The organism is Arthrobacter sp. LjRoot78 (genome assembly GCF_964254335.1).
In the GTDB taxonomy this organism is placed as follows: Bacteria; Actinomycetota; Actinomycetes; order Actinomycetales; family Micrococcaceae; genus Arthrobacter.
In genome coordinates, this window is sequence record NZ_CAXUTG020000001.1 from 616,203 (window position 1) to 672,587 (window position 56,385).

A 56,385-nucleotide genomic window follows, 5' to 3' on the forward strand; every position below is an offset into this window, starting at 1 on the left:
CCTGACGGGACGGCCGTCGTCGTCGAACCGTGCCCCCGCGCCCAGCTGGATGAACCGGACGGTGCGGAGCACTGCTTCGGGCGTGCCGTCGCCGCGGGCGGCGCTGGAGGACAGCGTGCCGTGGATGAGCTGGGCCAGCTGGGTGATGTCCGCCTCGGGAAGGTAGCCCTGCGCCATCGCGTCACGCAGGATGTCCTGCAGGAGGAGGCTGAGTTCGCCCACGTGGTCCGCGAGCTTCGAAAAGGACGTGGGCGAAAGCACGGCGGCCATGGCCGGACCGGGCGGCAGGTGGCGGCGGCTCAGGTCCTCCACCTGGGTCCGGACGTACAGTGCCAGGCGCTCCACCGGGTTCTCCAGGGACTGCAGCGACTCCCGCAGGCCGTCGAGGAAGCGCTCGGTTTCGTCCAGCGCGTAGGCGATCAGCAGTTCTTCGATGTCCGCGTAGTAGTTGTACACGGCGGTGCGGCCGATGCCGGCATGGCGGGCAACGTCCGTCATGGTGAGCCCCGGCAGGCCGTGGGTGAAGAGGAGCTCTCCGAAGCCGGTCAGGATGCGGCGTTGGGTCTCGGCTCGTTGGGCAGCATTCGTGGCGGCCGAAATCCTAGGCATACAGACACTTTACAGTGATCTGTCAGCAAACTGCGGCCGCCGGCGCCGGGGGTTAGACGGCGCAGCCGTCGGGGCCGCAGGCTTCCGCGCCGCCGTCGCTGACTTTGCCGCCTTCGCTGCCCGGAGCGCCAGCGCCCGCCATGACCAGGGTCTGCTGTTCCTGCCATGCCTGGTTGAGTGCCTGGCTGAACATCGCTGACGGCTGGGCGCCGGACAGGCCGTACTTGCGGTCGATCACGAAGAACGGCACGCCGCTGATGCCCAGGGCGCGGCCTTCCTCGAAGTCGGACCGGACGTCGTCCGCATACTTGTCGGTGGTGAACAGCTCGTCCAGTTCGCCGGCGTCGATGTCCAGGTCCTGTCCCAGGGACGTGAGGTACTCGCGGCTGCCGATGTCCTTGCCTTGCTCGAAGTGGTCGCTCAGTAAGCGCTCTTTGGCGGCATCCTGCTTGCCGTGGGCGGCAGCCAGGTGGATCAGCCGGTGGGCCGTGAAGCTGTTGGCAACCACGACGGCGTCAAACCGGTAGTTGAGGCCCTCACCCTTCGCCTGTTCCGCCACATGTTCGAACATCTGGGAGACCTGTGCCGGTGCCATGCCTTTACGAGTGCTTAGGTACTCCAGTTCGGTACCGTCGTAGTGTTCGGGCAGGGTGGGGTCCAGCTGGTAGCTGCGCCACTGCACCTGCACGGACTCGCGGTGCGGGAACTCGGCCAGGGCGGCTTCGAAACGGCGCTTGCCGATGTAGCACCAGGGGCACGCGACGTCGGACCAGATCTCAATCTTCATGCTGGCGACAACCGCTTGCTTACCGGGTCCATTCCCCGGCGGGCATGTCGCGTTCGTCACTGGGCACACCTGGGACTGCCCGCTCCATCACGAAGTCGTGCTCCACCGTGGCTCCCAGGTTGAACGATTTGGTGCCGACTTTCCGGAAGCCCGATTTTTCGTAGAAGCGGATGGCCTTTGCGTTCTGGCTGTTGACGCCAAGCCACATGCCGCGGGCACCGGATGCTGCGGCCTCGCCCAGGCTCGCGTGCATCAGTTCGGCCGCGGCACCGAGCCCGTGATGGTCGGGGTGGACGTAGCACTTGCTGAGCTCCGCCGCCGGCAGGATGGTCAGGGCGGCGGCAACGTCCGGGTCAGCGGCCGGACGGTCCACGAGCATGCTGTAGCCGCGGAGGTCGCCGTCGGCATCGATCACCAGGACAGTGATGCCGGGATCCGCCAGATAGCTCCGGAAGTTCGCGTCGCTGAGCGTGTTCGCAAGGTGCGCCGCGATATCGGCGGGGGAGGACTGCGGCGGGCAGGCAAGCGGAAAGGTGACGGCGGCGAGTGCAGCCAGCCGGCCGGCGTCGTCCGCTGTTGCTTTGCGGATGGTGTGCGTCATGCCCAAAATCCTAGTCCGCGACCTCGGCGAGGTAGGTCCTGATGCTGTCGACCACCAGCTGGTGGTCGTCGTCCGAGGACAGTCCGGACGCCGTGACTGCAGCGACGACGCCCGTGCCCCGGACCCGGATCGGGAAGGAGCCTCCGGCCAGCGTGTAGTCCTCCGGCCTGAGCCACCCTCCCTGCGTGGGGTCGAAGCGCTTGGCAGCGAACTCCTCGGACATTAAGGCCGTGCTGCGTTCAAAGCGCAGGGTGCTTGCCGACTTGCGGCGGATCCATTCCTCCTGGTCGGCGGTGGCGCCGGGCAGGACACAGCGGAAGAGGACCACGTTGTGGCGCCGGATATCGATGGCCACGGAATGGCCCTCGGCGATGGCGCGGTTGGCGATGAGCGAGCCGAGGCGCCAGGCGTCGTGATGGTCAAAGCCCGGGAAGACGAGCTCTTCCTCGTGCCGGCGCAGTTCCGTGATTCGTGGTGAGTCGGTGTCAGTCAAGGGAAGTCCCGTCGGGTGTGGCGTCGGCGTCGTAGCTGAGGCCGATCTGGCGGCGGATTTCGTCCATGGCGGTCATGACGGCGACTGATTCACTCGGAGGAAGGATGGTGCCGGCGGTATCACCCGCGCGGATCAGGCGTTCCAGCTCTGCAGCCTGGTACTGCATACCGCGACTGTTGACGGGCTGCTCGTACCGTTCAATAACGCTGCCATCCAGCGCATGAACGGTGAATGGCACGGGGTTGTACCAGGTGGATTCGATGTCGATCCACCCTTCGGTCCCGATGACCATGGCCCGGTTGGCGCTGGCGGCGTCCAGTTCGCAGTCCACAATTGCCTGCCGGCCGCCAGCGTATTCAAAGATGGCCGCAGTCTGCCGGTCCACACCCGTCGCGGTCATGGAGGCACTGGCGCGAATGGTCTCCGGGGTGCCCAGGATGTCGAACGCAAAGGAGATCGGGTAGATGCCGAGGTCCAGCAGCGCTCCGCCACCCAGTGCAGGATCGTTCAGCCGGTGGGCAGGGTCCTTGGGCAGGCTCTGGTTGTGGCTGGCGACCACCTTCCGGACCTCGCCGATGGTGCCTTCCTGGATGATGGCGCGGAGGCGGATCATGTGCGGGAGGAACCGGGTCCACATGGCTTCCAGGGCCACGAGCCCCTTGGATTCCGCGAGGTCAACAATGTCCTGGGCTTCGCGGGCGTTCATGGTGAACGACTTTTCCACCAGCACATGCTTGCCGGCATTCAACGCCAGCACGGCATTGGCATGGTGGAACGGGTGCGGCGTGGCGATGTAGACCACGTCAACCGACGGGTCTGCCACCAAGTCCTCATAGCTGCCGTGCGCGGTTGCCACGCCGTACTGCTCTGCAAACGACTTGCTGGAGTCGAGCGCGCGTGACCCGACGGCCTGCACCGTGAAGCCGTTCTCGTTCAGGTCCTGCGCTTGCAGCCCCGCAATGAATCCGGTGCCGAGGATGCCCCAGCGGATTGCTCCGTCGGAAGTGCCGGTGGGTTGATTAGTCAAGAACGTTGTCCTTTGGTGAGTCGGTGTTGGCCAGCGGGTACGCCACAAACGCAAAGCGCCTGGAATCCGGCGACCAACTATTGACGTTGAGGGTTCCCTGGCCGCCGAAGAGAGGCCAGGTGTGAAGCGGTGCGGTCCAGTCGCTCGTGGAGACAAGCACGACGGCGACCGGCAGGTCCGCGGGGTGGCCCTCCGTGCCGCCGGGGAAGCGGATGTAGCTGGCCAGCTCGCCATCGGGGGAGAGATGGGGAAACCAGTCGACGGTTTCGCTCTCAAGGAGGCGCTCGAAACCGCTTCCGTCAACCTGCACGCGGGCAAGCTGGGCGTGGCCGGGGAGAGAGCTGAAGGACTCCGTGTTCAGGTAGAGCCACTTTCCGTCGGGCGAGTATTCCGGTCCGTCGCAATGGCCGGGTCCGACATCAACCCCGGCGGTAGCGCCGCCGTCGGACGGTATGGTCCTGAGGCGGCCCGGCTGCGTAAAGTCGCCCGCCTCGATACCCACGTAAGCGAGTTCGCCGCCGTCGGGACTCACGCCGTGGAGGAAATGGAACGAACCGTCGTCGGGGGTGACCCGCGCCGCCGGACCTCCACTCAAAGCTACACGGTAGATGTGGCCGTCGTTCGCCGAGAGGTAGATCGCCTGACCGTCGGGTGCCAGGACGTGGTCGTTGTTGAGGTCGGGGATGCCGGCCAGGGGGACCTGGTCGAGTGTCCGGTCCGCCACATCAAAGCTCCACAGCTTCCCGTCCCCGTTGAGGATGAGGGCCGAGCCGTCCAGGGTCCAGTTCGGCGCTTCGAGGAGGAGCTCCTCGGTGCTGTAGACAAGTTCGGATTCGCCCGTGGCGGACGCTATCCACACCTCGCAGCGCTGGCCGGGCTGAAGGGTACGCAGCATGTTCAGAGCTCCTTGATCCGGATGTTCCGCCACCGGCACTGCGCGCCCTTGCCCCAGCGGGCCTCGCCGAACATGGAGTCGTTGTCGTGGACTTCCAACGCGATATGCCCGCGCTCGCCGAGAACAGCCAGGACATCCGCCGGGTCGTAGTTCGGCGAGTCCAGCGTAGCGGTGTCCAGTTCGGCGATCTTGAGGCCGTTGACCCAGGTGGTGATGACCGGCAGCGCGCCGACGCAGCGGATGCGGAGTTCGTTCCAGTCGTTCCAGCGCCAGACGCTGAGGAAGTCCTCGACGTCGGCGGCGTGCTTCAGGCGTGCACGCTTTTCTTCCGTGACGGGCTCCACCGATGTGGCCGGATCGTCCGCTATCAAACCGGTGGGCCGCCCGTCGGCGTCCGTGGCCACGTTGACGGCGAAGGGCACGGCGGAGAAGCTCGCCAGCCCGTTGCCGAAGAACCCGCCGATGCCGCCAGAGGGACGGTGGTCCACCAGGACCTGGAAACCTTCCCACGTATCCGACCGGCGCCGGATCATCACGCCGGTGTCTGCCGGCCAGTCGGGGCGCATTTCCAGCACGAGTTCGAAGTCGCCGTATGCCTGCTCGCTCACCAGGTAGCCGCCGTAGCCGCTGCCGGGGGAGTCCTGCTCGCCGACCAGGACGCCGTCTTCCACGAACCAGCGGGCCGGGTGCTTCTCGGGTTCCACAGGCGGCATCAAACCAAGGTCGGCAAAGCGTTCCAGGAGGGGCGGACCGCCCGGATACTCGGTGCCGTAGACACGGGGTACCGAGCGCCAGCCGGCCAAGGTGGCGCCGTCGAACAGCGGGACAAAACCGTCGCCGCCGTCGGGCGTTTCAATTCCTGGCATGACCTAGTCCTTGCTGCTGAAGGCGGCGTCGAAGCTGGTCTGCGAGGCGGGGAAGTCGAACTTCTTCAGCGCTGCCAGGGCCTCGGGGGCGCCGTGGAGGCGGTCCATGCCGGCGTCTTCCCATTCCACGGAGATGGGGCCGTTGTAGCCGATCGCGGTGAGGGCGCGGAAGGACGATTCCCAGGGGACATCGCCGCGTCCGGCGGAGACGAAGTCCCAGCCGCGTCGGGGGTCGCCCCAGGGCAGGTGGGAGCCCATGACGGTGTTGCGGCCGGTGGGGCGGAGCTTGGTGTCCTTGCAGTCCACGTGGTAGATCCGGTCCTTGAAGTCCCAGATGAAGGAGACCGGGTCGATGCCCTGCCACATGAAGTGGGACGGGTCCCAGTTCAGCCCGAACGCGGGCCGGTGGCCGATCGCTTCGAGGGTGCGGACGGTGGTCCAGTAGTCGTAGGCGATCTCGCTCGGGTGGACTTCGTGGGCGAAGCGGACCCCGCATTCGTCGAAGACGTCCAGGATGGGGTTCCAGCGGTCCGCGAAGTCCTGGTAGCCGGCCTCGATGACTTTCTCGGGGACGGGCGGGAACATGGCGACGTACTGCCAGATGGAGGAGCCGGTGAACCCGACGACGGTGTCCACGCCGAGGGCTTTGGCAAGCCGGGCAGTGTGTTTCATTTCCTCGGCGGCGCGGGTGCGGACGCCTTCGGGGTCGCCGTCGCCCCAGACCTTGGACCCGACAATCGCTTCGTGGCGGAAGTCGATGGGGTCATCGCAGACAGCCTGGCCCTTGAGGTGATTGGAGATGGCCCAGACCTTCAGGTTGTACTTCTCCAGGACGGCAAGTTTGGACTCGACGTAGCCGGGTTCGTCCCAGCGCCAGGCGTCCAGGTGGTCCCCGGAGACGGCGATTTCGAGGCCGTCGTAGCCCCAGCCTGAGGCGAGTTTGGCGACTTCCTCGAAGGGGAGGTCGGCCCACTGGCCGGTGAACAGGGTGTACGGGCGGGGCATGTCAGGCTCCTTCAATGGCGGGGACGGGGGAAGTGGTGAGCTGGATGATGGAGGACTTGGCGTTGGCGGATTCTTCGATGGCGGCCAGCACCCGCTGCACGGCCAGGCCCTCTTCGAACGACGGCGACGGCGGGGTGCCGCCGTCGATCGCGGTAAGGAAGTCCCGGATTTCGTGCGTGAAGGTGTGTTCCCAGCCGATCACGTGGCCCTGCGGCCACCAGGCAGCCATGTACGGGTGCTCGGGTTCGTTGACCAGGATCCGGCGGAAGCCCTGTTCGCGGACAGGGAGGGTGGCGTCCAGGAAGCCGAGTTCGTTGATGGTTTCCAAGTCGAACAGGAGGGAGCCCTTGTCCCCGTAGATCTCCAGTTTCAGGGAGTTCTTCTGTCCGGTGGCCATGCGGGAGACCTCAACGGAGGCGATGGTCCCGGAGTCCAGGGTGAGCGTGGCCCAGGCGGCGTCGTCGACCGTTACTTCTTCGGGGCCGTCCGCGCCGGGGCGGTGAGAAACGAAAGTGTGCAGCCGGCCGGAGACCTCCGTGACGGTGCCGCCGAGCAGGAACATGACCTGGTCGATCGCGTGCGAGGCGATGTCGCCCAGCGCGCCGGACCCGGCGGTTTCCTTGTTCAGCCGCCACGTCATGGGGGAGTCCGGGTCCACGAGCCAGTCCTGCAGGTAGGCGGCGCGGACGTGCCGGACGGTACCGAGCCGGCCTTCGGCGATGAGCTCTTTCGCGAGGGCCAGTGCCGGGACACGGCGGTAGTTGAAGCCGATCATGGACTGCACGCCGCGTTCCAGGGCGGACCGGGCGGCGTCCGCCATCGTTTCGGCCTCGGCCAGGGTGTTGGCCAGGGGCTTCTCGACCAGGACATGCTTGCCGGCCTCGAGCGCCGCGACGGCGATCTCGGCATGCATCCACCCCGGGGCGCAGATATCCACAATATGAATGTCGTCCCGCTCCAGGACCGAGCGCCAGTCGGTCGCTGTTTCCGTCCAGCCGTATTTCCTGGCGGCCGCCGCGACCTGGCCGGCGTCGCGGCCCACGAGCACTTTCTGCTCGAAGGCCGGGACGTCGAAGTAGGACGCGACGTTCCGCCAGGCGTTCGAGTGGGCCTTGCCCATAAACGCGTAGCCGATCATCGCCACACCCAGCGGTGAGTTGTCGTGGTTGGTGCCGTCCGTGCTTTCGGGGGAGTTCATTGCCTGGTTCCTAGAGGGTGGAAGCGGTGGGGTCCCAGTCCTCGGGGAGGGCAGAGGACGCGGGCGCGGAGCTTTCGACGTTGACAAAGGTGCCGGATTCAACGGATTCGGAAATCGAGACCATGGTGTCCAGCACGTGGTAGGCGAGGTTGCCCGTGGCGCGGTGCGGAACCCCGGCCCGGATGGAACGGGCCATATCCAGCACGCCCATGCCGCGGCCGTTGGTGGGGCCGGTTGCGGGGATGACGGTCCACTCTTCGTCGCCCGCGCGCCAGAGCCGCACATCGCCGTCGAAATAGTTGGGATCCGGGAGGGAGATGGTCGCTTCCGTGCCGGTGATCTCCACGAAGCCCATCCGCTGGCGGGGGGACTCGAACGAGAAGACGCTGTGCGAGGACTGGCCGCCCTCGAACTGGGCCATCGCGGACACATGCGTGGGGACCTCCACCGTGAACTCCTCGCCCAGCTTGGGTCCGGATCCGATGACGCGGACTTCCTTGGCTTTGGAGCCGATGGCTGCCACGCGGCGCACGGACCCGAAGGTCTGGACCAGTGCGGTGAGGTAATACGGGCCCATGTCGAACAGGGGCCCGGCGCCGTACTGGAAGAGGAACGCCGGATTCGGGTGCCAGGATTCCGGTCCCGGGGTCTGGAAGGTGGTCATGGCCGTCAGCGGCGTGCCGATGTCGCCGCGTTCAATGATCCGCCGTGCGGTCTGCAACCCGGCGCCGAGGAACGTGTCCGGGGCGCAGCCCAGCCGCAGCCCCGCGGCGTCGGCCGCTTTCAGCAGCCCCAGCCCGGATTCCCGGTCAAGCGAGAACGGCTTCTCGGTCCAGACATGCTTGCCGGCGTTGACGGCCGCGGTGGCCACCTCCACGTGCGCGGCCGGGATGGTGAGGTTGACGATGATTTCGACGTCGGGATGGTTCAGTGCGGCGTCCACGCCGCCGGATTCGGCGATTCCGTATTCCTTCGCCCGTGCGGCAGCGGCGTCCTCGAACAGGTCGGCGATGACGTGGACCTTCAGGTCCGGGAAGACGGTGAGGTTGTCCAGGTACTGCTTGCTGATGTTGCCGGCGCCGATGACGGCGACGCCCACCGGGCCCTTCTTCGGGGAGGAGGTGCTCATGCCCGCGCTCCTTCGCTTGCTTCGGTGTTGGCTCCGGTGTTCAGGAACGCCAGGCTCTGGGTGATGCCGTCGAAGATGTCGCCGGAGTAGTCGTCGAACTCCACGACGCCCACTTCCAGGGACTTGGCGGCGCCGATGACGTCCCAGACGGGGATCGTGCCTTGTCCGGCGGGCTGCTGGGCCTTGGTGTCTGTGGTGGCGGGGCCGTCCTTGATGTGGATGAACTTCACGCGGTCCCCGAGCTTGGCCAGGATGTCCACGGGGTCCTGGCCGCCGACGGCAACCCAGTACGTATCCACTTCCAGGACCAGCTCGGGGTCCAGGAGGTCAGCGAAGTATTCCAGTGCCGTGCGGCCCTCGATGATGGACTCCAGCTCCCAGGCGTGGTTGTGGTAGCCGACACGGATGCCGTATTCGGCGCCCTTCTTCGCTGCCGCGTTGAGCTTGGCGGCGGTGGCCTCGATGTCCTCGGCCTTCTGCCAGTGCTCGGCCGGCAGGTAGGGGTCGATGACGGTGCTGATGCCCAGTTCCTTGGCAGCGGCGAAGATTTCGTCCTGGTCCTGGCTGAGCAGCGGTGCGTGGCCGGACGGGGCGGTGAGGCCGTTCTCCTTCAGGGCGGCACCGAGTTCGGCTGCCGTGGCCACGAAGTTGTAGGGCTCAACCTGGGTGAAGCCGATCTCAGCCACCTTCCTGATGGTGCCGGGCAGGTCCTCCTGGATGGCATTGCGCAGGGTGTAGAGCTGAAGTGAGTAAGACATGTCGTTCCTTTGCGGGAGTTACGTTACGGAAGTGCGGGGAGGCTCAGGGCTAGCGGCCGGCGAGGGATCCGCCGATGCCGCCGACGCTGAAGTATTTGTTCAGGGTGGCGAAGACGATGACGGGCGGGAGCATCATGATCACGGCGAGGGCCATGACTCCGGACCAATCGGTGTTGTTCTGTTGGAAGAAGGACTGGACCCCCATGGGGAGGGTGAAGATCTCGTTGGAGCGGAGGAACACGATTGCTACAAGGTAGTCGTTCCAGGCCAGCAGGAAGGCGAAGATGGCGGTGGAGAGGATGCCGGGCAGGGAGTTTCGGAGCACCACTTTGGCGAAGGAGCCGAAGACGGAGCAGCCGTCGATCCAGGAGGCTTCCTCAAGGCTGATGGGGATGGAGTCGAAGTAGGCGGCCATCATCCAGGTGGCGACCGTCATGGTGGAGCCGACGTAGATGATGGTCAGGCCCATGAGGTTGTCCACTAGTCCCATCGCTGCGAACAGGATGAACAGCGGTACCACGGAAGTGATGACGGGCAGTGACTGCATGACGAACAGCAGCAGGGAGTAGCCGGAGACTGCTTTGCTCCGGCCGCGGGAGAGGACGTAGCCGGCCGGTGCTGCCACCGCTACGGAGACCAGCACTGTGGCGAGTGTGGTGATGAGGCTGTTCTGCAGCCAGGTGGCGGCCAGTGTCTTCGAGAAGACGTTGCTGAGGTTCTCGAACGTCAGGCCGGTAGCGGTGCTGTTCGGACCGGGCGTGAACGCGAGCACCACCGTGACCATGATCGGTACGAGGACGACCGCGGTGATGATCAGGATGGCGATGAACCGCCACCACTGGCCGCGGTGGCCGGCTTCGGAGAGGACGCGCTTGTTCTTGGCGGGGCCGGCGACGCCAAGGACCGGGCCGGACTCGGGATGGGCGTGGACTACTGCGCTCATTATTCGACGCTCGACTTTCGGATCTGGCGGTACAGGAGAACGGAGATAACCACCAGGGTCATGGTCATCAGGAACGCGATGGCGACGCCGGGTCCGGTGGCAAAGTCCTGGAAGACGGTTCGGTAGGCCAGGACCACGAGGGAAGTGGTGGCGTCAACGGGGCCGCCGCCGGTGAGCAGGTAGATGGTGGGGAAGTCGTTGACACAGAAGATGGTCATCAGGATCCAGCTGATGTAGGTGGACCGGGCGATCAGCGGGAGTGTGATCTGGCTGAACTGCTGCCAGCGCGTGGCGCCGTCCATGCTGGCTGCCTCGTAGACGGTGTTGTCCACGGAGGCCAGGGCGGCAGAGATCATCATCATCATGAAGGGGAAGCTGACCCAGACTTTGAAGATCATGACGGTAGTGGCGGCGAGGGTGGGGTCCGCCAGGAAGAGCGGGGTGCCAAGGCCAAGGTTGCGGAAGAGGGAGGGGATGAGGCTGTCCGGGGTGGCAACCAGCCAGTTCCAGGCGGTGGAGGACACCACGATGGGGACCACCCACGGAAGGAGCAACAGGACCTTGAAGGTGCCGCCGGCCGGGATCTTCGTGCGGAGCAGCAGGGCGAGCCCAAGGCCTACGGCCCACGAGCCGAAGACGCCGACGATGGTGAACAGCAGGGTGAACTGGGCGGCTTTCCAGAACGCCGGCGATGCCAGCACGCCCTGGAAGTTTTCGATGCCCACGAAGTCACCGGTTTGGATCAGGTTGCCGTTGTGGGTGGCCTGGATGCCGGCTTGGAAGAGCGGGTAGCCGTGGATCAGGACGAGCAGGATGACTGAGGGAAGCAGGAGCCAGAAGAATGTCCGGCTGGTCTGTGCACTGAGCTTGCTCTTGCGATTCTGGTTCCCGGGATTCGGTGACCCGCCCCCGGGCCCGCCGGGGGCAAGCCCCTTACGGGCCCGGGCGAGGCCGGACGGTGCTGTTGTGGACGACATGGTGCTGGCCGCCTACTTCTTAAGGATGGACTTGAGGCCGGACTCGAAAGCCTGCAGGGCGGACTTGGCGTCGGACTTGCCCGTGAGGATGGTCTGGGTGAACTGGTTCAGGGCCTGGCCACCGTCGAGGGCAGCGAGATCGGCGCTGAGGGCAGTGCCCTGGGAAGCGAAAGTCTTGGCGATCGGCACGTATTCCTTGACGATCTTCACGTTGTTGGGGTCGGACGTAAATTCGGGCATCTCGGTGATGGACTTGAACACCGGCAGGGCGTTCATGAGCTTCTGCTTCCACAGTTCTTTCAACTGGCCCAGGTAGTAGACCACGAACGCTTCGGAGGCTTCCTGCGACGGCGTGTTGGTGTACATCATGATGTTGTTCGGGAAGATCAGGGCGGCCTTGTCCCCGTGTGGACCGGCCATCGGGCTTGCCACCACGATGTCGCCGGAGGTATCGCCAACGCGCTCGGGAACTCCCAGCGTCAACATGCCGTACGCTGCCTTGCCGTCCTTCCACTGGGCGTTGAGGTTGTCCGTGGTGTAGCTGACGGCGGCAGGATCGATAATGCCATTCGAGACCAGCTCAAGCATGAACTCGACGGCCTCCACGTTGCGGTCGTTCATGACATCGACCTGGCCTTCCTTGCTGAAGACGCCACCGCCGTTGTTGAGCATCATCATGATCATGAGGTGGTTGCCGATGTTGTTGCCCGCCCCGGAGCCGGTGGCGAAGCCGACGGCTCCGGCGCTCTTCAGCTTCTTGCCGGCCTCAAGCAGGGTTGCCCAGTCCTTGGGAACCTCGACACCGGCTTTCTCGAACAGGGACTTGCGGTACCAGAGCGGCCGGATGTCCAACTGCCAGGGAACCGCCACGTAGCCCTTGTCCGTCTTGAAGGGCTCCACGACGCCGGGCAGGAAGTCATCGAACTGGCCGTTCTTCTTCAGTGCCTCGAAGACCTTGTCGGCGTACGCGATCTGGCCCTGCTGCTCGAACTGGAACGCCTGGAAGCCGCCGCCGGTGGAAACTGCCGGGCCGGTCTTTGACGCAATGGCCGAGGAGAACGTCTGGTAGAAGTTGTTCCACTGGATGAGCTGGTAGCTGGCCTTGCTGTTGGCCCCGGAGAAGCCTTCGGCGATCTTCTTGGCGGCGTCGTTGTAGGCGGGGGTGGCCCAGGGCATGTCCCAGAACTTGATGCTTCCTGCTGCTCCGCCACCGCCCTGCGAAGCGGAGCCGCCGCCGCAGGCAGCGAGGAGGGGGACGGAGGCCGCGGCGGCAGCGAAGCCCAGGAACCCCCGCCGGGAGAAGGCGGAAGATGCGATGGAGGGATTGGTAGACACGATGGTTTCCTTTCAGGGCCCGGAGTGACTGAATGCCCGGGCCCTTCTCGACAATGAGTGGATGCTGACTGGAGAGCGGGAACTGCTGGTGGTTCGGTAGGGCTGTCTAGCTGGTGAGTTGGGTGACGAGGGACAAGACGGTAGAGAACTGGGCGAGGTCCGTGGCCGGGATCCCGGAAGAAAGATGCGAGTGGATCCTCGACCAGCTGGTCCGGTGGGACGATTCGTACAGCGTGGGAAGCGCCGTTGCTCCTTCTTTGGTTACTGCCCGGACCAGGGCCGGCCAAGCCGCTGCGGGGTCCGGCAGTACGACGTCGGCACGCCCGGTTGAGGTGAGGATCGAGACGCTCGCGGTGGCTGGCAGCGCGGAGGTGAGGATGCCCTGCAGGGCGACCGGCACGCCGCCGGCCAGGACTCCGGCAACCGTGTAGCCGTTTGCATTGCGCTGGACCATGCGCACGTTCCGCACCTCTATCCCGCATTGGACCAGCACGGAGAACTGTTCCGTCAGCAGGTCCCGGGGGTCCGTTCCGGGTGCCGCAATGGCAACCGAGTCGAGCAGAACGGCATCCTCGAGGGCACCGGCGATGACGTTGTGCACGTTCTCGCTGGAACCGGCCAGCGCCAGGTTGCCGGCCCACGGCTGGTCAAGCACCACCACGGAGCCGGCCGCTTCGGCGACACCGACCAATGCCGCGGGATCTTCTGCCACCGGCGTAGACACCACAATGCCCTTGGCCCCCTTGCGGACCGCGGCGGCCGCCCGTTCGGTCCAGCCAGCATGGCCGGAGACGGCGATGACGTCCGGCCCGGACGCTGCCGGTGCGGCGTCAATGGCGGGGGCGGCAGGGGCAAAAGACAAGGGCAGGGAAGCGACGACGGCGGACACCGCACCTGCTGCTTCAGCCTGCGGATCCGCGTACACGGACAGCTGCGTGGTCATGCTTTGACCTCCTGGTCTGCTGTTGTTCCGCCGGCGGCACTGCCAGCATCAACTCGGCCTGTATCTACCCGGCCGGCGGCCGCTTCGGCGATCGCCAGTGCGAACTCAAGGTCATGGATCAGGGTCTCGGCGGACGGCGGCTGGCCCGTGCCGCGGGCCAGTTCGGCCAGTTTGCGCCACTCGCCCTCGTAGCCGTTGTGGCCGAAGGGGCCCAGCACCGTGGTTCGTCCGGCCGTCCGGATCCGGGCCGTTGCCGAGCCGGCCTGGACGTAGGACGGGGTGAAGTCGATTTTCAGGGCGGCGTCGTCGCCGATGGCCTCAAACTCCCAGGCGGGTTCCCAGGTGGCGTTCATCGCGGCACGGAGTTCGATGGCGACGTTTCCGGCCCGCAGGGAGATGACATAGCCAAACGGGCGCACGATTTCAGCATGCAGGACCTCCACGTCCGCGAAGTCCGGGGTGAAGCGGCGGACCAGCGGAAGGTCGTGAATGGCCAGGCCCATCACCCCGCCCGTGAGCATGCCCTTGATGACCTCCGGATCGGTCGGGTCACTGGACGGCGGGGTCACGCGGCCCACGATCTCCGTGGCAAAGTCCTCAAATCGCGGGTTCGGCGGAAGGACGATGGAGGACCGGACAGTGTGCACCTGCTCCGGCAGGTCGCCCCAGGCATCTTCCGCTGCAAGCCAGCCCGGATCGAAGGTGTGCATGGCGCCCACGATGATAGGGACGCCGGTTTCGGCTGACACGGCGGAGATTGCGGCGGCCTCTTCGCCGTTCATGGCGAACGGCTTTTCGCAGAGCACAGCCTTCTTGCCCGCCCGGCAGGCCGCGATGACCTGGGCTGCGTGGAACTGGTGCGGGCTGCAGATGGCCACGATGTCCACGGCAGGGTCCGCGAGGAGTTCGTCCATGCTGGTGCTGAAACGTGCTCCGACCCTGCCTGCCACCGATTCGGCCACTGCAGGGTCGACGTCCATGATGTGGCGGACTTCAAGGATGTCCCCCAGCCGTGCGAGCGACGGCAGGTGGATGGCCTGGGTAACAGGTCCTGCGCCCAGAATGCCGACGCCCAGGAGGGCCGGTGATGCCTGTGCTTGGCTCGACAAGTTGCTTACCTCTTTGTAATAGCTGGAGCGTGGTGGCCGTGACTTCTCGGCGGCGCCTGGCTTTAGTGACACCGCTCACACATCAAGCTAGAACGACTTTTGTCGATCGTCAAGCAAAAGTTGAAAAGTTATCGACGATCTTTCGGTGGCGTGACATGCATAAGCGCTTCGTGCTATCACTGACTCATGAGTCCAACGTCTGGAAAAGAGACCGGCACCGACGCCGGAACCGATACCGCCCCCGAGGGTGCCGGGAGCCTTTCCCGCGCAGGCGATCTCTTCCAGCTGCTCCGCGACGGCAAAGCCCGCACGCGGGCCGAACTGGCCTTGACCACCGGCCTGGCGCGGTCCACCGTGGCCGCCCGTATCGACGCACTGATCTCCTCCGGGCTGGTTGGACCCGCCGGTGAGGCGAGCTCCAGCGGCGGCAGGCCGCCGTCGCGCTTTGCCTTCAACCCCGCCGCCCGCTCTGTTCTGGCAGTCGACGTCGGCGCCACGCACGTGATCGTTGCCGTCACCGACCTCGGTGGCAATGTGTTGTCCGAACGCCGCCTGGCCCAGGACGTTGCCGACGGCCCCGAAGCGGTCCTGGGCCGCGTGGTGGAGGAAGGCAAAGCACTCCTCGGTGAAGCCGGCAGGACCACCGCGGACCTCGCCGGCATCGGGATCGGGCTGCCGGGTCCGGTGGAGCACGCCACCGGCATGCCGGTGAAGCCGCCCATCATGCCCGGCTGGGACGGGTTCGACGTGGTCCGCTACGTCCAGCGCTCACTGCCGGTTCCGGTGCTGGTGGATAACGACGTCAACATCATGGCCCTTGGCGAACGGACCGCCCACTGGCCCGAACACGACAACTTCCTCTTCATCAAAGTGGCCACGGGTATCGGTGCCGGCATCATCAGCAGCGGGGAACTCCAGCGCGGCGCCAACGGAACAGCAGGAGACCTGGGCCACGTGCGGGTGCCCCGCGGCGACGACGTCCTGTGCCGATGCGGCAACTACGGCTGCCTCGAAGCGCTGGCATCAGGCCCCGCCGTCGCCCGGGAACTGGCACGCCAGGGCCTTCCTGCTGAAAAGGGCGGCGATGTCCTGCGGCTCGTCGGCGAGGGCAACCTCCAGGCGATCCAGGCGCTCCGCCAGGCCGGCCGGGACGTGGGGGACGTGCTGGCCATGGTGGTCAACCTGCTGAATCCGTCGGTGATCGTGATCGGCGGCAGTCTCGGACAGGCGGGCGACCACCTGATGGCCGGAGTCCGGGAAGTGGTTTACCGGCGGTCCCTGCCGCTGGCCACGTCACATCTGCGGATAGCGCTCGCGATGGCCGGCGACCAGGCTGCGATCCTCGGCGCCAGCCAAATGGTCACCCAACATGTGTTGTCTCCTGCCGTGATCGAGGCCACCCTGCAGGCGACGGGATAACGCCCGTCATCTTGCCGCGGCCATGATAGCAATGAATTGATGAAACCGATTTCCAGCTTCCGCACCCAGCCGCAGCCCGCCTCATGACGGCGAATATCCTCGCCAGGGTTCCGCGCGGCTGGATCCTGCTGGCGAGCATCGGACTCATCGCACTGAACATGCGCGGCCCGTTTGTCGCTGTCGCCCCCGTGGTGGGCCCGATGCAGCAGGACCTTGGGTTCTCGCCGGTGGAACTGGGGCTGCTTACCGGTATTCCGGTGCTGTGCTTTTCCCTGGCGGCGCCCCTCGCGTCGTTCGCGGGCAGGAAATTCGGTGCTGAGTTCGCCATCATGCTCACCCTCCTGGGCGTGCTCGCCGGCGTCATAGTCCGCTCCGCGGGCAACGGTGTCCTGGTGCTGTTCGGCACCGCGATCATCGGCCTGGCCATCACGATCGGCAACATCGCCGTGCCGCTGATCATCCGGCGTGACTTCTCGCCGCGGCGCCAGGGGACTGCCATGGGCATCTACACCGCGGCCCTGAACATCGGATCCTTCCTGACCTCGGTGGTCACCGCGCCGCTGGCCGAGTTTGCCGGCTGGCGGCTTTCGCTGGCGGCCAGCGGGCTGTTCGCCGTGGCCGCTATCGTCTTCTGGGTGATGGCAGCCGGCAGGCAGGCCTTCGTGCCGGCCGCCGTCGAGGACTCCAATCCCCGTCCGGCCGGCGGCAGGCCGGCGTCGCGCTGGATCACTGTGGGGCTCACGGCAGGCTTTGCCGGGCAGGCTTTCTCCTACTACGGCGTCACGGCGTGGCTGCCGACCTTCCTGATCGACGAACTGGGCATGGCGCCCTCCGCCGCCGGTGCCGGGTCCTCGCTCTTCCAGATCCTCGCCATTGTGGGCGGCCTCGGCGTGCCCATGGTGGCCAGGTTTGCCAGTACGACGGCGGTGGCGGTCACCTTGGGCGTTATGTGGCTGACCGTTCCCCTTGGCCTGCTGCTGGCCCCGGAACTGTGGTGGCTCTGGTCCTCCCTGGGCGGCGCGGCGCAGGGCGGCGGCATCACGGTCATCTTCATTGCCATCATCAAACTGGCCCGCGACCAGGCGTCCGCCGGCCGGATGTCCGCCGTCGTGCAGGGGGTGGGCTACTCGGTTGGCGCCACTGCGCCGACACTCCTCGGCTACGTCCACGGGTTGTCCGGATCATGGACCAACCCGCTGCTGCTGATCCTCGCTTCGGTGGCCGCATTCTTCCTGGGCACCACCCTCTCCGTGCGGACGGTGCCGAGGACCCGCTAACGGGTCCCGCCGTCGTCGTCCTCCCCCAGCCCCCGCCGAGCGCGAACGGACACTTAAGTCCCACGCAAAAGCGCGAACGGACAGTTGAGGCCCTCAAAAAAGGGCCTCAACTGTCCGTTCGCGCTTAATGGTGCTTCCGTTGCCGGGCCGCCGCCCCGGATTTCGGGGGTGCCTGTTGCGAAGGGCGTGGTTGCCCGGCAAACGGAAATCTCGGCTCGACTACCGTGGGCCTATGCGGCCACGAGCGCAGCGTCCTCGACCGGGTCCTCTGACCGGTCCCGTGCCTCGTGCAGGAAGCGGGCGTAGGCCGGCAGGGTCAGGAACGTGGGGAACGCGTCGGCCAGGGTGACTTCCTCGAAGATGTCCCGGGCGTCGGCGAAACGGTCGCCTTCGAAGCGTTCCAGCCGGGTGAACTCCTCGTCCAGCAGGTCCTCCACCCACTCGCGGGTGATGATTTCGCCGTGGTCGGTGATTGCGTGGGAGTAGATCCACTGCCACAGCTGCGAGCGGGAGATCTCCGCCGTTGCGGCGTCCTCCATCAGGTTGTGGATGGCCACCGCGCCGTTGCCGCGCAGCCAGGACTCGATGTAGCGGATGCCCACCTCGATGTTGTTCCGGATGCCCTGCTCGGTGATAGTGCCCGTGGTGGAGGCAATGTCCAGCAGCGCGCGGTCGTCCGGCGTGACATCCTCGCGGAGGCGGTCCAGCTGGTTCGGTCGGTCGCCGAGGACCCCGTCGAACACTTCGCGGCACACCGGAACCAGGTCCGGGTGGGCCACCCAGGAGCCGTCAAAGCCGTCGCCGGCCTCGCGGGTCTTGTCCGCGCGGACCTTCTCGAACGCGATCGCGTTGGCTTCCTCGTCCTTGCGGTTGGGGACAGCTGCAGCCATGCCGCCGATCGCCATGGCACCGCGCTTGTGGCAGGCGCGGACCAGCTGTTCGGTGTAAGCGCGCATGAAGGGGGCCGTCATCGTCACCTGAACGCGGTCCGGCAGGACGAAACGGGGGCCACGGGTGCGGAAGTTCTTGATCATCGAGAAGATATAGTCCCAGCGGCCGGCGTTCAGGCCTGCCGCGTGGTCGCGGAGCTCGTAGAGGATCTCTTCCATCTCGAAGGAAGCCGTGATGGTCTCGATCAGTACGGTGGCGCGGATGGTGCCCTGCGGGATGCCCAGCAGGTCCTGCGCCAGGATGAAGATGTCGTTCCAGAGACGTGCTTCGAGGTGGTTTTCGATCTTCGGCAGGTAGAAGTACGGCCCCTTGCCCTGGGCCAGCAGGCGGCGGGCGTTGTGGAAGAAGTACAGGCCGAAGTCCACGATGCCGCCGGCGATCGGGGTTCCGTCGATCAGCATGTGCTTTTCCGGCAGGTGCCAGCCGCGCGGACGGACCACGATGGTGGGCAGCTCGCCGGCCGGGCGCAGCTTGTAGTCCTTGCCCTCCGGGGAGGTGAAGTCGATCCGGCGTTCCAGTGCATCGGTGAGGTTGAGCTGGCCCTGGATGACGTTGCGCCACGACGGCGTGGAGGAGTCTTCCATGTCGGCCAGCCATACCTTGGCGCCGGAGTTCAGCGCGTTGATTGTCATCTTCTTGTCCACCGGACCGGTGATTTCGACGCGGCGGTCCTCCAGGCCGGGGGCCGGGGGAGCGACGCGCCAGTTGGGATCGTTGCGGCCGGACTCGGTTTCGCGGAGGAACCGCGGGTCGAGTCCCTTGGCGATGTCCGCCCGGCGGGCCCGGCGGGCCTGCAGCAGCTCCTGGCGCCGCGCCGCCGTCGCCCGGTGCAATTTGGCCACAAAAGCCAAAGCATCGGGAGTGAGAACCTCGCCCTGCCGGCAGATAGGCTGCGCGGTCAAAGTGATGCCATTGATCGTGAAGTTGTCAGTGAAGCTGTTCATTTCAGTCTCCTTAAAGACGAAAGGGAAGTTCGACGGCGTATAGCGGCACTGCGGTGACCGAGGCACAAGGCCGAAGGAGCCGGTATCGCGGCAGCCTGCGTAAAAGGGGCCCTGTGTCCCGGTCCGTCCTCGCTCAGCGAGGTCGAACCGGGACGTGGGGAATAGCAGGCCGAGCGATGCCGGTCCGAAGGCCGGAAGTGACCAGTCCGCCGTCGAACGGGAAGTGTTAGTGGAACTGGCCTTCTTCGGTGGATCCCACCAGGGCCAGCGTGGATGCGTTCGGGTTGAGCGCAGTTGCGATGTCGTCGAAGTATCCGGTGCCGACTTCGCGCTGGTGCTTGGTCGCGGTGTAGCCGCGGGACTCGGAGGCGAATTCCTTTTCCTGGAGCTCGACGTAGGCGCTCATGCCTTCACGGGCGTAACCGTGGGCGAGGTCGAACATCGAGTAGTTCAGGGCGTGGAAGCCGGCCAGGGTGATGAACTGGAACGTGAAGCCCATGGCGCCGAGTTCACGCTGGAACTTCGCGATGGTCGCGTCGTCCAGGTGCTTGCGCCAGTTGAAGGACGGCGAGCAGTTGTAGGAGAGCATCTGGTCCGGGAAGTCGGCCTTGACGGCCTCGGCGAACTTCTTGGCAAGCTCGAGGTCCGGGGTGCCCGTTTCCATCCAGATGAGGTCGGAGTACGGGGCGTAGGCCTTGGCGCGGGCGATGCAGGGTTCGATGCCGTTGCGGACCTTGTAGAAGCCTTCCGGGGTGCGTTCGCCGGTGACGAATTCCTGGTCACGGGGATCGACGTCGGAGGTGATCAGGGTTGCTGCCTCGGCGTCGGTGCGGGCGATGACCACAGACGGCGTGCCGGCGACGTCGGCGGCCAGTCGGGCGGCGTTCAGGGTGCGGACGTGCTGCTGGGTGGGGATGAGCACCTTGCCGCCGAGGTGGCCGCACTTCTTCTCCGAAGCGAGCTGGTCCTCCCAGTGAACGCCTGCGGCGCCGGCCTGGATCATGGACTTCATGAGCTCGTAGGCGTTCAGCGGGCCACCGAAGCCGGCCTCGGCGTCGGCCACGATCGGCACCATCCAGTCCTCGACCGTCTGGATGCCCTCGGAGAACTCGATCTGGTCGGCGCGGAGGAGGGCGTTGTTGATGCGGCGGACCACCGTGGGAACGGAGTTGGCCGGGTAGAGCGACTGGTCCGGGTAGGTGTGGCCGGAGTTGTTGGCGTCGGCGGCGACCTGCCAGCCGGAGAGGTAGATGGCGCGGAGGCCGGCCTTGACCTGCTGCACGGCCTGGTTGCCGGTGAGGGCGCCGAGGGCGTTGGTGTAGCCGCCGGTCTTGTGCTCTTCGGTGAGCTGCTTCCAGAGCTTCTCGGAACCGCGGCGAGCCAGGGTGTGTTCTTCGGAGACGCGGCCGCGGAGGCGGATAACGTCGGAAGCCTTGTAGTCCCGGGTCACACCTTCCCAGCGGGGGTTGGCGGCCCACTCGAGCTCCAGTGCGGCGGCCTGCTGCTCGGGCGTCTGCTGGGTGGGCTCAAATGCTGCAGTCATCTTTGTCTCCTTGTTTGTGCTCCGGGTTATCCGGGCCGGTCCCGTCCTGCGCCTTTGCAGTGGGGGACCGGCTGGACCGGTGCGGTGTTTCTTTCCGTGAGATCTACTTTTCTGCACTTTCAAGAGGGTTACTAGAGGAAAACCATGGAAAGAAATGCACTTCTTCGCGTATGCTCAATAAATGTCGCCTACGAGCTGGAACCGCAAAGCCGCAACTCCGCCGTCGTCCCCTGCCACCCCTGAACTGGACGTCATCAGCCTGGGCCGGCGCGTCCGCCACCTGCGCAAAGCGGCGGCGATGACCCTCGATGACCTGAGCGCCGCCGTCGGCACCGCGCCGAGCCAGCTCAGCCTGATCGAGAACGGCAAGCGGGAGCCGAAGCTCGGGCTGCTGCAGCAGCTGGCAGTTGCCCTGGGTGTCAGCATCGACCAGTTGCTCGGGGCGGAACCGCCCAACCGCAGGGCGGCTTTGGAGATCGAGCTGGAACGGTACCAGCGAAGCCCCCTCTATGGGTCCCTGAACCTGCCGAAAATCCGCATCAGCTCGCGACTTCCCATGGATGTGCTGGAGTCCATGGTGGGCCTGCAGCATGAGCTGGAGCGCAGGCTCAACGAACAGGTGGCGACGCCGGAAGAGGCCCGCCGCGCCAACGGTGAACTGCGGGCCATGATGCGGGAACGGAACAACTACTTCCCGGAGTACGAGGCGGAGGCGCAGAAGGTCCTGGCGTCGGTGGGCCACACCAGCGGTCCGCTGTCCCACCACGTCATTGCTGATATCGCCGGGCACCTCGGTTTCAGCCTCCACCACGTGGGCGATCTGCCGCATTCGACCCGTTCCGTGACGGATCTTAAGAACCGCCGAATTTATCTCACGCAGAACCAGCGCACCGATCATGACCCCCGCTCGGTGCTGCTGCAGGCCTTGGGACACTACGTCCTGGGCCACCAGACGCCGTCCAACTACGGGGATTTCCTGATGCAGCGCGTGGCCACGAACTACTTCGCCGCGGCGCTGATGCTGCCGGAGCAGGCCACCGTGGAGTTCCTGCAGCAGGCCAAGCAGGCCAAGGAAATCGCCGTGGAGGACATCCGGGACGCCTTCGCCGTGTCCTACGAGACCGCGGCGCACCGCTTCACCAACCTGGCCACCCAGCACCTGGACATCCGCACCCACTTCCAGAAAACCCACAAGAGCGGCATCATCTACAAGGCCTACGAGAACGACGGCGTGACGTTCCCGCAGGATCACACCGGCGCCATTGAGGGCCAGCCGTCGTGCAAGAACTGGACGTCGCGGGTGGTGTTCGACGTCCCGGACAAGTTCAGTGCCTACAGCCAGTACACTGACACGCCGTCGGGGACCTACTGGTGCACCGCCCGCACCGAACGCTCCGCCACCGGCGAGTTTTCGCTCTCCGTCGGGGTGCCGTACGCCCAGGTGAAGTGGTTCCGCGGACGTGAGACCACGGAGCGGTCCAAGTCCACGTGCCCGGATGAGAACTGCTGCCGCCGGCCGCCGGCTTCGCTGACCTCCGAATGGGCGGGCAATGCCTGGCCGTCGGCGCGTGCCCACTCGCACCTGCTGGCCGCCATGCCGCCAGGCGCCTTCCCCGGCGTGGATGAGACCGAGGTGTACAGCTTCCTGCAGGCGCACTCAGGCAGCTGAGCAAACGCTCTCTCACTTCCTGCGCTGTTTCCCCGGGCGCTCTCTCACTTTCTTGGGGAAAGTGAGAGAGCGTCCGGGTTTTCGGTGCGTAACGTGAGAGAGCGTCCGGGTTTTCGGTGCGGAACGTGAGAGAGCGTTTCGCTTAACCGTGCAGTTTCCGGTAGGCGGCAGCGGCTGCCGGGTGCAAGGGCAGTCCGGCCGTGTTGATCAGCGATTCCGGGCTCAGGAACTGGACTCCCAGGCTGGAGCGGGGGATCAGTTCCTCGGCATGGCCCACCAGCAGTTCGACCGTCCTCGTCACGGTCCGCTCATCCAGGTCACTGCGGCACAGGAGCAGATTGGCCACACCCACCGCCCAGACAGCCGGAATGCCTTCGTAGGCGCCTTCCGGGATCAGCACGCGGTCGTAGAACGCTCCGTACCTGGTCCGCAGCTTCGGAAGCAGCGGGGAAAGGTCCAGGAACCCGAGCCCGATCTGATTGTTGGTGGCGGCAATGGCGGCTGTCGGCACACCACCGGACCAGAACAACGCATCCACTGACCCGTTCTGCAGGGCCGCAAGCCCCGCGTTGAGTCCGAGGTTCATCACGGTGACCGTTTTTTCGACGCCGGCGGCGGGGGACTCGCCCACGGCCACGGAAGCCAGCCCGGCAGCCGCAATCAGGCGCGGAGTGGTGAGTGATGTCCCGGAACCCGGCTCACCGACAGCCACGGTCCGGCCGGCCAGTTCCGTGAGGTCGCGGATGCCGCTGGCCTTCCGGACCACGCAGTGGACGTAGTTTTCGTACACTCTTCCGAGGGCCGTGATTCCAACGTTCGACGTGCCGCGCGCCTCGCTGGTTTGAGCCGCGGCATCTGCCAGTGCGACAGCGAGCGTGGCCTGCCCGGTCAGAAGCTGCTCCAGGTTGTCCAGGCTGCCGCCGGTTGTCAGCGCTGATGCACTGGCGGCCACGCCATGGCGCTGGAGGGACTCCGCCAGCAGCGCTGCGAATTCAAGATAGAAGCCGCCCGGTTCACCTCCCGCAACCGTCACGGTGCCAGGCCGGTCCTCGGCGGTGCAGGCGTTGAGGGCCGGGATAAGCAGCCCGGCCAGCCCGGCGGCCAGGCCGGCACTGAGGACGGCCCTCCTCGGCGGAAGGGCTGATGCCAGGCCAGACATGCCGTTCATGAATGGGCCTCCGGTCCGTGGGAAGCTGCGGCATGCGGAAACTCGATGCGCGCGATCAGGCCGTGCGGCGAGGCTTCCGCCAGCAGCAGGCGGCCTCCGTTGGCTCCCGCCAGTTTGTCCACAATGGTCATGCCCAGACCGTTGCCGCGGATCTCCCGGGCCTGCGGGGAGCGCCAAAACCGGCTGGTGGCAGCAGCCCGTTCCTCAGCGGAAAGCCCGGGGCCGTCGTCGGCGACTTCCACGGTGACCGTATCCGGACGTGCGCGGACTGCCACGGATATCCGGGCGCCGGGTGCGTATTTGATGGCGTTGTTGATCAGTTCCCCCACCATCTGGGCGAGCTCGGCGGCATTGCAAGCAATGTGCACCGCCGGGTCCGGCGGATGCGCCAGCAGGATTTTTGAGCTGCCGTGCCGCGCCGCGGGTCCCGCCCGTTCGGTTTCCTCCTGCAGGACCGGGTACGGATCGATGACGGCCGGGCGCCCGCGGGAAGGGGTCCCCAACGGTCCTCCGGCGGCGTCTTCGAAGGCCCTGTGCTCGGCGGTCGCGAGCCTCAAAACGCCGTCCAGGATCTCTTCCACACGTTCCAGCTCCGCAAGGACTCCAGCCGCAGCCTGGTGTTCCCGGGCGGTTTGGAGTTCAAGCTGCAGCAGGTCGAACCTCAGACGCAGGGCGCCGACAGGATTCCGTAGCTGATGCGACGTGTCGGCAATGAGCTGGCGCTGGGAGTCGATGCTGGCGCTGACGGTCCGGGCCATTCTGGTGAAGGAACGGCTCAGTTCCCGCAGTTCCGGCGGTCCGTCCTCCGGAAGCTGGCCGGTCCGGCCTGTCGCCTCAAGCTCCGTTACCGCGGTATTCAGGCGGTGCACAGGACGCAGCACCCAGCCAGTCACCCGGGCGGCACCGAGGAGGAGCACCGCAGCGAGAGCGGCCGCCGCCAGTCCGACGAGGAGCCACCGTTCCCGCAGTTTCTGCCGGGCCGCATCCAGATTGACCTCCAGGACCGCCTCGCCTAGGACCTGGCTTGCGCTGCCGAAGGAACGCGAAATCACTTCGGAACTGGTTCCGAACGGCTGGAGCGAGCTGAGGGTGGTGTCGTTCAGGTTCAGCTTTGCCCGGGCCACAGCGTCGCGGACGTCCGGCCGGTCCTCGCTCAGCCCGCCCGAGCGAAGGGTTCCCTGCTGGAGGCCGATCAGCACCCCCTCACCGTAGAGTTCCGAGTATCGGTCCATTTCCGCCTGCAGCTGCGTGGATTCCCCGTCGGTCGCGGCGTCGAACGCCACCTGCGCAAGCCTGTTGAGGGCAGCCGCCCTGTTGATCTGGAGTTCCTGGGTGAGTTCCCGGCTGGCGGACGTCAGGATTGCGGTGGAGGCGAAGATGACGATGAGGACGGACAGCACACTCAGGATTCCGAGGACACGCAGCTTCACGCCGGATCCGCCTCGACCCGGTAGCCCACGCCGCGTACGTTGATGATGAAACCGGGAAGTTGGAGCTTGGCCCGGAGACCGGTCAGATGCACGTCAAGGGACCGCGACGACGCCACGAAGGCGTCGCCCCACAGCGCGTCCAGGATCTGTTCCCGGGTGACCACCGAACCTGCATGCCTGGCCAGAAGGGCGAGGAGGTCGAATTCGGTGGCCGTCAGGGGCAGGACCTTGGGACCGACGGCGGCCACGCGCCGTTCGAGGTCCACCTCGAGTTCCCCCAGCACGATGCTCTGCTGCCGGCTGTCCTTCGCGCGGCCTGAACGCCGCGTCACCGCCTCGATGCGGGCCAGCAGCTCGACCAGTTTCACCGGTTTGACGAGGTAGTCATCGGCTCCGGACCGCAGGCCAAGGACCACGCTTCGCTCGTCGTCGCGGGCGGTGAGGATCAGGATCGGGACCGGTGTGACCTGGCGGAGCTTCCGCAGCACGTCGAGGCCGTCCATGTCCGGAAGCCCCAGGTCCAGCAGGATGACCTCGAACCGGCGGTGTTCAAGGAGCGCGTCAGCCCCGCGGGCAACCCGGGAAGCCGTGTGTCCGGCGGAAACCACTGCTGCGTCGAGGGCGGACGCCATGGCGTCGTCGTCCTCGACGATGAGCACATCCATTGCCTGGTCCTGTTCGTTGACGGGGCATCTTCGATCTGCCCGCTGTGGAGATTATCCCTTGTCCCGGCGAAACCTAAGGAAGTGTTAGGAATTCCCGTTTCGCGTAGGTAGTGGGGTGGATCACCCATAGCGTGGATGGGTCCTCGGCTTTCGGAGGACCGTCAATGTCGAGGAGGAACCATGAGCAATGTTGCCATGGACAGCACAGGAATATGCCCGGAACGGTTCCCGGGAGCACAGTCAAGCGAGGTTCAGCGATGAGCACCCAGCAAGCCGAAATCCAGAGTGAGTCAGCCCAGACCCGCCGTGCCGTGAGCAACATCCTCAAAGGCTCGGCCGGCAACCTGGTGGAGTGGTACGACCTCTACGTCTACACAGTCTTTGCCGCCTACTTCCAGTCCCACTTCTTCAACTCCAAGGACGAGCTGCAGGCCGGCCTGGAAGCGATGGCGGTGTTCTCGACGTCGTTCCTGATGCGCCCCATTGGCGCCTGGTTCTTCGGCCGTTACGCCGACCGCAAGGGCCGCAAGGCCGCGCTGACGCTCAGCGTCACGCTGATGTCCGCGGGCTCCTTCGCGATCGCGCTCCTGCCCACAACGCAGCAGGTCGGCGTCTGGGCACTCGTGCTGCTGATCCTCATCCGCCTGATCCAGGGATTCTCCGTGGGCGGCGAATACGGCACCAGCGCCACCTACATGTCCGAGGCCGCCACGTCCAAGCGCCGCGGCTTCTTCTCCAGCTTCCAGTACGTCACCCTGATCGGCGGCCAGATGATGGCCCTGCTGGTCCTGGTCATCCTGCAGAACGTCATGCCCAAGGGCGACCTGACCGAGTGGGGCTGGCGCATTCCCTTTGCCATCGGCGGCGTGGCCGCGCTGGTGGTCCTGTGGCTGCGGCGCTCGATGGAGGAAACCGTATCGGCGGAGCAGGTCGAAGCTGCCAAGATCCCGGCTGTTGCGGGCGTGGCACAGCCGGGCACCATGAAGCTGCTCTTCACGCAGTACTGGAAGCCGCTGCTGATCTGCATCGGCGTCACGCTCGGCGGCACAGTGGCGTTCTACACGTACACCAACTTCATCCTGAAGTTCATGAACGATACGTCAGGCATTGCCAAGACGGACACCTCGGTGATCAACTTCTGGGCATTGTTCATCTTCATGCTGCTGCAGCCGGTCTACGGCATCATCTCGGACAAGGTGGGCCGCAAGCCGCTGCTGCTCTGGTTCGGCATCACCGGTGTCCTCTTCACCTGGCCGCTGCTCTCCACGCTGTCCAACACCAAGGACCCGTTCACGGCGTTCCTGCTCATGATGGGCGGCCTGCTCATCGTTGGCGGCTACACCTCCATCAACGCCCTGGTGAAGGCGGAGCTGTTCCCCGCATCCATCCGCGCACTCGGCGTCGGGCTGGGCTACGCGATCGCCAACTCGCTCTTCGGCGGCACCGTCCCCCTGATCGGCGCCGCGTTCCAGAAGGCCGAGCGGGTGGATCTGTTCTTCACCTACGTCACGGTGGCCATTGCCATCTCGCTGGTGGTCTACATCTTCGCGCTGAAGAACAAGAAGTCCACCCATCTCGATCACGAACAGGGCCACGCCTGGTCGCAGACCCGCAAGGACGGCGACAAGGACAAGGACCTCCTGAACGTCTGATCCCGGTAAGACTAGGACGGCGGTCGCAAGACGGCGGTAAGAGCACGACGGCGGCTGGCCGGCTCAGCGGTGACCTTCCGGTCCCCAGGGCGGCGGGCCGCCGTCGTCGTTCTCGCCCCAAACCTGGGCACGGCCCCAAGGTGGGCGGACTATATTGGCCCTGTCAGCTCATCAAACCCGATCGCGGGAGTGTGCACTCATGGCCAAGGAACTCGCCACCCAGCTCGTTGAACAACTCCAGGCTGCCGGAGTGCAGCGAATTTACGGGATCGTGGGCGACAGCCTCAACCCGATTGTCGATGCGGTCCGGAAAACCGGCGGCTCACAGCAGGGCGGCATCGACTGGATCCACGTCCGTCACGAAGAGGCAGCCGCCTTCGCCGCCGCGGCCGAAGCCCAGTTGACCGGCAAACTTGCAGTCTGCGCGGGATCCTGCGGCCCCGGCAACCTGCACCTGATCAATGGCCTGTACGACGCCAACCGCTCGGGTGCGCCCGTCCTGGCGATAGCCTCGCACATTCCGAGCAAGCAGATCGGCAGCGGATTCTTCCAGGAAACCCATCCCGACCGGCTCTTCAACGAGTGCTCGGTGTATTCGGAGCTGATCAGCACGGCGGAACAGGCGCCGCGGGTCATGCACAGCGCCATCCAGCATGCCGTCGGGCTCGGGGGAGTCGCCGTTGTTACCCTTCCCGGCGACATCGCCGGCCTGGAGGCCACCGGCGAAACACCGTTGCCCGCAACGTTCCGGCGCGCCACGCTGACTCCGGACGCTGCGAGTGTCCGGGAGCTGGCTGACGCCATCAACGCTGCGAACAAAGTGGCCATTTTCGCCGGCGCGGGAACGCAGGGTGCCCACGACGAGGTGGTGGCACTCGCCGAAGTGATCGGCGCCCCGATCGGCCACTCGCTGCGGGGCAAGGACTTCATGCAGTACGACAACCCGTACGACATCGGCATGACCGGGCTGCTCGGCTACGGCGCCGCGGCCGAGGGCATCGAGGACGCCGACCTGCTGATCCTGCTCGGCACGGATTTTCCGTACGATCAGTTCCTCCCCGGCACCCGCACGGCCCAGGTGGACCGCGCCGCGCACAAGCTGGGGAGGCGGACCGACGTCGACATCGCCGTCCATGGCGACGTGCTGCCCACCCTCGCAGCCTTGAAGCCGCTGATCACACCGAAGAAGAGCCGCCGCTTCCTTGACCAGATGCTCAAGAAGCATGACCGGCTCATGAACAAGGCTGTGGGCGCCTACACACGCAGGGTGGAAAAGAAGCAACCGATCCACCCTGAGTACGCCGCCTCCCTGCTGGACCAGGTTGCGGCGGAGGATGCCGTTTTCACTGCGGATACCGGCATGTGCAACGTCTGGACTGCGCGCTACATCAATCCGCTGGGTACCCGCCGGCTCATAGGCTCCTATCTGCACGGCTCCATGGCCAATGCCTTGCCGCACGCAATCGGCGCCCAGCTGGCCTATCCCGGCCGCCAGGTCATTTCCGTATCAGGCGACGGCGGGCTGTCCATGCTGCTGGGCGAACTCATCACCGTTGCGGCGCACCGGCTTCCGGTGAAGGTGGTGGTTTTCAACAACTCGACGCTGGGCATGGTCAAGCTGGAGATGCTGGTGGACGGGCTGCCTGATTTCGGCGTGGACGTGCCCGACGCCGATTACGCGGCCGTTGCCCGCGCGCTCGGCTTCCACGCGGTCCGCGTCACGGATCCTGCCCGGATCGAGGACGCTTACCGGGAGGCTTTCGCCCACCCGGGGCCGTCGCTGGTGGAGCTCATCACGGATCCGAAGGCGCTGTCCATCCCGCCTAAAATCACGGGCTCGCAGGTGCTGGGCTTCGCTACCGCCATGTCCAAGGTGGTCCTGAATCGCGGCGCCGGCGAGGCCGTGAGCATGGCCAGGAGCAACCTGCGCAACATCCCGCGGCGGTAGCTTCCGGGACGGAAGGAGGGAAGGACGGAAGGGCGTACGACGGAACGACGGAACGACGGAACGACGGCGGCGCTGCCGGCCGCCGTCGTACGCCTCCGTGCGGCTTACGCTTCCGACGGCGGCGACAGCCGGCCGCTACTGCCCGCGGCGCTCCGCGGCAAGCAGCGCCGCTGTTTTTTCGATGAGCTCGTACGGCACCGGCTTGCCGAGCGGAAATTTCAGCGTCCCCTTGGCTGACCGGTACGGGGCGATTTCGGCTTTGAAGCCCGCGTCCCCGGCCGGCACGGGATATACCGAAAGGTGGTGTGCCCACCCCGCGAAATACACCACGTACTTGCCGTCCAGAGTGATGGTTGGAATGCCGTAGCTGATCATCTCGCCGGAATCCGGGACTGCCGTGTGGCACCTGCGTCGCACTTCCCGGAGGATGCCCTGAACCTCGGTAGGGAAGGACGCGATGTACTCGTCAATGGTGTTGAAATGCTGGGCCAATTGGTGCTCCTCCGACAAGTCACGAGGATACGCCCGCTTGTATGTGGGAGAGCGTTGCCCGAAATGTTGCAGGACGTGGGAGAGCGTCCGGAGACGAGACCAAAACGACGGCAAACCGTGACCCTACGGGCATCGTTCTGCAGCGGGCAGGCTGGTTGACTGAAGGGGACAGGCGGATTCCCGCCGAGTGCCGGCAAGGCATTTCCAAGGGGGAAACATGAAGACTTTCCGCGTGGCCCGGCTCGCGACGGCAGGTGCCCTGGTGGCGCTCACGGCATGTTCGGCGTCGTCTCCGGAGATCCTGAAGGCCGACGGCGTGCAGCGGGTTTCAGTGGACGGCGCGGCGTACGCCGCTGACCTGCGCTCCTTCCGGACATCCGCTTTCGGGCTCGGCGAGGCCCTGCTCGCCGACGGCGGCGACGGCTCGCAAGGGAACGTGGTGTCCTCGCCAGGGAGCCTGCTGGTTGCTTTGGCCATGCTCCGCGCCGGTGCTTCGGGCGAGACGGCTGCGGAGATGGACGCTGTCCTGAAACTCCCCACGGAGCACCGCGACGAGGCCATGAACGCGCTGCTCACCTCACTGGAGAAGTTCGACGGCGACCCGGGCACGGTGGACGAGGACAACCCGCCGCGGAAACCCGTGATGCACGCCGCCAACGGCCTCTTTGTGGACAAGGGCGTCCCCACGGGCAAGCCCTTCCTGGACACACTGGCCCGGCACTACGGAACCGGGGTGTACCCCGTCGACTTCAAGAATGAGGGTGCAACTAAGCCCGCCATTGATGCCTGGGTCAACAGGAACACCGGCGGCCGGATCAAGAAGGCCCCGGCGAAATACGACCCGGACAATACCTTCAGCCTGCTCAATTCCCTGTACTTCGCGTCCGCCTGGAGGGCGCCGTTCGATCCGAATGACACGTCGGACCTGCCCTTCACCACGGCCGCCGGCGAGGAAATCGAAGCCGCCGCAATGCACAACGAGCTGGAGATGAAGTACGCGGAAGGGCCCGGATGGCAGGGCGTGGACCTCCCTTATGCTGACGGCTTTGTTATGCGGTTGGTTCTTCCGGAGGCCGGCGCGGACGCCGCATTCCGTGCGGCAGTACTCACCGACATCGCGGACACGTTGGACAGCGCACCGCTGGAGACCGTGCAGATCCAGTTGCCGCGCTGGGACCACAAGTGCAGCTTCGACCTGAGGAAAGTCTTCGAAGCCCTGGGGCTCCGGAAAACCCTCAACACCACCGAGGACTTCAACAATATCCAGCCCAAGATGATGATCACCCAGGCTGCCCAGGCCGCCAACATCACGGTCGCGGAAAAGGGCACGGTCGCCGCGGCTGTCACCCAGATTAACGGCGCTGTCACCAGCGCGCCGCCGCAGCCGGAACGGACCATCACCTTCGACCGGCCGTTCCACTATCAGATCGTGCACGTGGAAACCGGGCTGCCGCTCTTCATGGGAATAGTAGCCGACCCCCGCTCCTGATCGGACGCTCTCTCAGATCCTGCCGCTCGGAACGGAACGCTCTCTCAGATCCTGCCGCTCGGAACGGAACGCTCTCTCACTTTCTTGAGGAAAGTGAGAGAGCGTGAGGTGTTTTCGCGCGAACAGTGAGAGAGCGTCCTGAGGGGTGGGGGAGAGCTAGCGCGGGCCACCCTGCCACAGGGCGTCGAACGGAGCGCCTGAGGCCACGCGGTTACGGATTCCGGCAGTCACAAACTCCTTCGCGGTGCGGGCAGCCTCGAGCGGGGTCGCACCCTTGGCCAGTTCGGCCGTCACCGCGGCAGCGAGGGAACACCCGGCACCGGACACGGCCACTTCGCCCACCTTGGGCGCGGAGAGGATTTCCAGGGTGTCGCCGTCGTAGTAGACGTCGACGGCGTCGGGCCCGGCCAGGCGCACGCCGCCCTTGGCAAGCACTGCCGCGCCGCTCAGCTCATGGATGCGGACGGCCGCGGCCTTCAACGACTCGACGTCGGTGATTTCCAGGCCGGACAGCGACTCCGCCTCGAAATGGTTGGGCGTGACAAAAGTGGCCAACGGCAGGATCTGGGCCTTCAGCGCCTGATCCGTGTCGAGCGCGTGGCCCGGCTCCTGGCCCTTGCAGATCAGCACCGGGTCCAGCACCACGTTCGCGAAACCTCCGGCGGCCAGCGCGGACGCCACGGTCGAAATGGTGGCCGGGCTGCCCAGCATGCCGATCTTCACGGTATCCAGCACGGACGGCGCGCCGGAAGCGGCACCGTAGGCCGCCGTCGTCGCCTCCAGCTGATCCGCGATGACCTGCTGGTCTACCGGGACAAAACGGTGGTTCCAGTTGTCGTTCGGGTTGAAGGAGACGATGCAGGTCAGGTTGGCGATGCCGAAGACCCCAAGTTCCTGGAACGTCTTCAGGTCCGCCTGTGCGCCTGCGCCGCCCGTCGCCTCGGAGCCGGCAATGGTCAGGGCAATGGAGGGGAACGTGTCAACAGCAGCAGAAGTCATCCACCCATACTGCCACCGCCCCCGAGCAGCCCGCATTGTGCGGATGACCAATATGAACGCGTACTTCGGGCGCGGCCAGGCTGTCCGCCGTCGTTGTTCCGCCCGCCGGGGCGCAATGGTGGGAGAATAGTAAACGGTTCCGGCGGAAGCACTTCGCGGGAGCCCTCCCAGTGCTAATACAGCCGGCCGCCGCTGCGGTTCATCACCGCGGCTTTAACGCAGCCGAGCGAACCACTCCGAATGGACCACCCATGACTTCCGCCAAGACTTTCCCGGCCTCCGCGGCGCCGAAATTCGCTTCGATCGGTTCCCCCTATTTCGGCATCCTGCTGGCCGTCATGGCGGTGGTGCTGATCCTGTCCAACATCGGGGCATCAAAGGGCGTGGCGATCGGTCCGATCATCACGGACGGCGGCTTCTTCCTGTTCCCGCTGGCCTACATCCTGGGCGATGTCATCAGCGAGGTCTACGGGTTCAAGGTGGCGCGGAAGGCCATCATCACCACGTTTGGCCTGTCCGTGTTCGCCTCCCTCTGCTACTGGGTGATCATCGCGCTGCCCGGCTTCGACGACGAGTTCGGAGCCTCCAAGCAGGCCGCGCTCGAAGGGGCGCTGGGGCCGGTTCCGCAGATAGTGCTCGCGTCGCTGCTGGCATTCGTGGCCGGGCAGACCATCAACTCCTGGATTCTGGTGAAGATGAAGGCCCGCACCGGCGAAAAGTCGCTCTGGGCGCGGATCATGAGCTCGTCGGTGGCCGGTGAGTTCGTGGACACGCTGATCTTCTGCAGCATCGCGGCGTCGGTCATCGGCATCACGGACCTGGGCATGTTCGTGAACTACGTGCTGGTGGGCTTCCTTTACAAGACCCTGGTGGAGTTCCTCTTTGTGCCCGTGACGGCGTTGGCCATCGGCTGGATCAAGAAGCGCGAACCCAGCTACGGGGCGTAGGCCTCCCGGCTCCCTCCCTGCCCGCCGAAGTCGCCGGAAACGTGCGAGTTCGCCGGAAGTTTGCGGCGAGTTCGCACCGTTCCGGCGAACTCGGAACAAGAGTCCTCGGTTCAGGGCACCCGTGGGCGGCCGGCCAGCGCCCGGAGCACACGGTTCTTGAATTCCTGCTCGCGGAAGAGGTCCTTCCACTCGATCCGGACGAAGAGCCATCCCTCCTCCGTCAATGCCTTTTCGCGGAGGCGTTCCTGGAAGAGCACCTCATCGGTGGGTTGGAAGTCGAAGTACTTGAGCCTGCCGTCGAACTCGAGGGCGACCTTCTCCTTCTTCCAAGCAAAGTCCAGGCGGTGCCTCCCGGCCCGGCTCGTGACCTCAACCTGGGGCTCGGGCGGCCTGATGTTGAGTCGGAGGATCAGCTCCCGGGTCAACGTCTCGCCGGGGGATTCAGAGCGGGCGTCGGCGATGGCCAGTACTCGACGGAAGGTCCGGATACCTCGGCGCCCGTCCAACGAATCCGCCATCTCCTGCAGCAATGACCGGTCCGCACCAAGGCGCAGCGCGTGGTCCATTACGATGAGTGCCTGCCGATAGTTCAGCAGCATGGCGCAATCCGCAGCCGTCCTCTCCAGCGAAGTGCTCCGCAGGCCGCCCACCAATGTCACCTCGTGGTCGGAAAAGGGGCGCGTGTGGCACCGCACATCCTTGCCGTGGCGCTCACTCGACGGGCGCACGCGCTGCAGAAGATGGACTACGTCATCCACGTTCCAGAGGTAGAGGCGGTGCAGGCGTGCGGCGGAGGTGTGGCTGTAGACAAAGGCGCCTGCCGACGTCGTGCGTGTTCCGTGCGCATGCGCGTAAATCAACTGCCGGCTCCGAACCCGAGGGGACTGGGAGTTCCAAATGCTGGCGCGGAGATAGCAGCCGTAGCGCAGCCGGACGAGGGAACCCGAGTCCAACAGGGACTTGATGGACCGCGAGCCAAAGCCGAGGTCGACGAGCTGGTCCGTGCGCCAGAGGTTGCCCGTCGCCGGGAGCGCGGGGGTGATGTGAGAAGGCATGGGATTAGCATCCGGTACCGCTGGATCTTCCGGGAGGCCCCGGCGTCGTTATGTGGAAAGCGCAGGGTCGCCGGAACGCTGCGAGATCGCCGTAGCCTTCCGGCGACGTCGCACGTTTCCGGCGAATTCGACGACGGCGCGCCCGCCCAACCCTACGAGTAGTAGCGCCGCAGGGTCTCCGCCTTGAAGTCGAAGAAGTTGCCGGCCTCGATGGCGCGCCGGGCGTCGTCCACCATTTTCACCACGAAGCGTTCGTTGTGGATGGAGATCAACGTGGCCGAGACCATCTCCTTGGCCTTGAACAGGTGGTGGATGTAGGCCCGCGAATAGTTCAGGCAGGCGTAGCAGTCGCAGCCTTCCTGCAGCGGGCCGAAGTCGCGCTTGTACTTGGCCCCGGAGAGGTTGAACCGTCCCTCGGGATGGTAGAACGCCGAATTGCGGGCCACCCGGGTGGGGGAGACGCAGTCGAAGGTGTCCGCGCCGTTCTCGATGGCGGTGAAGATGTCGTCCGGCTCGGAGATGCCCAGCAGGTGCCGAGGTTTGTTCTCCGGCAGTTCCTCGTTGCACCAGCGCACGATCGTGCCCAGGTTCTCCTTCTCCAGCGCCCCGCCGATTCCGAAGCCGTCGAAGTTCATGGCGCCGAGGTCCCGGCAGGCCTTGCGGCGCAGGTCCTCGTACTGGGCGCCCTGGATCACGCCGAACAGCGCCTGGTATGGCTTGCCCGTGCGCTCGGACGTCAGCCGGAAGTGTTCGGTGATGCAGCGTTCGGCCCAGCGGCGGGTGCGTTCCAGCGACTCCTCCTGGTAGCCGCGGGAGTTCTGCAGCGTGGTCAGCTCGTCGAAGGCGAACATGATGTCCGCACCGATCTGGTGCTGGACGTTCATGGAGATCTCGGGGCTGAAGCGGTGCCGGTCGCCGTTGAGGTGGCTCTTGAACCACACCCCTTCCTCATCCACGTGGGCCAGGCGTTCCTTGCCCGGAGCGACGGCATCGTCAGGGCCGGAAGTGTCCACCGATTTCATGTCGATGACCTTCTTGAAGCCGGAGCCCAGGCTCATCACCTGGAACCCGCCGGAGTCCGTGAACGTGGGCCCGGACCAGTTCATGAAGGCGCCCAGCCCGCCGGCCTCGTCCAGGATGTCCGCCCCCGGCTGGAGGTACAGGTGGTAGGCGTTGGCCAGCACGGCCTGCGCACCCAGTTCGGCAATCGACTCGGGCAACACGGACTTCACCGTGGCCTTGGTGCCCACGGCGATGAACGCCGGCGTCTGGATCTCGCCGTGCGGAGTGCTGATGGTGCCGGTCCGGCCCAGGAACCCACCGCCGTTGGCGGCCATCTGTTCCGGCGTCGGCGAACACGTTTCGCTCAGCCGCTTGCCCACGGTAAAGGAAAACTCGGACTGCAGGGCTGGGGCACCCGGCTCGAGAGGCGAGAGTGAGGGTTCAGTATTGGCTGGCACGGTTCAAGTGTGCCAGCTTGGCTCCCGGAAACTTAGCCGGCGGTCAGTGCACGGGGTCCGATGTGGGATAGTTCTCAGCCCGCCAGTTGTCCCAGCTGGTGCGGATTTCCTCCAGCCGGTGGGCCCCCAGATCGTAAGTGGACACGATCACCATGGAACCGCCGTCGGGCCTTACTTCGGCAATGGGCGGCTGGTCGGCCACGACCAGCAGGCCGTCGCCGTGTTCAGCGTAGCTGTGCACGGTGAGCCCCACCTGGTGGTTGGTCCGGTACCAGACCTTGCCGGAGATCTCCTCACCGGTCGGCAGCGTCAGCGAGTACGGTTCACCCCGCTTGGGGAGATCCGCGAGGCCGAGCTTGTCGATCGCCGAGCCGTCCCCGCCCGGAACGGAAAAGAATGCCGTGCGGCGTTTACTGTGCGGGTGGTGTTCCAGTGCGAAGCGGAGCTGTTGGAGGAACGTCAGCCAGCTTTGGGTGATGTCCTCGTCCCAGGCGGCCCACTCCGAATTGTGATCCAGGGCGGCCCGTGTCACGCTGACTTCGGTGCCGGTGGGAACGGGTTTCAGGTTGAACTCGTCCCCGCCGTCCACGGTCAGGCTGGTGTGGTCCGGGCCTTCGACGACGGTGTCCTTGAAGTAGATCTCGTTGATTTCGGCGGCAAGGTCGTCGGCCTCCCAGCCGTGCCACTGGGCCACCTTGGCCGGTTCACGCAGCATCGTCCAAACCTGCTGCGCATCGGAATTAATCACAACGCTCAGATTGTTCGTCATGGGGTGAATCTACAACTCCCGGCGCCCCCGGGGTAGGGCCTAACGGGTGGGGCACAGCCCTCAGGCGCGTACGGACTCCAGTTCGTTGCCGATCCGGCGGTCCAGCTCCTTGATCCCGATCGTTTCCGAGCCGCCATGGGCCCGCAGGAACATCAGGGCCTCAAGCCGCAGCAGCCGCCATTCGCGTTCGGCGTCCGGGTTCGAGTTGTCGATGGCCCGGAAGATTTCCTTGTCATACAGGTTGGGTTCATTCAGCGAGCGCTGGCGGACCTTGGCGTTCATCCGGGCTTTGAACGGGTCCGTTTCCATCGCTTCGGGGGCCCGGAGGAGTTTTTCGTACACGTCGGCACGGTCCTCCTGCCCGGTCTGCCGGCAGATGTAGCTGGACAGGGAGAGCGCCGCCTCAACCGACGTCCACCGGCCCGGGTTGCCATCGAAGGGCAGGACGTTGAGAAGGTCCGCGACGGCCAGGGCGCTCTCGGTATCCCTGAGGACGACGAAAAGTTCGTGGGCGAGGTCGTTGAGGTCCTTGAGGCAGCTTCCGGATTTGGTGTTGATGCCCTTGGCCAGGCGGTCGCTCAGCAACATCACGCCCAGCGCGTCCGGATGGGCGGCCGCGGCCGCCTCCACCACCGACTCGGGCGTTCCCGAAGGCGCCGGGATGAGGGCCAGCTCTTCCTCGCTTGGGCCGGCCGCGATGGCGGCTGCGGCAGGGGTCGTGGCCGGTTGCGGAGGTACGACGACGGCGGGAGCCGCCGGGGCGGTGTCCCCCCCGGCAGAGTCTGCCCCTGCGGTGGGCGGCTCAACGAGCTGCAGGGCGGCGTCGTCGGACTCTTCGGAAACAGTTGTGGCGCCCGCCACGAGGACCGTGGACCCGGCCGCGATGCGCAGGATCCCGCCGCCGGTGAGCGTTGCCAGGACCACGGCCGGGGTGCCGAAATCGTCTTCCTCAACGAGCACGCTCTGGATTTCGGCGGACCGTTCGCCATCGGGGAGAAGCAGCAGGTGGCCGGTCTGCAGAGAGCCAGCCTGGAGCTCGCTGTAGTGCTGGGCGGCTGGGCGGTGGGTCATCGGGAGTCCTTAAGTTCTCTTGCGGTCCGCCCTACAGTCTACAAAGGAGCCTGCCGAAAATCGGGGACGCCCGGGTTCCTTCGAGCGTCCCCGCTGAAGCCCGGGGAACTTAGCTGCCGACGCCCGCGAACGCGAGCGCCTGCCGGACGAGCGCGCCGCGGCCGCCGCTGAATTCCAGCTGTACGTCAGGGCTCAGGACCTCTTCAGGGGTCATCCACGTGAGCTCGAGGGCGTCCTGGCGGGGTTCGCATTCGCCCGTGACCGGGATGATGTAGGCCAGCGAAACGGCATGCTGGCGGTCGTCCGTGAAGCCCGTGTGGGATGGCGCCGGGAAGTATTCGGCCACGGTGAACGGCACCGGGCTGATGGGCAGCTGCGGGAACGCCAGCGGGCCGAGGTCCTTCTCCATGTGGCGGAGCAGGGCCGCGCGGATTGTCTCGCGGTAGAGGACGCGGCCGGATACGAGGGAACGGACCATGGTGCCGTCCTCGTCGGCCTGCAGCAGCGTGCCAACTTCGTTCACGAACCCGAGGGGATCAAGGCGGACGGGTACGGCTTCCACGTAAACCATGGGAAGCCGACCCCGGGCTTCGAAGAGGTCCTCATCGGACAGCCAGCCGGGATTCGGGTCAGGAGTGCGCACGTTCATGCTTAAGTTCTACCCCATCCCTGCCCGAACCCCGCGCCGGACGTTCACACTGCGAGGACTGAATCGAGTGGTTCCCCTGCCGCGATCCTTGCCAATAGGGCGGGTTCGGCGGCGTCTGAGGCCAGGGCCCGGTCAAGGATTGCGCCCAGTGCCTCCGGGGAGAGCACGATGACCCCGTTGTCGTCCCCCAGCACCCAGTCCCCGGGACGGACCTCGACGCCGCCGCATATCACGGGGATGTTGACGGCGGACCCGTCGTGGTGAATCCGTTTCGTGGTCAGGCACGAGGTACCGCGGGCAAAGACCGGCAGGCCGGTTGCCCGAAGCTCTGCGAGGTCCGTGGCCACGCCGTCGACCACCACCCCCGCGGCGCCCCGCGACAGGGCCGCCGCCGCCGTGACCGCGCCGACCGGGGCATGGCGGTGGTCACCGGACATGTCCACCACCAGCACCGCGCCAGGGTGCAGCGCCAGCAGGGCGCGGTTCATGGCGAAGGCGTCGTTCCCCGCGATCCGCACCGTCACTGCCCGTCCGGCCACCTTGACGCCGTCGAGCAGGGACTGGATGGCAGGGTCCAGGAAGCCGTCCTCCAGGAAATGGCCGATCGTGGGGTAGCTGACGTCCGCGAGCCTGTCCGCCAGCACGCTGCCCAGGTCCTCGGCGGTTCCTTCAACGCGGGTGGCACTCATGGCGCCTCCGCCGCTGACGCTTCGCCGGCAACCACCGCGACACACTCGATCTCCAGGGACACACCCCAGAGGCTGACGCAGACGGATGTCCGCGCAGGCTTAGCGGCGCCGAAGAATTCAACGTACACGCGGTTGTACTCCTCAAGCTGCCCGGGATCGGTCAGGTAGGTATTCACCTTGACCACGTGTTCCAGGCCCGAGCCCGCGGCTATCAGTACGGACTCGAGGTTGCGGATGGTCTGGCGCACCTGGTCCGCGAACGATTCGGGCTGGTCGTCCAGGCCGCTGACCGCGGGGATCTGGCCGGCGGTGAAGACGAAGCCGTTGGCAACGACAGCCTGGGAGAAGGGTCCGACGGCGGCGGCCCCGCCGGGGATTTCGGCGATCCGGCGCACGGTGCCACCCCCGGCCGGCGCTGCAGGCAACAGATCTGCCGTGTTGCGTCCGGCAAGTGACGGATGGTGTGTGGCAGTCACTTGGCGGCCACCGCCTGGTGGGAGCCCTCGGCCGGTGCCTCGTCCATGGCGTCGATGTTGCCGTGGCGGGTTTCGGTCAGGACGAACAGCGCGCCCAGGGATACCAGTGCGGCGGCCATGATGTACCAGGCGATGGAGGAGCTCTGGTGCGTCACGCCGAGCAGCCACGTGGTGATGAACGGGGTCGCGGCACTGCCAAGGAGGCCGGAAAGCATGTAGGCGACCGAGAGGCCTGAATAACGGACCTTGGAGCCGAACAGCTCGGCGAGGAACGTGGCGATGGGCCCGTAGTTGGCGGCGAAAGCGGTCATCATGGCCAGGTAGGCGATGAACAGCAGGGGCACCGATCTGGTGTCCATCAGCCAGAACATGGGGAAGGCCAGGGCTGCCTCCGCGGCTACACCGGCGTAGATGATCGGCTTGCGTCCGTACTTGTCGGAGAGCCGGCCGAAGAACGGGATCAGGACAAAGCAGAGGGCGCAGGCGGCCAGCACCACCCAGAGCATGAGGGCCTCCGAGTGGCCCAGTTCCTTCTTGCCGTAGGAGACGCCGGAGGCCACGAGGAGGGTGAACGTGCTGCCGGTGGACAGGGTGGCAACGCCGCCCAGGATGACCTGTTTCCAGTACTTGGCCATCAGGGCCGCGAAGGGCAGCTTGGCTTTCGCTCCGGCCTCCTTGACAGCCTGGAAGGAGGGGGTTTCTTCGATGTTGAGGCGGATGTAGATGCCCACCGCCACCAGCAGCGCGGACGCCAGGAAGGGAATGCGCCAGCCCCAGCTGAGGAGGGCTTCGGTGCTGACGGTCGAAGCGACGATGAGGAAGGCCACGTTGGCGATGAGCGTGCCGGCGGGGACGCCCACCTGGACCAGCGAACCGTAGAAGCCTCGGCGGTCCGCCGGTGCATGCTCCACGGTCATGAGCACCGCGCCGCCCCATTCGCCGCCAAGGGCCAGGCCCTGGATGACGCGGAGGAAGAGCAGCAGCAGGGGAGCCATGATGCCGATGCTGTTGTAGTCCGGCAGCAGGCCGATGGCGAAGGTGGCCGCGCCCATGGTCAGCAGCGAGATGAGGAGCATGGATTTGCGGCCCAGCCGGTCGCCGAAGTGGCCGAAGATGATGGCGCCCACCATGCGGGCGATGTAGGCCGAAGCGAAAGTGCCGAACGCGAGCATGGTGCCCACGATGGGGTCGAAGCTCGGGAAGAAGATCTTGTTGAAAACGAGGGCGGACGCCGTTCCGAAAACGAAGAGGTCGTACCACTCCACGGTGGTGCCGATAACGCTGGCGAGGGCAATCTTGCGCATTTTGGCGAGGTCGAGCCGGGCTGTTGCGGCGGTGGTTGTTTCTACCATTTGAGCCATCAGTATCTCCAGATGGGGTGCGGGGACGAGCGTCCGATGCAAGGTAGGTACAACTCTTGTGTGTAGCGGATCACACCTCAATGGCAGAAATACCATCAAAAAAGCGCCAGCAATGTGAAAACACACAACGGCGACGGCCCGATGCGGCCCCGGACATCAGCGGCCGCCCAGGCCCGGGCTCAGGCCCAGGCCACCACCAGCCGGGCTGCCTGGGACGGAACGGTGAGATCGATGCCCGTGAGCTCCTCGAAGCGGTTGAGCCTGTTCAGGATGGTGTTCCGGTGGCAAAAAAGCTGCTCGGCCGTCACTGTGATGTTCCCGGTGGACAGGAAATGCCGGACGGTTTCCATAAGCCGCTCGCGTTCCCCGCCGCGGCATTCCTCCAACGCCTCCTCCACCTGGGCGGCGAGGTCCAGTCCGGCGTCCTGGAGGTTCTGGTTCGCCAGCCGCGCCCAGGCGGCATCCGCGGAGAGCGGTCCTGAGTCGTTCGGACGGATCAGCGCCGCAAGGCTTTCCGCCGTGCGGGCTGCAGCGGGAAGGGCCCGCAGGCCGTGCACTTCGGGGACGAATCCGCACGGGATGCCCGCGAGTGAGGGCGGCAGCTGGGGGACCTGGACGGGGGCGCCCCGCGGTGTTGCCCGGGGTGCGGGCAGTGGCCAGAACAGGTAGGTGGTTCCGCCGGATTCATGCAGGAACAGCCGGTGGCGGAGCTGCAGTCCCGAGCCGAACTGGGCCGAGGCCGCCCTGAGGCCGGCCCCTGCTTCGCCGCCCGCCGCCACCAGTCCGCACCACGCATCCGGGCTGATGCCAAGGGCGGACCCCACTTGGGCCGACGTTTCGGTGGACAACGTGCTTTGGTTGAACAGCCTGGCGATGAATTCGCGCTGGATGCTGGACTCCTCCTGGGCCATCCGGACCCGTTCGGTGAGGTAGCTCATGTGTGTCCTGGTAGCGAATTCGTCCACCACCCGCCACACGAGGTCCACGCGGGAAGCCAGCAGTCCGGCGTCGTCCGGGGCGGCGATCTCGAGCAGCTCCGCCCACAGGATGCTGAAGTCCAGCCGCACCGCGGAGGTCAGGGACTCGGGTGGAATCCCGGCCCTGGCGCGCTTGGAGCCCAGGTCGGAAGCGAAGGCCAGCAGCCCGTCCCGGCCGTTGTCCGCCTCCCCGCCGCGGAGCCCGTGAGTGAGGCGCCGGAACGTCTCCCTTGCGGTGTCGCGGATCTCCGGGACAGTCACCTGGCTTTCGCCGTATTCCGGGATTTCCCGGACCCGTGCAGTGAAGGTCTGGGCGAGCTTGTCCAGCCGTCCTTCGAGCTGGTCCACCAGCTCGATCCAGCGAATGGCATCTCCGGGAGTACTAAAATTGTGCATTTTCACAGTGTAGAGCGTGATTTCCGTGGTGCAATGCTAGTTTTTTTGGCAAATCCTACTGGCAGAATGGAATGAAGCGCCGGGTGAGCCCAGTCACAGGGCCCGCAGCTCACAGGGCCCGCAGCCGACAGCTGGCATGACGGCCCCGGGCAGCGCCAGTCACCTTTCCCGTCCAGTCACACTACTTGGAGTAATCATGGCAAGCAGCGCAAGCAACGCCACCACCACAGTGGGTCCGCAGACGCCACGCGTTATCGACGAACGAGTCACCAGGAAGGTGGCCCTGGCTGCCCTCGTGGGCACCGCGCTGGAGTGGTACGACTTCTTCCTGTTCACCACGGCCGCCGCGCTGGTGTTCAACGCCCAGTACTTCGTCTCACAGGATCCGTTCGTTTCGGCCATGAGCTCCTTCGCCACCCTTGCCGTGGGCTTCGTGGCCCGCCCCATCGGCGGCTTCATCTTCGGCGCCCTCGGTGACAAGGTGGGTCGCAAAAAAATCCTGATGGTCACCATTGTGGGAATCGGCATCGTGACCGGCCTGATCGGCCTCCTGCCGAACTACATGACCATCGGCGTCGCAGCCCCCATCATCCTGGTGGCCCTGCGGATCCTGCAGGGCCTGGCAGTCGGCGGCGAGTGGAGCGGCGCGGTGATTATCGCCGTCGAAAACGCCCCCGTGGCCAAGCGGGCACGGTACGCGGCGCTGCCGCAGATCGGTTCGCCGATCGGCACCATCCTGTCCTCCGGCGGCTTCTTCGGAATGCTGTACCTGGTGGGCCAGACCAACTTCGATGCCTGGGGCTGGCGCATCCCGTTTGTGGCGGCCATCCCGCTGCTGGCCATCTCCATGTGGATCCGCAGCAAGCTCAGCGAATCGCCTGAGTTCGAGGCCCTGATGGAGTCCGGCGAGACCGAGCACGCCCCCATCCGCGGCGTCCTGACCAAGAGCTGGCGCCAGATCCTGGTGGGCATGTGCTCGGCGCTGCTGGGCATCGGCGGCTTCTACCTCATCACCAGCTTTGTGGTCTTCTACGGCACCAAGGTCCTCAAAATGCCCTACGAAACCCTCCTGCTGGGCTCTCTGCTGGCCGCGGTTTTCGAAATCTTCGTCCTCATCTGGGCCGGACGCATGGGCGAAAAGTACGGCGCCAGCAAGGTGATCCTCTGGGGCGGCGTGGCCTCCGCGCTCGTTGCTGTCCCGGTTTTCCTGGCCATCGACACCGCCAACCCTGTGCTGGTCATCATCGCCATGATCATCGGCGTGTGCACCCTGTCCATCCCGTACGCAGTGTCCGGAACGGCCCTCACCGCGTTGTTCGCCACCAGGGTCCGGTACACCGGCGTGGCCATCACTTCCAACAGCGCCGGCGTCATCTCGGGCTTCGTGCCCCTGGTTGCCACCGCCCTGGTGGCCGCCAACGGCAACTCGTTCTGGCCTGGTGCCATCATCCTGCTGGTGGTCTCCGTCATGACGGCACTGTCCGGTATCTTCCTGCCCGCACTCAGCATCGAAGAAGAGGGAATGAAGCATTGAGCACCTCAACCACGGCCGGGCACCTCATCGTTGCCCAGCTTGAACGGGCCGGCATCCAGCGCGTCTACGGCGTCCCCGGCGAAAGCTTCCTGGACGTGCTGGACGGCCTCCACGGCTCCAGCATCGAAACCGTGGTGACCCGGCACGAAGGCGGCGCCGGTTTCATGGCCCTCGCCGAAGGCCGCCTCACCGAACTCCCCGGAGTGGCGATGGTGACCCGCGGTCCCGGTGCGGCCAACGCCTTCATCGCCATCCACACCGCGCACCAGGACGCCACGCCACTGATTCTCTTCGTGGGGCTCATCCCGGTGGCGGACCGGGGCCGCGAATCCTTCCAGGAATTCGACATCAATGCCTGGTTCGGCAGCACTGCAAAGAAAGTCGTGACGCTCGACGACGCCGCTTCCGCCGCCCGCGTGGTGGACGACGCGATCTTCACGGCGCTCAGCGGCCGGCCCGGCCCGGTGGTCATCGGGCTTCCCGAGGACGTCCTGGTCCACGCCATCGAAGCAGGCACGGTGGAACCCCGGGCCATGGCACGCACCGAACCGACCCCCTCGGACCTCGCCGCGCTGGAGCAGCGCCTGGCGGCAGCACGCAAGCCGCTGCTCGTGGTGGGCGGCGAAGGCTGGGACCAGGAAAGCTCGGAGGCGCTGGCCGGCTGGGCTTCCCGCCACGGCGTGCCCGTCCTGGCCGACTTCCGAGCCTACGATGCGGTTCCGCACAACAGCGACGCCTACGCCGGCTACCTTGGCTATGCCCGCAGCGACGACAACGCGCGCCGCCTCGACGAGGCCGACCTGCTGGTCTTCGTCGGCTGCGTCCGCGCCGACGTTCTTTCGGACGGCTACAGGCGCGGCCTGGATGCCGTCAGCGTGGTGGTCAACCTTGATGCCGACCTGCTGGGCCACTTCGGCCGGCTGGACCAGCACATTCCAGCCCACGTGGCATCGTTCTCCCGGGCGCTCGCCGCCACGGCCTCCGCGGTGCAGCCCGCTGCCGGCTGGCTTGCCGACGCCCGCGCGGACTACGAAAAGTTCTCGTCCGCCCAGCCCGACGGTGGAACGGGTGTGGATCTCGCCGTCGTAATGGAAATCCTCAAGCAGGAAATGGACGACGACGCCGTCATCACTTACGGGGCCGGGAACCACACGCTGTGGCCGGCGCGCTACCTGAAGCACAACTCGGCAAACTCCCTTGCGGCACCGCGCAACGGCGCGATGGGGATGGGGATCCCGGCCGCCGTTGCCGCCTCCCTGGCCTATCCTGGCCGGCAGGTCATCTCCGTTGCCGGCGACGGCTGCTTCCTGATGAACGGCCAGGAACTGGCCACGGCCATGGGGCACGGCGGCAGGTTCGTCGTCCTGCTGGTGGACAACGGCATCTTCGCCACCATCCGCGAACACCAGGAAGGCCACTACCCGGGCCGCCCGTCCGGAACGCACATGACCAACCCGGACTTCGCCGCCCTGGCCCGCTCGTACGGCGGCTACGGGGAACGCGTGGACAAGGCCGAGGACTTTGCCGCAGCGTTCCGCCGCGCCGCGGAGTCCGGACTTCCGGCCGTCCTGCACCTGCCGCAGGATCCCGCCACCCGTTCACCCAAGACCGCCAGCAACTGACCGGAGCGTTCCATGATCACGCTGAACAACATCATCAACGGAGAGATCCCCAACGGAGGCGCTGACGGCGGGACCGTCCACGGGACCGGGACAACCGGCCCGGCTCAGGCCACGCTGCCCTTCTTCGACCCCGCCACCGGCGTGCAGCTCGGCACCGCCCCGGACAGCGATGCCGCCACCGTTGACCGCGCCTTCCGGGCCGCCCGCACCGCCTTCAAGAGCTACAAGCGGACCACCCCGGCCGAGCGCCAGGCCATGATGCTCAAGCTCGCGGACCTCATCGAGGCCAACGTGGACCGGATCCTCGAGGCGGAAGTTGCCTGCACCGGCAAGCCGAAGGCTGTCACCCGGGAGATCGAGATCCTGCGCGGCGCGGACCAGCTGCGCTTCTTCGCCGGCGCCTGCCGGGTGGTTTCCGGCACGGCCCAGACCGAGTATGTCACCGGGTTCTCCTCGACCGTCCGCCGCGAGCCGCTCGGCGTGGTCGCCCAGATCACCCCGTGGAACTACCCGTTCATGATGGCCATCTGGAAGATCGGACCGGCCCTCGCCGCCGGCAACACCCTGGTCCTCAAGCCGGCCGACACCACCCCCTGGTCCACAGTCATCCTGGGCGAGCTGGCCCAGCAGGCCTATCCTGCCGGCGTCGTCAACATCGTCTGCGGCGGACGCGGCACCGGGGCCGCGATGGTGGACCACGAGATCCCCGAAATGGTGTCCATCACCGGCTCCACCCGCGCCGGAGCCCAGGTCATGTCCGCTGCGTCGGCAACGCTCAAGGATGTCCACCTGGAACTCGGCGGCAAGGCGCCGGCCATCGTTTTTGCCGACGTCGACATTGAACTGACCGCCCAGGAGATAGCGCTGGGCGCTTTCTTCAACGCCGGTCAGGACTGCACCGCAGTGACCCGCGTCCTGGTGGAGGAGTCCGTCCACGCCGAATTCGGTGCAGCGCTTGCCGCTGCCGCGTCTGCGCTGACCGTTGGCGGCGACGCAGCCGACCTCGGCCCGCTGAACAGCGCCGCCCAGCTGGACCGCGTGGAGGGCTTCATGTCCAGGCTGCCGGCGAACGCCAAGATCCTGGCCGGCGGCAAGCGGACCGGGGCGGGCTTCCACTTCGAACCCACCGTGATCAACGGCGTTTTCCAGAGCGACGAGGTGGTGTGCGACGAGATCTTCGGTCCCGTGGTCACGGTGCAGCCCTTCCGCTCCGAGGAGGAAGCGCTGGAACTGGCCAACGGCACCAAGTACGCGCTGGCCTCCAGCGTCTGGTCCAACAACCACGGCGTGGTCACGAGGGTGTCCAACGAACTGGACTTCGGCGCCGTGTGGATCAACTGCCACCAGGTGATCCCGGCAGAGGCCCCGCACGGCGGCTTCAAGCACTCAGGAACAGGCAAGGACCTGTCCGTTTTCGGGCTTGAGGACTACACCCGCATCAAGTCCGTCACCACCTCCCACCGCTAACCCGCCCGTTCCAAACGCTAGGAACCCCGTGAAACTCGATCTGCTGCTGCGAAACGCGGACATCATCACCATGGATGACCGCCGCCCGCACGCCACGTCGCTGGGAATCTGGCAGGGCCGCATCGCCGGCCTCGATGACGAGCTGGACGGACTGGACGCGGCCGAGGTCCTGGACCTTGGGGGTGCCACGGTGACCCCCGGATTCATCGACGCGCACTGCCACACGACGTGGTTCGGGCTGGGCCTGGGCGAAGTGGACGTCTCCGGCGCCCGCGGCCTGGACCAGCTGTACGCCCTGCTTGAGGCGGACATGGCCGTCGGCGCGTCCGGCTGGCTCATGGCCACCGGGTTCAGCCAGACGCAGCACGGCGGCGGGTTCCCGGACATTGCCGTGCTGGACCGGATAACTGGAAACCGGCCGCTGTTCATCCGGCACAACTCCGGCCATATGGCCGTGGTGAACACGGCCGCGCTGCGGCTGGCAGGCGCCGAATCGGCGTCGTTCCCGGATCCCGACGGCGGCGTGATAGTCCGCGACGCCCACGGCCGGCCCACGGGCCTGGTCCAGGAGACGGCGCAGCGGCTGATCCAGGAGCTGATCCTGCCGTATTCCCTCGAAGCCATCGAGGACGCACTGGACCGTGCCACACGGCACTACGCCTCGGAAGGCATCACCAGTTTCACCGAAGCGGGGATCGGCGGCGGCTGGATCGGCCACAGCCCGGTGGAACTGGCCGCCTACCAGCGTGCCGCGGCCCACGGCAGGCTCCACGCCCGGGCCCAGCTCATGCCGGTCCTTGACGTTCTCCATCCGCTGGACGGACACGGGACTCTTGGAGCTGTAGCCGCCGGGCCGGGGCCGGCAGCCGCCGGAGCTGTCGGCCTTGACCTGGGCATGGCCAGCGGCTTCGGGAATGACTACCTTTCCCTCGGCCCGGCCAAGGTGTTCCTGGACGGCTCGCTGCTGGGCGAGACCGCGGCCGTCAGCGAGGACTACTGCAGCCACGGCCACACGGACAACAGCGGCAACACCGGGTATTTCCAGGCCGACCCGGAGGCGCTGCGGAACAGGATTGAGGCGGCCTACGCGGCGGGCTGGTCCATCGCCGCGCACGCCATCGGAGACCGGGCCGTGGACCTGGCGATCAGCATCATCACGGACTGCGCCGGCAAATACGGGCCGCGCGCCCTGCCCAACCGGATCGAGCACGCTTCCGTCACCAGGCCGGACCAGGTGCAGCGGCTCGCGGACGCCGGAATCGCGGTGACCCCGCAGGCCAGCTTCTTCGCTGAGGGCGGCGACGGCATGACCGCATCGCTGGGACCGGAACGGCTGGGCTGGGCCTACCGCGCGGCGTCGTTCACGGACGCCGGCGTGACCCTCGCAGGAAGCTCGGACCGTCCCGTCGCGGACGGCAACGTGCTCCGCGGAATGCAGGCCTTCGTGGACCGCCGCACATCCTCAGGGGCCGTTTTCGGCAACCCGGACGAGCGCCTGAGCCCCCGTCAGGCACTGGCTGCGTACACCACCGGAGCCGCCGCGGCCACCGGCCTGTCGCACCTCAAAGGCACCCTGAGGGCCGGCAAGCTGGCTGACTTCACGGTCCTGAACGGCTCGCCACTCACTGCCCCGGACATCTCGGCCCTCCGGGTCCTTGCCACCGCAGTCGGCGGCTCCTTCACCTACGGGGGAGGCCGCTTCCCGGGCGCGGACCGCGTCGGCGAGTCAGCCCGCAACACCTCCGCCGGCAGTACCTTCATCCGTCCAGCCACCAACCGTTCATAGGGGAACTCCGTGACCACAACAACAATCCTCAGCGCCCGTGACAACGCTTTCGTCCGGGACTTCTACACCATGAGCGAATTCGGAGCCACCCCGAACGGCGGCGTGGACCGGCAGGCCGGCTCCGTCCCGGACGGCCAGCAGCGGCAGTGGCTCACGGGTCTGCTGGAGGCCAGGGGTTTCATGGTGAAGTTCGACCACGCCGGCAACCAGTGGGGCCTCTACGAAGCGGTGGCCGGTGCCCCCTACGTAGTGGTGGGCTCGCACATGGACTCGCAGCCCACCGCCGGACGCTACGACGGCGCCTACGGGGTGCTGGCAGCAGCCCACGCCGCCTTTCGCCTCGTGGAGAAGTGGAACGCTTCCGGCCCTGACGGCCAGCCCCGCTTCAACGTTGCGGTGGTCAACTGGTTCAACGAGGAGGGCTCGCGGTTCAAGCCCTCCATGATGGGTTCCTCGGTGTACACCGGGAAGCTGGAGCTGGAGACGGCGCTGGCCACCACCGATGCCGCCGGTATCTCGGTCCGCGATGCTCTGGACGCCATCGGCTGCCGCGGGGAGTATGAGGGACCGCAGGCCGCCTTCTGCGCCGAAATCCACATCGAGCAGGGCCGGAGCATGGAGCGGGAAGGCGTTACCATCGGCCTGGTCCACTCCAACTGGGCCGCCAACAAGTACGAATTCGTGGTGAACGGCGAGCAGGCCCACACCGGCTCCACCGTGATCGCGGACAGGAAGGATGCCCTGCTGGGTGCCTCCATGATGGTGGTGGCCGCCCGGGAGCTGGCCGACCGCTTCCCCGGCGTGCTGCACACCTCCGTGGGGCAGCTGACCGTCTACCCCAACTCGCCGGTGGTCGTGCCGTCCCGCGTGAACCTGCTGCTGGACCTGCGCAGCGCCGACGAAGCAGTACTGGCGGAGGCCGATGCACTGCTGCACCAGCGGATCGCCGAGATCGAGCAGCTGGCGAACGTCACCGTGGAACGCGGTCATTCCCACTCCTGGCCGGTCACCCCGTACCAGCCCGAAGGCGTGGAACTGGCAGCGAAGGTGGCCGCCGACCTCGGCCTGGCGAACAAGCCGGTGATGACCCTGGCCGGGCATGATTCCACCAACATGAAGGACATCGTCCCCACGGTAATGCTCTTCGTGCCCAGCGTGGACGGCATTTCACACAATGAACACGAATACACCACCGACGAGGACATCGTGGCCGGCCTCACCATGCTCACCGAGGTGGTCGCCCGTCTCTGCGACGGCGCCCTGGAGGACTGAGCCCGGAGGACCGCCGCTGGCACGGTAGTCAGTACCGCCGCCAGCGCGGGTCAGTGCCGCGAAGAAACCCAGAGCGCCGGGACGTCCCGGCCTGCCGCGTCGGGGCTGGCCACATGCAGGGTCCGCCCGAACGCCTCTTCCGTGATGGTCACGTTGATGCCCGCTGCGGCCAGCCGGTCCCGCAGGACCGACAGCTCGCCCGTGTACTCAAAGCCCAGCCCGGGCCGGGCGGCGCCGTCCACAGGGCGCACCATCAGCACGCCGCCGTTCTTGGCGGTGAAATCCGCGGTTTCGTCGTCATCCGGCACCGGCCGGAGCCGCGCGCCCATGTTCCGCAGGGTCTGTGCCGCGGCAGCGGCGTCCGGCGTGAACCAGACTTCGACGACGGCGAGTCCCGGATCGGCGTCCGCGCACTGGGCGCCGTGGGCGGCTTTGTCCGCGAAGAAACTGAAACCGTCCTCGCCGGTGATCCGGCAGGAGGCCCCGTGGTCCGCGTCGACCAGTTCGGCCGGTGTGGTCCCGTCCTCCACGGAGGCCAGGTTGGTCCGCCGGGCGAATTCGGCGAGGTCGCCCACTTCGACGCCGAACGCCGTCGTGCCGTCTTCGGCGGAACCGGCTTCGGCGGAATGCAGCGCCAGGCGGCCGGAACCGGCGTCGTACTCTTTCCAGGGACCGTCATCAACGGTCTTCACCATTCCCAGCTCCGTGAGGAGCTGCTCCCACTGGTCCGGGCGGGACGTGAAATGGACGGGTCGGACACGCAGCATGGGACACTCCTGGGCTCGCTTTGCGATGACTTTGACGGCGACACTGCCATGATGCCACGCCTTGATTAAGGAATCCCGGGTAGCAGAATGGTGCCATGGCCATCGAACTTGAAGAACTGCTGGTGAAGGACGCCGCCGAATGGCGCAGCTGGCTGGAACAGCACCACACCACCAGCCCTGGCGTCTGGCTGGTGCTGCACAAGAAGGGTGGCAACACCACCGAGCTGGACTACGAGGCCGCGCTGCAGGAGGCGCTGTGCTTCGGGTGGATCGACGGCCAGGGCAGAAGGCGCGACGACGACAGCTCCTTCCAGCGGATGACGCGCCGCGGCCCCAAGAGCGTATGGTCGGCCCGGAACGTTGACCGCATCGAAAAGCTCGAGGCAGCGGGCAGGATGACCGCGGCCGGCCGGGCCGCCGTCGAAGCCGCAAAAGCGGACGGACGCTGGGAGGTGGCGTATTCCGGGGCGGCCTCCGCCGAAGTGCCGGCGGACCTGGCGGCTGCCATCGCCGCCGAACCGCGGGCGCAGGCCATGTTCGATGTGCTGACGTCGGTGAACCGCTTCGCCCTGATTTACCGCACCAACTCGGTCAAGCAGGCGGCCACCAGGGAACGCAAGATCGCAGGATTCGTCGAGATGCTGGCACGCGGCGAAACCCCGTACCCGCAGAAGAAGCGCCCCGCGGAGTAATCGCCCGCGCGGGCGGGCGCCCCGCGGAGTCGCAACCGTCAGACGGTGGCGTCCTCGTCCATGGGGAAGGCCACGGCTTCGCCGACCACGCGCAGGCAGAGCTCCATGCCCGGCCGCGCGATGGAGGCGTTCCAGTGCCGGATGGTGATCACTTCGCCGCCTCCCGGGAACCGGTGGTCCGGGACAGCGCCGGCTGCCAGCTCCGGCGGCACGGCCAGTTTCAGGCGCACGGTTGTTTCCGGGCCGAAATAGTCCGTATCAACCACCACGCCGCGGATGGGGCCGTCCTCCGCGATGCGGATCTGCTCGGGCCGCAGCATGAGCTGCACGCGTCCCTGGGCCGGGGGCCTGCGCACCGGGATGCCGCCCAGCGAACACGTGGCCAGCGAACCCTCCATCCAGGCGTCCAGGATGACGGCGTCGCCCAGGAACTCCGCCGTTGCCCGGTCCGCGGGGCGGGTGTAGACCACGAAGGGGTTGCCGATCTGGGCCAGCCTGCCGCCGCGCATCACTGCAACCTGGTCCGCGAAGGAGAGAGCCTCGGCCTGGTCGTGCGTGACAAGGATGGTGGTCACGCCGGCTTCGCTGAGGACCTTGGCCACCGCGCGGCGGGTGGCAACGCGGAGGCCGGCGTCCAGCGCGGAGAAGGGCTCGTCCAGCAGCATCAGCTCCGGCTCGCGGGCCAGGGCGCGGGCCAGTGCCACTCGCTGCTGCTGACCGCCGGAGAGCTGGTGCGGCCGGCGCTTGGCCATGGACGGATCGAGGGAGACCATCTCCAGGAGCTCGCCCACCCGGGCCGCGACCTCGCGCCGCCCGCCGGAAAGGTGGCTGGCACTGAGGCCGAAGGAGACATTCTGGCCCACCGTGAGGTGCGGGAACAGGGCGCCGTCCTGGGCGACGTAGCCGACATGGCGTTTGTGCGCCGGCACCCAGAAGCCCTCGCCGGCCACCTTGGTGCCGTTGAGTGAAATGCTGCCGGTATCGGGATGCTCGAAGCCGGCGATCAGGCGCAGCAGCGTGGTCTTGCCGGAGCCGGAGGGGCCGACGATCGCGGTGGTTCCGCCCTTGGCCACGGACAGGTTGACGCCCTTGAGGACCGCCTGTGAACCGAAGTTCTTGGTGACGGCCTCGATCTCCAGGTGGCTGTTGGTGCTGGGCGCCACGGACGCGGCGATCCGCGGTTCCGGAAGCCTGGAGGGGGCATCGCGGGAAGTGTAGGAATCGGTCACTGTCCGGCCACTTTCTTGGACTGCTGGAAGAGGAGGTAGGTCATGGGGGCGGAGATGAGGATCATCAACAGCGCATACGGTGCCGCGCCGGCGTAGTCGATCTCGCTGCTCTTGCTCCAGAATTCGGTGGCCAGGGTGCGCGTGCCGTTGGGGGAGAGCAGCAGGGTGGCGGTGAGTTCGTTGACGATGGCAAGGAACACGAGTGCAGCGCCGCCCGCCGCTGCGGGCGCCGTGAGCCGTAGCGTGACGCGGATGAAGGAGACCAGCGGCGGTTTGCCCAGCGCCTGGGCGGCTTCGTCGAGTTCCTTGGGCGCCTGGGCCAGCCCGGCCCGGATGTTCACCAGTGCGCGCGGCAGGAAGAGCAGCACATAGGCCGCGATCAGCAGCACCGTGGTCTGGTAGAAGCCGGGGGCAACCCTGATGCTGACGGTCACGAAGGCCAGGCCCACCACGATGCCCGGCATGGAACTGGTGATGTAGTTGGACAGTTCCAGTGCCTTGCTGAACCAGCTCGGGTGCCGGACAGCGAGGTAGGCCATGGGGAATGCCACCACGGTGGTTGCCAGTGCACCGGTCAGGCCGTAGCCCATGGTCTGCAGCAGGGCGGGAAGGAATTCGTCGGCCACCCAGATGTCGGCCCCGCCCGCGACGATCCAGCGCAGCACGAACATCAGCGGCAGGCCGAACGCCAGGGCGGTGAGGCCGGTCAGGAAGAGCTGGGACGGAACCTGGTAGGCGTGCAGCGGCAGGCGCAGCGCCCTGGCCTGCGCACCGGACCCCACCCGCGCGTAGCGTGCGGTGCCGCGGCTTCGCACCTCAACCAGGAGCAGGATGAGGCAGAAGAACACCAGCACGCTGGCCAGCATGTTCCCGGCGGTGCCGTTGAACGTGGACTGGTACTGCACCATGATCGCGGTGGTGAAGGTGTCGAAGCGGATCATTGCGAATGCGCCGTATTCGGCCAGCAGGTGCAGCGAGACCAGCAGCGCCCCGCCGGTCATGGCGATGCGGAGCTGGGGGAGGACCACCCGGAAGAAGGTGCGCCACGCGCCCAGGCCCAGGGAGGCCGCCGACTGTTCGATGGCCGGGTCCAGGCGGCTCAGTGTCGCGGCGGCCGGGATGTAGACCAGGGGGAAGTAGGACAGCGTGGCGATCAGCACACCGGACCAGAGACCGCCCATTGAGGGCACCGCGGAGACCCAGGCGTAGCTGTTGACGAAGGCCGGGATGGCCAGCGGCGCGGCGAGCAGGACAGCCCACCATTTGTGCCCGCGCAGTGTGGTCCGTTCCACCAGCCAGGCGCCGCCCACGCCCAGGACCACGCAGAGCGGCACGGTGATGGCCATCAGCAGCACGGTGTTGAGGAGAAGCTCACCGACGCGCTCCCGGAAGATCAGCGCGACGGCGGTGTCCCACCCCGTGGCGGCCGTCATCACGATGACGTACCCCAGCGGGAGCAGCGAAAACAGGGCAATGAGGACGGCGATGACGGATACTGCGGAAACGCCGAAAGGCGGGCGGGGGCGCTTGCCCCTGCCCGCCGTCGTCGTGCTTCCGGAAGTGTCCGGTGCCGCTAGGTCAGTTGGCACTGATTTACAGCAGTCCTGCCTTGGTCATCAGCTCGGTAACCTTTTCGGAATTGAGCTTGGCCGGGTCAACGGTGGGCGCCTGCAGTTCGGTCAGCGGAACCAGCTTGTCGTTGGCCGGGACATCGGAGGCGATGGCGTACTCGAAGGAGGTGCCCTTCTGCAGGACCTCCTGGCCCTTCTTGCCGGTGATGAACTTCAGGAAGGCCTGCGCCGCCGCTGCGTTCTTGGACGAGTTCAGCACGCCGCCGCCGGACACGGAGACGAACGCGCCCGGGTCCTGGTTCTTGAAGTAGTACGGCGTGACGTTCTTGGAGTTCTCGCCGGTCTTGGCCTGGTCGCCGTAGTAGTAGTAGTGGTAGATCAGGGCGGCGTCGACTTCGCCGGCGTTGACAGCCTTCATTGCCGTGCTGTTGCCCTTGTAGGCCTTGAAGTTTTCCTTCATGCCCTTGAGCCATTCCTCGGCCGCGGCTTCGCCCTTGAGCTCAAGCAGCGCGGAAACGATGGCCTGGAAGTCGGCACCGGACGGTGAAGCGGCCCACTTGCCCTTCCACTCCGGCTTGGCCAGGTCCAGCATGGACTTGGGCAGCTGGGCCTCGCTCAGCTTGGCCTTGTCGTAGACCAGCACGGTGGAGCGGGCTGCGATGCCGGTCCACTTGTTGGTGGAGGGGCGGAAAGCGGCGGGCACCTGGTCAACGGTGGCCTTGTCCACGTCCGCGAAGAGTCCGGCGTTCTCAACCTGCGCCATTGCGGGCGAGTTTTCCGTCAGGAACACGTCGGCCGGGGAGGCTGCGCCTTCCTGGATAATCTGGTTGGACATTTCGGTGTCCGAGCCCTGGCGCAGCGTAACCTTGACGCCGGTTTCAGCGGTGAAAGCGTCGATCCATTCCTTGGTGAGGCTTTCGTGCTGGGCGTTGTAGACGGTGATTTCGCCAGCAGCCTTGCCGTCCGCTGCCGCCGTGCTGGCGGCGGGGGTGGAGCTTCCGGAGCCGCAGGCGGCCAGGCCGAGGGCTGCGGTGGCGGCGAGTGCGATTCCTGCCAGCGCGTTGGTGCGGATCTTCATTGGGGGCTTCTTTCTGGAAAAAAGTCTTGGTGGACCGGAGTCCGCGTGAGGGGGAAGTTAGGGCATGCTCACTGCCAAAAACTGTAGGTTAGCCAAACCTAAGAGACCAAGTCGAAGCGGTCTTAAGTGATCAGGATCACATCAATTACGGAACTTTTACGTGACTTAATTCCGGATGGCCAACACTGCGGCGGCGGCCTCCAGCACCATCCAGGCCTGGAGCTGGGTGGAAAGCTCGACGGCGGCACCGGCCGGATACGAGCCGCTCGCCGGCGTCTCGGGATATACCGGGAACACTAGGTGCGCACCGTGCCGCGCCAGCGGCTCCACGGTTCCCACGGTGCGGCGCCCCTCCCAGAGCGCCTGCGCGGTTTCGATGACCAGAGCTACCGCGACGGCCCTCGTCCGGTCGGAGAGCCGTCCGTCCACTGCCGCCAGCGCAAGGTACCGCGCCAGGATCCCGGTGAACAGGCCGCCGTCGCCCGTTCCGTCACAGCGGAGCACGGCGGCAGTCTTGCCGGAGGCCAGGATGGCGGGGCGCGTCAGGTTGCGGGACACGGCGTCCACCAGGCTGGCCGCCCGGTCAAGGTTCGGCTGGCCGCCGAGCTCCAATAGCGCACCCAGGACGGGCCCCTGGTTGTAGGTGTAGATGGCGGCTTCCAGCACCACCTTGCCGTCGGGGCCGATCCGCAGGCCGTCCTGGTACATGCCCTGGGCGGGGTCGAACAGCTTCGTGTGGAGCCAGTCCACCAACGCCTGCGCCTTGGCCGTATTCCCGGTGCGGGCATAGTAGAGCGCTACCGGCGCCGTAGCAGGTGTGTTCTTGAAGTCCCGTTTGGTGCTCCAGAAGGTGCCGCCGCCCAGGTCGTCCGTGGACGCGGAATCGAACTGCAGCGTGAGGCTTTTCCGGATCCGGGCGTGGCGGCGGGCGCCCGGCTTCCGCGTCTGCTCGGCCAGGTTCGCCAGCCGGAGGGTAGATAGTGCGAGCCAGGCCATGTCGTCGTAGTAGTTGTTGACCACGGTCAGGAAGTTGCGGAGCCGGATGCCGGTGACCAGCTGCGAGGCCAGCCGTCCGGCGCTGGGCCGGCTCCCGCCGTCGAACCTTGCGCCTTTCGCCAGCTCCCGGCGGCCGGCGTCCACCAGGCAGTCCACGTAGTGGGCCTGCCACCAGTAGTGCCAGGGGCGCCTCAGGTTCT

Annotated in this window: 50 protein-coding genes (2 of these 50 running past the window's edge); 13 read left to right on the top strand and 37 right to left on the bottom strand. The window is 66.4% G+C overall.

The features are described 5' to 3' along the window. From ACSQ1X_RS03000 to ACSQ1X_RS03075, 16 genes are all read right to left on the bottom strand, one after another. On the bottom strand, positions 1 to 609 hold the 5' portion of the coding sequence (locus ACSQ1X_RS03000; RefSeq protein ID WP_055801003.1) for a TetR/AcrR family transcriptional regulator. It extends 15 nt beyond the left edge of the window; only the first 609 of its 624 coding nucleotides appear in the window; it begins with the start codon at positions 607 to 609; its stop codon lies beyond the left edge, outside the window. 52 nt (positions 610 to 661) lie between these two features. Next, positions 662 to 1,396: a DsbA family oxidoreductase gene (locus ACSQ1X_RS03005; protein WP_436056598.1), complete on the bottom strand. Its 735-nt coding sequence runs from the start codon at positions 1,394 to 1,396 to the stop codon at positions 662 to 664. A 19-nt stretch (positions 1,397 to 1,415) separates the two neighbouring features. Then, the gene (locus tag ACSQ1X_RS03010) at positions 1,416 to 1,997 is read right to left on the bottom strand and encodes an N-acetyltransferase family protein (protein ID WP_436056599.1); all 582 of its coding nucleotides are present in this window, start codon (positions 1,995 to 1,997) and stop codon (positions 1,416 to 1,418) included. A 10-nt stretch (positions 1,998 to 2,007) separates the two neighbouring features. Then, complete coding sequence (locus ACSQ1X_RS03015) at positions 2,008 to 2,490, bottom strand: heme-degrading domain-containing protein (RefSeq protein ID WP_436056600.1); 483 nt, start codon at positions 2,488 to 2,490, stop codon at positions 2,008 to 2,010. Next, positions 2,483 to 3,517 (bottom strand): Gfo/Idh/MocA family protein, encoded by a 1,035-nt coding sequence (locus tag ACSQ1X_RS03020; RefSeq protein ID WP_436056601.1) that lies wholly within the window; start codon positions 3,515 to 3,517, stop codon positions 2,483 to 2,485. The genes ACSQ1X_RS03015 and ACSQ1X_RS03020 overlap by 8 nt, the downstream gene beginning before the upstream one ends. Continuing rightward, a complete protein-coding gene (locus ACSQ1X_RS03025) occupies positions 3,510 to 4,412 on the bottom strand; it encodes a TolB family protein (RefSeq protein ID WP_436056602.1) in 903 nt (300 codons plus the stop codon). Before ACSQ1X_RS03025 ends, ACSQ1X_RS03020 begins: the two co-directional genes overlap by 8 nt. A gap of 2 nt (positions 4,413 to 4,414) precedes the next feature. Beyond that, the gene (locus tag ACSQ1X_RS03030) at positions 4,415 to 5,278 is read right to left on the bottom strand and encodes a 3-keto-disaccharide hydrolase (protein ID WP_436056603.1); all 864 of its coding nucleotides are present in this window, start codon (positions 5,276 to 5,278) and stop codon (positions 4,415 to 4,417) included. 3 nt (positions 5,279 to 5,281) lie between these two features. Then, entirely contained in the window at positions 5,282 to 6,283 is a 1,002-nt protein-coding gene (locus ACSQ1X_RS03035; protein WP_055800985.1) for a sugar phosphate isomerase/epimerase family protein, read from the bottom strand. 1 nt (position 6,284) lies between these two features. Further along, on the bottom strand, positions 6,285 to 7,481 hold the full coding sequence (locus ACSQ1X_RS03040) for a Gfo/Idh/MocA family protein (protein ID WP_436056604.1): 1,197 nt from the start codon (positions 7,479 to 7,481) through the stop codon (positions 6,285 to 6,287). A gap of 10 nt (positions 7,482 to 7,491) precedes the next feature. Further along, the gene (locus tag ACSQ1X_RS03045; protein WP_055800979.1) at positions 7,492 to 8,610 is read right to left on the bottom strand and encodes a Gfo/Idh/MocA family protein; all 1,119 of its coding nucleotides are present in this window, start codon (positions 8,608 to 8,610) and stop codon (positions 7,492 to 7,494) included. Then, on the bottom strand, positions 8,607 to 9,368 hold the full coding sequence (locus ACSQ1X_RS03050) for a sugar phosphate isomerase/epimerase family protein (RefSeq protein WP_436056605.1): 762 nt from the start codon (positions 9,366 to 9,368) through the stop codon (positions 8,607 to 8,609). The genes ACSQ1X_RS03045 and ACSQ1X_RS03050 overlap by 4 nt, the downstream gene beginning before the upstream one ends. 49 nt (positions 9,369 to 9,417) lie before the next feature. Continuing rightward, complete coding sequence (locus tag ACSQ1X_RS03055; RefSeq protein ID WP_436056606.1) at positions 9,418 to 10,311, bottom strand: carbohydrate ABC transporter permease; 894 nt, start codon at positions 10,309 to 10,311, stop codon at positions 9,418 to 9,420. Beyond that, on the bottom strand, positions 10,311 to 11,288 hold the full coding sequence (locus ACSQ1X_RS03060; protein ID WP_436056607.1) for a carbohydrate ABC transporter permease: 978 nt from the start codon (positions 11,286 to 11,288) through the stop codon (positions 10,311 to 10,313). Before ACSQ1X_RS03060 ends, ACSQ1X_RS03055 begins: the two co-directional genes overlap by 1 nt. Before the next feature lie 12 nt (positions 11,289 to 11,300). Then, positions 11,301 to 12,623: an ABC transporter substrate-binding protein gene (locus tag ACSQ1X_RS03065; RefSeq protein ID WP_436056608.1), complete on the bottom strand. Its 1,323-nt coding sequence runs from the start codon at positions 12,621 to 12,623 to the stop codon at positions 11,301 to 11,303. Between the two features lie 106 nt (positions 12,624 to 12,729). Beyond that, on the bottom strand, positions 12,730 to 13,566 hold the full coding sequence (locus tag ACSQ1X_RS03070; protein ID WP_436056609.1) for a hypothetical protein: 837 nt from the start codon (positions 13,564 to 13,566) through the stop codon (positions 12,730 to 12,732). Further along, positions 13,563 to 14,675, bottom strand: coding sequence for a Gfo/Idh/MocA family protein (locus ACSQ1X_RS03075; protein WP_436056610.1), 1,113 nt, complete (start codon positions 14,673 to 14,675; stop codon positions 13,563 to 13,565). The genes ACSQ1X_RS03070 and ACSQ1X_RS03075 overlap by 4 nt, the downstream gene beginning before the upstream one ends. A gap of 186 nt (positions 14,676 to 14,861) precedes the next feature. Here ACSQ1X_RS03075 and ACSQ1X_RS03080 point away from each other — a divergent pair, with 186 nt between their 5' ends. Together ACSQ1X_RS03080 and ACSQ1X_RS03085 are read left to right on the top strand one after the other, a co-directional pair. Continuing rightward, a complete protein-coding gene (locus ACSQ1X_RS03080; RefSeq protein WP_055800961.1) occupies positions 14,862 to 16,094 on the top strand; it encodes an ROK family transcriptional regulator in 1,233 nt (410 codons plus the stop codon). Between the two features lie 83 nt (positions 16,095 to 16,177). Further along, positions 16,178 to 17,371 carry an MFS transporter gene (locus ACSQ1X_RS03085; RefSeq protein WP_436056611.1) on the top strand — a complete coding sequence of 398 codons (1,194 nt, stop codon included), beginning with the start codon at positions 16,178 to 16,180 and terminating at the stop codon, positions 17,369 to 17,371. 230 nt (positions 17,372 to 17,601) lie between these two features. Here the strand turns inward: ACSQ1X_RS03085 and aceB are convergent, their stop codons facing one another. After that, a complete protein-coding gene (gene aceB, locus ACSQ1X_RS03090) occupies positions 17,602 to 19,266 on the bottom strand; it encodes a malate synthase A (protein ID WP_436056612.1) in 1,665 nt (554 codons plus the stop codon). 226 nt (positions 19,267 to 19,492) lie between these two features. Then, positions 19,493 to 20,809 (bottom strand): isocitrate lyase, encoded by a 1,317-nt coding sequence (gene aceA, locus ACSQ1X_RS03095; protein WP_055800952.1) that lies wholly within the window; start codon positions 20,807 to 20,809, stop codon positions 19,493 to 19,495. A gap of 181 nt (positions 20,810 to 20,990) precedes the next feature. Between aceA and ACSQ1X_RS03100 the strand changes: the two genes are divergently transcribed. After that, complete coding sequence (locus ACSQ1X_RS03100) at positions 20,991 to 22,478, top strand: helix-turn-helix domain-containing protein (RefSeq protein ID WP_436056613.1); 1,488 nt, start codon at positions 20,991 to 20,993, stop codon at positions 22,476 to 22,478. A 142-nt stretch (positions 22,479 to 22,620) separates the two neighbouring features. Here ACSQ1X_RS03100 and ACSQ1X_RS03105 read toward each other — a convergent pair whose 3' ends face one another. Genes ACSQ1X_RS03105 through ACSQ1X_RS03115 form a run of 3 tightly spaced genes read right to left on the bottom strand, consistent with a single transcriptional unit; the run spans position 22,621 to position 25,741 of the window. After that, positions 22,621 to 23,646 (bottom strand): TAXI family TRAP transporter solute-binding subunit, encoded by a 1,026-nt coding sequence (locus ACSQ1X_RS03105; protein WP_436056614.1) that lies wholly within the window; start codon positions 23,644 to 23,646, stop codon positions 22,621 to 22,623. Then, positions 23,643 to 25,076, bottom strand: coding sequence for a HAMP domain-containing sensor histidine kinase (locus tag ACSQ1X_RS03110; RefSeq protein ID WP_436056615.1), 1,434 nt, complete (start codon positions 25,074 to 25,076; stop codon positions 23,643 to 23,645). Before ACSQ1X_RS03110 ends, ACSQ1X_RS03105 begins: the two co-directional genes overlap by 4 nt. Beyond that, positions 25,073 to 25,741 (bottom strand): response regulator transcription factor, encoded by a 669-nt coding sequence (locus tag ACSQ1X_RS03115; protein WP_436056616.1) that lies wholly within the window; start codon positions 25,739 to 25,741, stop codon positions 25,073 to 25,075. Before ACSQ1X_RS03115 ends, ACSQ1X_RS03110 begins: the two co-directional genes overlap by 4 nt. A gap of 257 nt (positions 25,742 to 25,998) precedes the next feature. Here ACSQ1X_RS03115 and ACSQ1X_RS03120 point away from each other — a divergent pair, with 257 nt between their 5' ends. Together ACSQ1X_RS03120 and ACSQ1X_RS03125 are read left to right on the top strand one after the other, a co-directional pair. Beyond that, positions 25,999 to 27,393 carry an MFS transporter gene (locus ACSQ1X_RS03120; protein WP_436056617.1) on the top strand — a complete coding sequence of 465 codons (1,395 nt, stop codon included), beginning with the start codon at positions 25,999 to 26,001 and terminating at the stop codon, positions 27,391 to 27,393. A 199-nt stretch (positions 27,394 to 27,592) separates the two neighbouring features. Continuing rightward, complete coding sequence (locus ACSQ1X_RS03125; protein WP_436056618.1) at positions 27,593 to 29,341, top strand: pyruvate dehydrogenase; 1,749 nt, start codon at positions 27,593 to 27,595, stop codon at positions 29,339 to 29,341. Between the two features lie 135 nt (positions 29,342 to 29,476). Here ACSQ1X_RS03125 and ACSQ1X_RS03130 read toward each other — a convergent pair whose 3' ends face one another. Then, positions 29,477 to 29,833, bottom strand: a complete 357-nt coding sequence (locus ACSQ1X_RS03130) for an iron chaperone (RefSeq protein WP_436056619.1) — start codon at positions 29,831 to 29,833, stop codon at positions 29,477 to 29,479. A gap of 217 nt (positions 29,834 to 30,050) precedes the next feature. On the opposite strand from ACSQ1X_RS03130, the gene ACSQ1X_RS03135 reads away from it, so the two are divergent. After that, positions 30,051 to 31,322 carry a serpin family protein gene (locus ACSQ1X_RS03135; protein WP_436056620.1) on the top strand — a complete coding sequence of 424 codons (1,272 nt, stop codon included), beginning with the start codon at positions 30,051 to 30,053 and terminating at the stop codon, positions 31,320 to 31,322. A 156-nt stretch (positions 31,323 to 31,478) separates the two neighbouring features. On the opposite strand, the gene ACSQ1X_RS03140 is transcribed toward ACSQ1X_RS03135, so the two are convergent. Then, a complete protein-coding gene (locus ACSQ1X_RS03140; RefSeq protein WP_436056621.1) occupies positions 31,479 to 32,321 on the bottom strand; it encodes a hydroxymethylpyrimidine/phosphomethylpyrimidine kinase in 843 nt (280 codons plus the stop codon). Positions 32,322 to 32,572: 251 nt separating this feature from the next. Between ACSQ1X_RS03140 and ACSQ1X_RS03145 the strand changes: the two genes are divergently transcribed. Continuing rightward, positions 32,573 to 33,268: a queuosine precursor transporter gene (locus tag ACSQ1X_RS03145; RefSeq protein ID WP_436056622.1), complete on the top strand. Its 696-nt coding sequence runs from the start codon at positions 32,573 to 32,575 to the stop codon at positions 33,266 to 33,268. 110 nt (positions 33,269 to 33,378) lie between these two features. Here ACSQ1X_RS03145 and ACSQ1X_RS03150 read toward each other — a convergent pair whose 3' ends face one another. From ACSQ1X_RS03150 to ACSQ1X_RS03190, 9 genes are all read right to left on the bottom strand, one after another. Beyond that, positions 33,379 to 34,323, bottom strand: coding sequence for a type IV toxin-antitoxin system AbiEi family antitoxin domain-containing protein (locus ACSQ1X_RS03150; protein ID WP_436056623.1), 945 nt, complete (start codon positions 34,321 to 34,323; stop codon positions 33,379 to 33,381). A 152-nt stretch (positions 34,324 to 34,475) separates the two neighbouring features. Next, the gene (gene tgt, locus ACSQ1X_RS03155) at positions 34,476 to 35,783 is read right to left on the bottom strand and encodes a tRNA guanosine(34) transglycosylase Tgt (RefSeq protein ID WP_436056624.1); all 1,308 of its coding nucleotides are present in this window, start codon (positions 35,781 to 35,783) and stop codon (positions 34,476 to 34,478) included. Positions 35,784 to 35,826: 43 nt separating this feature from the next. Beyond that, positions 35,827 to 36,552, bottom strand: coding sequence for a hypothetical protein (locus ACSQ1X_RS03160; protein WP_055800919.1), 726 nt, complete (start codon positions 36,550 to 36,552; stop codon positions 35,827 to 35,829). Between the two features lie 60 nt (positions 36,553 to 36,612). Beyond that, entirely contained in the window at positions 36,613 to 37,623 is a 1,011-nt protein-coding gene (locus ACSQ1X_RS03165) for a DUF6707 family protein (protein ID WP_436056625.1), read from the bottom strand. 109 nt (positions 37,624 to 37,732) lie between these two features. Then, a complete protein-coding gene (locus ACSQ1X_RS03170) occupies positions 37,733 to 38,272 on the bottom strand; it encodes an NUDIX hydrolase family protein (RefSeq protein ID WP_028271117.1) in 540 nt (179 codons plus the stop codon). Positions 38,273 to 38,316: 44 nt separating this feature from the next. Next, the gene (locus ACSQ1X_RS03175; protein ID WP_436056626.1) at positions 38,317 to 38,961 is read right to left on the bottom strand and encodes an RraA family protein; all 645 of its coding nucleotides are present in this window, start codon (positions 38,959 to 38,961) and stop codon (positions 38,317 to 38,319) included. Further along, complete coding sequence (locus ACSQ1X_RS03180) at positions 38,958 to 39,437, bottom strand: RidA family protein (RefSeq protein ID WP_436056627.1); 480 nt, start codon at positions 39,435 to 39,437, stop codon at positions 38,958 to 38,960. The genes ACSQ1X_RS03175 and ACSQ1X_RS03180 overlap by 4 nt, the downstream gene beginning before the upstream one ends. After that, positions 39,434 to 40,798: an MFS transporter gene (locus ACSQ1X_RS03185; protein WP_436056628.1), complete on the bottom strand. Its 1,365-nt coding sequence runs from the start codon at positions 40,796 to 40,798 to the stop codon at positions 39,434 to 39,436. The genes ACSQ1X_RS03180 and ACSQ1X_RS03185 overlap by 4 nt, the downstream gene beginning before the upstream one ends. A 179-nt stretch (positions 40,799 to 40,977) precedes the next feature. Beyond that, a complete protein-coding gene (locus tag ACSQ1X_RS03190; RefSeq protein ID WP_436056629.1) occupies positions 40,978 to 42,171 on the bottom strand; it encodes a PucR family transcriptional regulator in 1,194 nt (397 codons plus the stop codon). A 196-nt stretch (positions 42,172 to 42,367) separates the two neighbouring features. On the opposite strand from ACSQ1X_RS03190, the gene ACSQ1X_RS03195 reads away from it, so the two are divergent. From ACSQ1X_RS03195 to ACSQ1X_RS03215, 5 genes are read left to right on the top strand one after another with little or no spacing between them, the layout of a single operon-like run. Further along, positions 42,368 to 43,705: an MFS transporter gene (locus ACSQ1X_RS03195; RefSeq protein ID WP_436056630.1), complete on the top strand. Its 1,338-nt coding sequence runs from the start codon at positions 42,368 to 42,370 to the stop codon at positions 43,703 to 43,705. Then, complete coding sequence (locus tag ACSQ1X_RS03200) at positions 43,702 to 45,327, top strand: thiamine pyrophosphate-dependent enzyme (protein WP_436056631.1); 1,626 nt, start codon at positions 43,702 to 43,704, stop codon at positions 45,325 to 45,327. The genes ACSQ1X_RS03195 and ACSQ1X_RS03200 overlap by 4 nt, the downstream gene beginning before the upstream one ends. Before the next feature lie 12 nt (positions 45,328 to 45,339). After that, positions 45,340 to 46,794, top strand: coding sequence for a gamma-aminobutyraldehyde dehydrogenase (locus ACSQ1X_RS03205; protein WP_436056632.1), 1,455 nt, complete (start codon positions 45,340 to 45,342; stop codon positions 46,792 to 46,794). 28 nt (positions 46,795 to 46,822) lie between these two features. Continuing rightward, the gene (locus ACSQ1X_RS03210; protein WP_436056633.1) at positions 46,823 to 48,580 is read left to right on the top strand and encodes an amidohydrolase; all 1,758 of its coding nucleotides are present in this window, start codon (positions 46,823 to 46,825) and stop codon (positions 48,578 to 48,580) included. 9 nt (positions 48,581 to 48,589) lie between these two features. Beyond that, complete coding sequence (locus ACSQ1X_RS03215) at positions 48,590 to 49,852, top strand: M20 family metallo-hydrolase (RefSeq protein ID WP_436056634.1); 1,263 nt, start codon at positions 48,590 to 48,592, stop codon at positions 49,850 to 49,852. Between the two features lie 50 nt (positions 49,853 to 49,902). Here the strand turns inward: ACSQ1X_RS03215 and ACSQ1X_RS03220 are convergent, their stop codons facing one another. Next, positions 49,903 to 50,619 (bottom strand): VOC family protein, encoded by a 717-nt coding sequence (locus ACSQ1X_RS03220; RefSeq protein WP_436056635.1) that lies wholly within the window; start codon positions 50,617 to 50,619, stop codon positions 49,903 to 49,905. A 95-nt stretch (positions 50,620 to 50,714) separates the two neighbouring features. Between ACSQ1X_RS03220 and ACSQ1X_RS03225 the strand changes: the two genes are divergently transcribed. Beyond that, positions 50,715 to 51,311, top strand: a complete 597-nt coding sequence (locus tag ACSQ1X_RS03225) for a YdeI/OmpD-associated family protein (protein ID WP_436056636.1) — start codon at positions 50,715 to 50,717, stop codon at positions 51,309 to 51,311. A 38-nt stretch (positions 51,312 to 51,349) separates the two neighbouring features. Here ACSQ1X_RS03225 and ACSQ1X_RS03230 read toward each other — a convergent pair whose 3' ends face one another. From ACSQ1X_RS03230 to ACSQ1X_RS03245, 4 genes are all read right to left on the bottom strand, one after another. Continuing rightward, positions 51,350 to 52,540: an ABC transporter ATP-binding protein gene (locus tag ACSQ1X_RS03230; RefSeq protein WP_436056637.1), complete on the bottom strand. Its 1,191-nt coding sequence runs from the start codon at positions 52,538 to 52,540 to the stop codon at positions 51,350 to 51,352. After that, positions 52,537 to 54,129, bottom strand: a complete 1,593-nt coding sequence (locus ACSQ1X_RS03235) for an ABC transporter permease (protein WP_436056638.1) — start codon at positions 54,127 to 54,129, stop codon at positions 52,537 to 52,539. Before ACSQ1X_RS03235 ends, ACSQ1X_RS03230 begins: the two co-directional genes overlap by 4 nt. 4 nt (positions 54,130 to 54,133) lie before the next feature. Further along, positions 54,134 to 55,189 carry an iron ABC transporter substrate-binding protein gene (locus ACSQ1X_RS03240; RefSeq protein ID WP_055800881.1) on the bottom strand — a complete coding sequence of 352 codons (1,056 nt, stop codon included), beginning with the start codon at positions 55,187 to 55,189 and terminating at the stop codon, positions 54,134 to 54,136. 165 nt (positions 55,190 to 55,354) lie between these two features. Further along, positions 55,355 to 56,385, bottom strand: the 3' portion of a protein-coding gene (locus ACSQ1X_RS03245; RefSeq protein ID WP_436056639.1) for a glycoside hydrolase family 76 protein. It continues 148 nt past the right edge of the window; the window shows 1,031 of its 1,179 coding nt (coding positions 149-1,179); the start codon falls outside the window, past its right edge — the gene reads right to left on this strand; it ends in the stop codon at positions 55,355 to 55,357.

Bases quoted from the DNA above. Each gene is read 5' to 3' on its own strand.
- ACSQ1X_RS03160 (WP_055800919.1), bottom strand. From the start codon at position 36,552: ATGACGAACAATCTGAGCGTTGTGATTAATTCCGATGCGCAGCAGGTT.
- ACSQ1X_RS03165 (WP_436056625.1), bottom strand. From the start codon at position 37,623: ATGACCCACCGCCCAGCCGCCCAGCACTACAGCGAGCTCCAGGCTGGC.
- ACSQ1X_RS03025 (WP_436056602.1), bottom strand. From the start codon at position 4,412: ATGCTGCGTACCCTTCAGCCCGGCCAGCGCTGCGAGGTGTGGATAGCG.
- ACSQ1X_RS03045 (WP_055800979.1), bottom strand. From the start codon at position 8,610: ATGAGCACCTCCTCCCCGAAGAAGGGCCCGGTGGGCGTCGCCGTCATC.
- ACSQ1X_RS03170 (WP_028271117.1), bottom strand. From the start codon at position 38,272: ATGAACGTGCGCACTCCTGACCCGAATCCCGGCTGGCTGTCCGATGAG.
- ACSQ1X_RS03070 (WP_436056609.1), bottom strand. From the start codon at position 13,566: ATGACCACGCAGCTGTCCGTGTACGCGGATCCGCAGGCTGAAGCAGCA.
- ACSQ1X_RS03030 (WP_436056603.1), bottom strand. From the start codon at position 5,278: ATGCCAGGAATTGAAACGCCCGACGGCGGCGACGGTTTTGTCCCGCTG.
- aceB (WP_436056612.1), bottom strand. From the start codon at position 19,266: ATGAACAGCTTCACTGACAACTTCACGATCAATGGCATCACTTTGACC.
- ACSQ1X_RS03125 (WP_436056618.1), top strand. From the start codon at position 27,593: ATGGCCAAGGAACTCGCCACCCAGCTCGTTGAACAACTCCAGGCTGCC.
- ACSQ1X_RS03010 (WP_436056599.1), bottom strand. From the start codon at position 1,997: ATGACGCACACCATCCGCAAAGCAACAGCGGACGACGCCGGCCGGCTG.
- ACSQ1X_RS03220 (WP_436056635.1), bottom strand. From the start codon at position 50,619: ATGCTGCGTGTCCGACCCGTCCATTTCACGTCCCGCCCGGACCAGTGG.
- ACSQ1X_RS03055 (WP_436056606.1), bottom strand. From the start codon at position 10,311: ATGAGCGCAGTAGTCCACGCCCATCCCGAGTCCGGCCCGGTCCTTGGC.
- ACSQ1X_RS03145 (WP_436056622.1), top strand. From the start codon at position 32,573: ATGACTTCCGCCAAGACTTTCCCGGCCTCCGCGGCGCCGAAATTCGCT.
- ACSQ1X_RS03140 (WP_436056621.1), bottom strand. From the start codon at position 32,321: ATGACTTCTGCTGCTGTTGACACGTTCCCCTCCATTGCCCTGACCATT.
- ACSQ1X_RS03150 (WP_436056623.1), bottom strand. From the start codon at position 34,323: ATGCCTTCTCACATCACCCCCGCGCTCCCGGCGACGGGCAACCTCTGG.
- ACSQ1X_RS03050 (WP_436056605.1), bottom strand. From the start codon at position 9,368: ATGTCTTACTCACTTCAGCTCTACACCCTGCGCAATGCCATCCAGGAG.
- ACSQ1X_RS03185 (WP_436056628.1), bottom strand. From the start codon at position 40,798: ATGGCTCAAATGGTAGAAACAACCACCGCCGCAACAGCCCGGCTCGAC.
- ACSQ1X_RS03205 (WP_436056632.1), top strand. From the start codon at position 45,340: ATGATCACGCTGAACAACATCATCAACGGAGAGATCCCCAACGGAGGC.
- ACSQ1X_RS03115 (WP_436056616.1), bottom strand. From the start codon at position 25,741: ATGGATGTGCTCATCGTCGAGGACGACGACGCCATGGCGTCCGCCCTC.
- ACSQ1X_RS03060 (WP_436056607.1), bottom strand. From the start codon at position 11,288: ATGTCGTCCACAACAGCACCGTCCGGCCTCGCCCGGGCCCGTAAGGGG.
- ACSQ1X_RS03195 (WP_436056630.1), top strand. From the start codon at position 42,368: ATGGCAAGCAGCGCAAGCAACGCCACCACCACAGTGGGTCCGCAGACG.
- ACSQ1X_RS03100 (WP_436056613.1), top strand. From the start codon at position 20,991: ATGTCGCCTACGAGCTGGAACCGCAAAGCCGCAACTCCGCCGTCGTCC.
- ACSQ1X_RS03035 (WP_055800985.1), bottom strand. From the start codon at position 6,283: ATGCCCCGCCCGTACACCCTGTTCACCGGCCAGTGGGCCGACCTCCCC.
- ACSQ1X_RS03005 (WP_436056598.1), bottom strand. From the start codon at position 1,396: ATGAAGATTGAGATCTGGTCCGACGTCGCGTGCCCCTGGTGCTACATC.
- aceA (WP_055800952.1), bottom strand. From the start codon at position 20,809: ATGACTGCAGCATTTGAGCCCACCCAGCAGACGCCCGAGCAGCAGGCC.
- ACSQ1X_RS03225 (WP_436056636.1), top strand. From the start codon at position 50,715: ATGGCCATCGAACTTGAAGAACTGCTGGTGAAGGACGCCGCCGAATGG.
- ACSQ1X_RS03175 (WP_436056626.1), bottom strand. From the start codon at position 38,961: ATGAGTGCCACCCGCGTTGAAGGAACCGCCGAGGACCTGGGCAGCGTG.
- ACSQ1X_RS03085 (WP_436056611.1), top strand. From the start codon at position 16,178: ATGACGGCGAATATCCTCGCCAGGGTTCCGCGCGGCTGGATCCTGCTG.
- ACSQ1X_RS03080 (WP_055800961.1), top strand. From the start codon at position 14,862: ATGAGTCCAACGTCTGGAAAAGAGACCGGCACCGACGCCGGAACCGAT.
- ACSQ1X_RS03135 (WP_436056620.1), top strand. From the start codon at position 30,051: ATGAAGACTTTCCGCGTGGCCCGGCTCGCGACGGCAGGTGCCCTGGTG.
- ACSQ1X_RS03120 (WP_436056617.1), top strand. From the start codon at position 25,999: ATGAGCACCCAGCAAGCCGAAATCCAGAGTGAGTCAGCCCAGACCCGC.
- ACSQ1X_RS03240 (WP_055800881.1), bottom strand. From the start codon at position 55,189: ATGAAGATCCGCACCAACGCGCTGGCAGGAATCGCACTCGCCGCCACC.
- ACSQ1X_RS03040 (WP_436056604.1), bottom strand. From the start codon at position 7,481: ATGAACTCCCCCGAAAGCACGGACGGCACCAACCACGACAACTCACCG.
- ACSQ1X_RS03190 (WP_436056629.1), bottom strand. From the start codon at position 42,171: ATGCACAATTTTAGTACTCCCGGAGATGCCATTCGCTGGATCGAGCTG.
- ACSQ1X_RS03105 (WP_436056614.1), bottom strand. From the start codon at position 23,646: ATGAACGGCATGTCTGGCCTGGCATCAGCCCTTCCGCCGAGGAGGGCC.